This is a genomic window from Mesorhizobium sp. B2-4-19 (genome assembly GCF_006441315.1).
GTDB lineage: Bacteria > Pseudomonadota > Alphaproteobacteria > Rhizobiales > Rhizobiaceae > Mesorhizobium.
Genome location: NZ_VFUV01000026.1, coordinates 1 through 56,005 on the forward strand (window position 1 = coordinate 1; position 56,005 = coordinate 56,005).

At 63.4% G+C, this 56,005-nt stretch carries 56 protein-coding genes, 2 pseudogenes and 1 riboswitch (1 of these 59 cut by a window edge); of the genes and pseudogenes, 36 read left to right on the forward strand and 22 right to left on the reverse strand.

Going from position 1 to position 56,005, the window contains the following annotated elements; translation table 11 throughout:
* Positions 1-125: 125 nt before the first annotated feature.
* Entirely contained in the window at positions 126-347 is a 222-nt protein-coding gene (gene rpmE, locus FJ546_RS29065) for a 50S ribosomal protein L31 (protein WP_010912060.1), read from the reverse strand.
* A 203-nt stretch (positions 348-550) separates the two neighbouring features.
* On the opposite strand from rpmE, the gene FJ546_RS29070 reads away from it, so the two are divergent.
* Positions 551-2,353 carry an ABC transporter transmembrane domain-containing protein gene (locus FJ546_RS29070; protein WP_140892585.1) on the forward strand — a complete coding sequence of 601 codons (1,803 nt, stop codon included), beginning with the start codon at positions 551-553 and terminating at the stop codon, positions 2,351-2,353.
* Positions 2,354-2,389: 36 nt separating this feature from the next.
* Here FJ546_RS29070 and FJ546_RS29075 read toward each other — a convergent pair whose 3' ends face one another.
* Positions 2,390-3,877 (reverse strand): carboxypeptidase M32, encoded by a 1,488-nt coding sequence (locus tag FJ546_RS29075; protein ID WP_140892587.1) that lies wholly within the window; start codon positions 3,875-3,877, stop codon positions 2,390-2,392.
* Positions 3,878-4,018: 141 nt separating this feature from the next.
* Here FJ546_RS29075 and FJ546_RS29080 point away from each other — a divergent pair, with 141 nt between their 5' ends.
* The gene (locus FJ546_RS29080) at positions 4,019-4,372 is read left to right on the forward strand and encodes a DUF1304 domain-containing protein (protein ID WP_140892588.1); all 354 of its coding nucleotides are present in this window, start codon (positions 4,019-4,021) and stop codon (positions 4,370-4,372) included.
* 92 nt (positions 4,373-4,464) lie between these two features.
* Here FJ546_RS29080 and FJ546_RS29085 read toward each other — a convergent pair whose 3' ends face one another.
* From FJ546_RS29085 to FJ546_RS29130, 10 genes are all read right to left on the reverse strand, one after another.
* Positions 4,465-4,890 (reverse strand): hypothetical protein, encoded by a 426-nt coding sequence (locus FJ546_RS29085; protein WP_140892590.1) that lies wholly within the window; start codon positions 4,888-4,890, stop codon positions 4,465-4,467.
* Positions 4,891-5,139: 249 nt separating this feature from the next.
* The gene (locus FJ546_RS29090) at positions 5,140-6,168 is read right to left on the reverse strand and encodes a peptidoglycan -binding protein (RefSeq protein WP_095772037.1); all 1,029 of its coding nucleotides are present in this window, start codon (positions 6,166-6,168) and stop codon (positions 5,140-5,142) included.
* A gap of 1 nt (position 6,169) precedes the next feature.
* On the reverse strand, positions 6,170-7,195 hold the full coding sequence (locus FJ546_RS29095; protein ID WP_095772038.1) for a MotA/TolQ/ExbB proton channel family protein: 1,026 nt from the start codon (positions 7,193-7,195) through the stop codon (positions 6,170-6,172).
* A 103-nt stretch (positions 7,196-7,298) separates the two neighbouring features.
* Positions 7,299-7,985 carry a hemolysin III family protein gene (locus tag FJ546_RS29100; RefSeq protein ID WP_140892591.1) on the reverse strand — a complete coding sequence of 229 codons (687 nt, stop codon included), beginning with the start codon at positions 7,983-7,985 and terminating at the stop codon, positions 7,299-7,301.
* A gap of 101 nt (positions 7,986-8,086) precedes the next feature.
* The gene (locus FJ546_RS29105) at positions 8,087-8,887 is read right to left on the reverse strand and encodes an inositol monophosphatase family protein (protein ID WP_140892593.1); all 801 of its coding nucleotides are present in this window, start codon (positions 8,885-8,887) and stop codon (positions 8,087-8,089) included.
* Between the two features lie 24 nt (positions 8,888-8,911).
* Positions 8,912-9,478: an elongation factor P gene (efp, locus tag FJ546_RS29110; protein WP_032932086.1), complete on the reverse strand. Its 567-nt coding sequence runs from the start codon at positions 9,476-9,478 to the stop codon at positions 8,912-8,914.
* Positions 9,479-9,594: 116 nt separating this feature from the next.
* Positions 9,595-10,128 carry a LysR family transcriptional regulator substrate-binding protein gene (locus tag FJ546_RS29115; RefSeq protein WP_281405665.1) on the reverse strand — a complete coding sequence of 178 codons (534 nt, stop codon included), beginning with the start codon at positions 10,126-10,128 and terminating at the stop codon, positions 9,595-9,597.
* On the reverse strand, positions 10,125-11,165 hold the full coding sequence (locus FJ546_RS29120) for a tetratricopeptide repeat protein (RefSeq protein ID WP_140892596.1): 1,041 nt from the start codon (positions 11,163-11,165) through the stop codon (positions 10,125-10,127). Before FJ546_RS29120 ends, FJ546_RS29115 begins: the two co-directional genes overlap by 4 nt.
* A 1-nt stretch (position 11,166) precedes the next feature.
* Positions 11,167-11,814 (reverse strand): thiamine phosphate synthase, encoded by a 648-nt coding sequence (locus FJ546_RS29125; protein WP_140892598.1) that lies wholly within the window; start codon positions 11,812-11,814, stop codon positions 11,167-11,169.
* A gap of 127 nt (positions 11,815-11,941) precedes the next feature.
* Positions 11,942-12,847 (reverse strand): DMT family transporter, encoded by a 906-nt coding sequence (locus FJ546_RS29130; protein WP_140892600.1) that lies wholly within the window; start codon positions 12,845-12,847, stop codon positions 11,942-11,944.
* Between the two features lie 132 nt (positions 12,848-12,979).
* Between FJ546_RS29130 and FJ546_RS29135 the strand changes: the two genes are divergently transcribed.
* The 3 genes from FJ546_RS29135 (at position 12,980) to FJ546_RS29145 (ending at position 15,135) form a co-directional block, all read left to right on the forward strand.
* Positions 12,980-13,438, forward strand: coding sequence for an Lrp/AsnC family transcriptional regulator (locus tag FJ546_RS29135; RefSeq protein WP_140892602.1), 459 nt, complete (start codon positions 12,980-12,982; stop codon positions 13,436-13,438).
* Positions 13,439-13,520: 82 nt separating this feature from the next.
* The gene (locus FJ546_RS29140; protein WP_140892603.1) at positions 13,521-14,249 is read left to right on the forward strand and encodes a class I SAM-dependent methyltransferase; all 729 of its coding nucleotides are present in this window, start codon (positions 13,521-13,523) and stop codon (positions 14,247-14,249) included.
* Positions 14,250-14,364: 115 nt separating this feature from the next.
* Positions 14,365-15,135 (forward strand): sulfite exporter TauE/SafE family protein, encoded by a 771-nt coding sequence (locus FJ546_RS29145; protein WP_140892605.1) that lies wholly within the window; start codon positions 14,365-14,367, stop codon positions 15,133-15,135.
* Between the two features lie 42 nt (positions 15,136-15,177).
* On the opposite strand, the gene FJ546_RS29150 is transcribed toward FJ546_RS29145, so the two are convergent.
* Positions 15,178-15,729 carry a DUF2269 family protein gene (locus FJ546_RS29150; RefSeq protein WP_140892606.1) on the reverse strand — a complete coding sequence of 184 codons (552 nt, stop codon included), beginning with the start codon at positions 15,727-15,729 and terminating at the stop codon, positions 15,178-15,180.
* 324 nt (positions 15,730-16,053) lie between these two features.
* On the opposite strand from FJ546_RS29150, the gene FJ546_RS29155 reads away from it, so the two are divergent.
* The 8 genes from FJ546_RS29155 (at position 16,054) to FJ546_RS29190 (ending at position 21,446) form a co-directional block, all read left to right on the forward strand.
* Positions 16,054-16,434 carry a cbb3-type cytochrome c oxidase subunit I gene (locus FJ546_RS29155; RefSeq protein ID WP_140892607.1) on the forward strand — a complete coding sequence of 127 codons (381 nt, stop codon included), beginning with the start codon at positions 16,054-16,056 and terminating at the stop codon, positions 16,432-16,434.
* Positions 16,435-16,802: 368 nt separating this feature from the next.
* The gene (locus FJ546_RS29160; RefSeq protein ID WP_038650276.1) at positions 16,803-17,336 is read left to right on the forward strand and encodes a DUF1465 family protein; all 534 of its coding nucleotides are present in this window, start codon (positions 16,803-16,805) and stop codon (positions 17,334-17,336) included.
* A 93-nt stretch (positions 17,337-17,429) separates the two neighbouring features.
* Positions 17,430-17,939 (forward strand): crossover junction endodeoxyribonuclease RuvC, encoded by a 510-nt coding sequence (gene ruvC, locus FJ546_RS29165; RefSeq protein ID WP_140892609.1) that lies wholly within the window; start codon positions 17,430-17,432, stop codon positions 17,937-17,939.
* Between the two features lie 56 nt (positions 17,940-17,995).
* Positions 17,996-18,265 carry an AbrB/MazE/SpoVT family DNA-binding domain-containing protein gene (locus FJ546_RS29170; protein ID WP_140892610.1) on the forward strand — a complete coding sequence of 90 codons (270 nt, stop codon included), beginning with the start codon at positions 17,996-17,998 and terminating at the stop codon, positions 18,263-18,265.
* Positions 18,243-18,662 (forward strand): type II toxin-antitoxin system VapC family toxin, encoded by a 420-nt coding sequence (locus FJ546_RS29175; protein ID WP_140892612.1) that lies wholly within the window; start codon positions 18,243-18,245, stop codon positions 18,660-18,662. The genes FJ546_RS29170 and FJ546_RS29175 overlap by 23 nt, the downstream gene beginning before the upstream one ends.
* 27 nt (positions 18,663-18,689) lie before the next feature.
* Positions 18,690-19,310, forward strand: a complete 621-nt coding sequence (gene ruvA / locus FJ546_RS29180) for a Holliday junction branch migration protein RuvA (protein ID WP_140892613.1) — start codon at positions 18,690-18,692, stop codon at positions 19,308-19,310.
* A 43-nt stretch (positions 19,311-19,353) separates the two neighbouring features.
* The gene (ruvB, locus tag FJ546_RS29185; protein WP_010912034.1) at positions 19,354-20,391 is read left to right on the forward strand and encodes a Holliday junction branch migration DNA helicase RuvB; all 1,038 of its coding nucleotides are present in this window, start codon (positions 19,354-19,356) and stop codon (positions 20,389-20,391) included.
* A 158-nt stretch (positions 20,392-20,549) separates the two neighbouring features.
* On the forward strand, positions 20,550-21,446 hold the full coding sequence (locus FJ546_RS29190) for a metallophosphoesterase (RefSeq protein WP_140892615.1): 897 nt from the start codon (positions 20,550-20,552) through the stop codon (positions 21,444-21,446).
* Between the two features lie 15 nt (positions 21,447-21,461).
* Here FJ546_RS29190 and FJ546_RS29195 read toward each other — a convergent pair whose 3' ends face one another.
* Positions 21,462-22,712, reverse strand: a complete 1,251-nt coding sequence (locus FJ546_RS29195) for a cellulase family glycosylhydrolase (RefSeq protein ID WP_140892616.1) — start codon at positions 22,710-22,712, stop codon at positions 21,462-21,464.
* Between the two features lie 134 nt (positions 22,713-22,846).
* Here FJ546_RS29195 and ybgC point away from each other — a divergent pair, with 134 nt between their 5' ends.
* From ybgC to ftsH, 10 genes are all read left to right on the forward strand, one after another.
* The gene (ybgC, locus tag FJ546_RS29200) at positions 22,847-23,317 is read left to right on the forward strand and encodes a tol-pal system-associated acyl-CoA thioesterase (RefSeq protein WP_140892618.1); all 471 of its coding nucleotides are present in this window, start codon (positions 22,847-22,849) and stop codon (positions 23,315-23,317) included.
* A gap of 431 nt (positions 23,318-23,748) precedes the next feature.
* On the forward strand, positions 23,749-24,459 hold the full coding sequence (tolQ, locus tag FJ546_RS29205; protein ID WP_019861737.1) for a protein TolQ: 711 nt from the start codon (positions 23,749-23,751) through the stop codon (positions 24,457-24,459).
* A 10-nt stretch (positions 24,460-24,469) separates the two neighbouring features.
* Positions 24,470-24,922 (forward strand): protein TolR, encoded by a 453-nt coding sequence (gene tolR / locus FJ546_RS29210; RefSeq protein ID WP_027023582.1) that lies wholly within the window; start codon positions 24,470-24,472, stop codon positions 24,920-24,922.
* 7 nt (positions 24,923-24,929) lie between these two features.
* Positions 24,930-26,087, forward strand: coding sequence for a TonB family protein (locus tag FJ546_RS29215; RefSeq protein WP_140892620.1), 1,158 nt, complete (start codon positions 24,930-24,932; stop codon positions 26,085-26,087).
* Between the two features lie 79 nt (positions 26,088-26,166).
* Positions 26,167-27,438 carry a Tol-Pal system beta propeller repeat protein TolB gene (tolB, locus tag FJ546_RS29220; protein ID WP_246687012.1) on the forward strand — a complete coding sequence of 424 codons (1,272 nt, stop codon included), beginning with the start codon at positions 26,167-26,169 and terminating at the stop codon, positions 27,436-27,438.
* Positions 27,439-27,485: 47 nt separating this feature from the next.
* A complete protein-coding gene (locus FJ546_RS29225; RefSeq protein ID WP_140892663.1) occupies positions 27,486-27,863 on the forward strand; it encodes a four helix bundle protein in 378 nt (125 codons plus the stop codon).
* Positions 27,864-28,095: 232 nt separating this feature from the next.
* Positions 28,096-28,602, forward strand: a complete 507-nt coding sequence (gene pal, locus FJ546_RS29230) for a peptidoglycan-associated lipoprotein Pal (protein WP_013892538.1) — start codon at positions 28,096-28,098, stop codon at positions 28,600-28,602.
* Between the two features lie 212 nt (positions 28,603-28,814).
* Positions 28,815-29,942 (forward strand): tol-pal system protein YbgF, encoded by a 1,128-nt coding sequence (gene ybgF / locus FJ546_RS29235; protein ID WP_140892622.1) that lies wholly within the window; start codon positions 28,815-28,817, stop codon positions 29,940-29,942.
* 58 nt (positions 29,943-30,000) lie between these two features.
* Positions 30,001-31,347, forward strand: coding sequence for a tRNA lysidine(34) synthetase TilS (tilS, locus tag FJ546_RS29240; RefSeq protein WP_140892624.1), 1,347 nt, complete (start codon positions 30,001-30,003; stop codon positions 31,345-31,347).
* 122 nt (positions 31,348-31,469) lie between these two features.
* Entirely contained in the window at positions 31,470-33,398 is a 1,929-nt protein-coding gene (gene ftsH, locus FJ546_RS29245) for an ATP-dependent zinc metalloprotease FtsH (protein ID WP_019861731.1), read from the forward strand.
* A 68-nt stretch (positions 33,399-33,466) separates the two neighbouring features.
* Here ftsH and FJ546_RS29250 read toward each other — a convergent pair whose 3' ends face one another.
* Positions 33,467-33,790 carry a winged helix-turn-helix transcriptional regulator gene (locus FJ546_RS29250; RefSeq protein ID WP_348642007.1) on the reverse strand — a complete coding sequence of 108 codons (324 nt, stop codon included), beginning with the start codon at positions 33,788-33,790 and terminating at the stop codon, positions 33,467-33,469.
* Between the two features lie 233 nt (positions 33,791-34,023).
* On the opposite strand from FJ546_RS29250, the gene FJ546_RS29255 reads away from it, so the two are divergent.
* Positions 34,024-34,788, forward strand: a complete 765-nt coding sequence (locus tag FJ546_RS29255; RefSeq protein WP_140892627.1) for an SDR family oxidoreductase — start codon at positions 34,024-34,026, stop codon at positions 34,786-34,788.
* Positions 34,789-34,816: 28 nt separating this feature from the next.
* A complete protein-coding gene (locus FJ546_RS29260; RefSeq protein WP_140892629.1) occupies positions 34,817-35,692 on the forward strand; it encodes an NAD(P)-binding domain-containing protein in 876 nt (291 codons plus the stop codon).
* 73 nt (positions 35,693-35,765) lie between these two features.
* On the opposite strand, the gene FJ546_RS29265 is transcribed toward FJ546_RS29260, so the two are convergent.
* Positions 35,766-36,620 carry a hypothetical protein gene (locus FJ546_RS29265; protein WP_140892630.1) on the reverse strand — a complete coding sequence of 285 codons (855 nt, stop codon included), beginning with the start codon at positions 36,618-36,620 and terminating at the stop codon, positions 35,766-35,768.
* A gap of 370 nt (positions 36,621-36,990) precedes the next feature.
* Between FJ546_RS29265 and glmM the strand changes: the two genes are divergently transcribed.
* Positions 36,991-38,343, forward strand: a complete 1,353-nt coding sequence (gene glmM, locus FJ546_RS29270) for a phosphoglucosamine mutase (RefSeq protein WP_140892632.1) — start codon at positions 36,991-36,993, stop codon at positions 38,341-38,343.
* A gap of 69 nt (positions 38,344-38,412) precedes the next feature.
* Here the strand turns inward: glmM and FJ546_RS31805 are convergent.
* A pseudogene (locus FJ546_RS31805) lies at positions 38,413-38,536 on the reverse strand (IS630 family transposase); the annotation flags it as partial.
* A gap of 301 nt (positions 38,537-38,837) precedes the next feature.
* On the opposite strand from FJ546_RS31805, the gene FJ546_RS29275 reads away from it, so the two are divergent.
* From FJ546_RS29275 to serA, 6 genes and pseudogenes are all read left to right on the forward strand, one after another.
* Positions 38,838-40,901: a hypothetical protein gene (locus tag FJ546_RS29275; protein ID WP_140892634.1), complete on the forward strand. Its 2,064-nt coding sequence runs from the start codon at positions 38,838-38,840 to the stop codon at positions 40,899-40,901.
* A 77-nt stretch (positions 40,902-40,978) separates the two neighbouring features.
* Positions 40,979-41,485 (forward strand): annotated as a pseudogene (locus FJ546_RS31810) (transposase); the annotation flags it as partial.
* Positions 41,486-41,661: 176 nt separating this feature from the next.
* On the forward strand, positions 41,662-42,495 hold the full coding sequence (locus tag FJ546_RS29285; RefSeq protein WP_140892636.1) for an outer membrane protein: 834 nt from the start codon (positions 41,662-41,664) through the stop codon (positions 42,493-42,495).
* Between the two features lie 243 nt (positions 42,496-42,738).
* Positions 42,739-43,521, forward strand: coding sequence for an outer membrane protein (locus FJ546_RS29290; protein WP_140892637.1), 783 nt, complete (start codon positions 42,739-42,741; stop codon positions 43,519-43,521).
* A 201-nt stretch (positions 43,522-43,722) separates the two neighbouring features.
* Entirely contained in the window at positions 43,723-44,898 is a 1,176-nt protein-coding gene (locus FJ546_RS29295) for a phosphoserine transaminase (protein ID WP_140892639.1), read from the forward strand.
* 63 nt (positions 44,899-44,961) lie between these two features.
* Positions 44,962-46,563, forward strand: a complete 1,602-nt coding sequence (gene serA / locus FJ546_RS29300; RefSeq protein WP_140892641.1) for a phosphoglycerate dehydrogenase — start codon at positions 44,962-44,964, stop codon at positions 46,561-46,563.
* 55 nt (positions 46,564-46,618) lie between these two features.
* On the opposite strand, the gene FJ546_RS29305 is transcribed toward serA, so the two are convergent.
* Positions 46,619-47,530 (reverse strand): DMT family transporter, encoded by a 912-nt coding sequence (locus FJ546_RS29305; RefSeq protein ID WP_140892642.1) that lies wholly within the window; start codon positions 47,528-47,530, stop codon positions 46,619-46,621.
* A 213-nt stretch (positions 47,531-47,743) separates the two neighbouring features.
* Here FJ546_RS29305 and FJ546_RS29310 point away from each other — a divergent pair, with 213 nt between their 5' ends.
* Together FJ546_RS29310 and FJ546_RS29315 are read left to right on the forward strand one after the other, a co-directional pair.
* Complete coding sequence (locus tag FJ546_RS29310; protein ID WP_140892644.1) at positions 47,744-49,042, forward strand: adenylosuccinate synthase; 1,299 nt, start codon at positions 47,744-47,746, stop codon at positions 49,040-49,042.
* 75 nt (positions 49,043-49,117) lie between these two features.
* Positions 49,118-50,827, forward strand: a complete 1,710-nt coding sequence (locus tag FJ546_RS29315; protein WP_140892646.1) for a hypothetical protein — start codon at positions 49,118-49,120, stop codon at positions 50,825-50,827.
* A 26-nt stretch (positions 50,828-50,853) separates the two neighbouring features.
* On the opposite strand, the gene FJ546_RS29320 is transcribed toward FJ546_RS29315, so the two are convergent.
* From FJ546_RS29320 to FJ546_RS29335, 4 genes are all read right to left on the reverse strand, one after another.
* Positions 50,854-51,153: a CcdB family protein gene (locus FJ546_RS29320; protein ID WP_140892647.1), complete on the reverse strand. Its 300-nt coding sequence runs from the start codon at positions 51,151-51,153 to the stop codon at positions 50,854-50,856.
* Entirely contained in the window at positions 51,153-51,335 is a 183-nt protein-coding gene (locus tag FJ546_RS29325; protein WP_281405666.1) for a type II toxin-antitoxin system CcdA family antitoxin, read from the reverse strand. The genes FJ546_RS29320 and FJ546_RS29325 overlap by 1 nt, the downstream gene beginning before the upstream one ends.
* 118 nt (positions 51,336-51,453) lie before the next feature.
* Positions 51,454-53,274, reverse strand: coding sequence for an ABC-F family ATP-binding cassette domain-containing protein (locus tag FJ546_RS29330; RefSeq protein WP_140892649.1), 1,821 nt, complete (start codon positions 53,272-53,274; stop codon positions 51,454-51,456).
* A gap of 1 nt (position 53,275) precedes the next feature.
* Complete coding sequence (locus FJ546_RS29335; protein ID WP_140892651.1) at positions 53,276-53,920, reverse strand: thiamine diphosphokinase; 645 nt, start codon at positions 53,918-53,920, stop codon at positions 53,276-53,278.
* A gap of 88 nt (positions 53,921-54,008) precedes the next feature.
* Positions 54,009-54,123, forward strand: a riboswitch (TPP riboswitch).
* Between the two features lie 44 nt (positions 54,124-54,167).
* Here FJ546_RS29335 and thiB point away from each other — a divergent pair.
* Both thiB and thiP read left to right on the forward strand, forming a co-directional pair.
* Complete coding sequence (gene thiB, locus FJ546_RS29340) at positions 54,168-55,166, forward strand: thiamine ABC transporter substrate binding subunit (RefSeq protein ID WP_140892653.1); 999 nt, start codon at positions 54,168-54,170, stop codon at positions 55,164-55,166.
* Positions 55,167-55,409: 243 nt separating this feature from the next.
* A protein-coding gene (gene thiP / locus FJ546_RS29350) for a thiamine/thiamine pyrophosphate ABC transporter permease (RefSeq protein WP_140892665.1) crosses the window boundary here: on the forward strand, positions 55,410-56,005 show its beginning. Its footprint extends 1,024 nt past the window's final position; only the first 596 of its 1,620 coding nucleotides appear in the window; the start codon lies at positions 55,410-55,412; its stop codon lies beyond the right edge, outside the window.

Genomic DNA, 56,005 nt, shown 5'->3' on the forward strand with positions numbered 1-56,005 from the left:
TCAGGGGCGGGTCGCTTCAACATGACCCAGTGAATCAAAAACCCCCAGCAAAAGCCAGGGGTTTGTCAGCAGTCTGAACCCGCCACAAGGGCGGGTTTTTGATCTGCGACAATGCCGAAGTGGGCTTAAAGGCCGAAACCTTCGAAACGCTTCTTGAATTTGGAGAGGCGGCCGCCGCGGTCGAGCAGGGTCTGCTGGCCGCCGGTCCAGGCCGGGTGGGTGGTCGGGTCGATATCGAGGTTCATCGTATCGCCTTCCTTGCCCCAGGTCGAACGGGTCGTGTATTCGGTGCCGTCGGTCATGACGACCTTGATGGTGTGGTAGTCGGGATGAATAGCGCTCTTCATGGCTCGGTTCCTGGCTTGTCGGCGCGGCTGACGGGCATGAGCCTGCGTCGATGCGCCTCTTTTTAAAACTCGAAGCCGTAGCTATTGAGGAGCCACGGCTTCTAAAACGGTCGGCGAGCCTATACATCAGCCGAAATTGAATCACAAGGCCGCGTCAAACGCATATTGATGGCGCGCACGAAAAGGGCCAGAGGAAAACGGTCATGGCGGACATCAGTGGCGATGCGGACGAGCGTCGGCGTTCGCTCAAGCCGCTCCGGCGCCTGTTCCCCTATCTTGGCCGCTACCGGAAACTGGTCATCGGCGCCGTGATCTCGCTGACGGTCGCGGCGGCGACGACACTGGCCTTGCCGCTGGCGGTGCGGCGCATGATCGACCACGGCTTTTCGGCATCGGATTCCAGCTTCATCGCCGAGTATTTCGGCATGCTGGTGGTGATGGCCGCCGTGCTGGCGGCGGCGTCGGCCTGCCGCTACTATTTCGTCATCACGCTCGGCGAACGTGTTGTCGCCGACATCCGTAACGACGTGTTCAGCCATGTGACGACCCTCTCGCCATCCTTCTTCGATACGTCGCAGTCGGGAGAGATCGTATCGCGGCTCGCGGCCGATACGACGCAGGTCAAGTCGGCCGTGGGGGCGACCGCCTCGGTCGCGCTGCGCAACGTCATCCTCGGCCTCGGCGCCGTGGCAATGATGGTCTTCACCAGCCCGAAACTGTCCGGCCTTGTCATCGCGGCCATCCCCGTCATCGTCTTGCCGCTGGTCGCCTTTGGCCGCTCGGTGCGTCGCAAATCGCGGCTGGCGCAAGACACGCTGGCCAATGCGACGGCCTATGCCAGCGAGCAGATCGGCGCGGTGCGGACGCTGCAGGCTTTCACCAATGAAAGACTGGTCACCGGTCGCTTTTCGTCCGCCGTGGAGGCCGCCTTCGAGGCGGCGCGCGCCTCGATCTTCGCTCGCTCCTTCCTCACCTTCTTCGCCATCTTCATGATCTTTTCCTCCGTCGTGGCGGTACTGTGGTTCGGATCGCGCGACGTGCTCGAAGGCACGCTGTCGCCGGGCACGCTTGGCCAGTTCCTGCTCTATTCGGTGTTTGCCGCCGGCGCGCTCGGCGCATTGTCGGAGGTCTGGGGCGAACTTGCCCAGGCAGCGGGCGCGGCCGAGCGGCTGACCGAGATCCTGGCCGAAAAGCCGGCGATCCACGCGCCGGCCGAGCCGAAGCCGCTGCCGGCGGTCGCCAAGGGCGCGATCGTCTTCGACGACGTCTCCTTCTCCTATCCGGCGCGGCCCGACCGGGCCGCCGTCCACGGCCTGAGTTTCCAGGTCATGCCCGGCGAGACAGTGGCCATCGTCGGCCCCTCGGGGGCCGGCAAGAGCACGGTGTTTTCGCTGATCCTGCGCTTCTACGATCCCGAAACCGGCAAGATCCTGATCGATGGCGTCAACGTGCGCGAAGCCGACCCGGTTTCGGTGCGCGAGCGCATCGCCATCGTGCCGCAGGACGTCACCATCTTCGCGGCGAGCGCGCGCGACAATATCGGCTTCGGCCGGCCGGGCGCAGGCAATGCCGAAATCGAGGCGGCGGCGAAGGACGCGCTGGCCGACGAATTCATCCTCAAGCTCGAGAACGGCTATGACAGCCAGGTCGGCGAACGCGGCGTGACACTGTCCGGCGGCCAGCGCCAGCGCGTGGCGATCGCCCGCGCCATCCTGCGCGACGCGCCGATCCTGCTGCTCGACGAAGCCACCTCGGCGCTGGACGCCGAAAGCGAGACGCTGGTGCAGACGGCGCTGGAGCGGCTGATGCAAGGCCGTACCACCATCGTCATCGCCCACCGGCTGGCAACGGTGCTGAAGGCCGACAGGATCCTGGTGATGGATGGCGGCCGCATCGTCGAGGAAGGCACGCATCAGAGCCTGGTGGCCAAGGGCGGCATCTATGCCAGGCTGGCCAAGCTGCAGTTCGAGACCGGCGCCAGCGCCTTCAGGGGCGCGGCGGAGTAAACAGGCGCTTTGGCCCTGTCGGTTCCTTCGATGGCTTCACGCGGTTCCATACCGTTTGCGCAGATGATCGACGAAATACACGGCGTTTAGCTTTTCGCCGGTGGCGCGTTCGAGCAGGTCCGGCGTCGACCAGCGCGAGCCCTGCGACCATATCTTCTTGCGGCGCCAGTCATTGATATCCGTGAAATTCCCTTTCGCCAGGTCGTCATCTGCCGAAGGATGTTCGCGCGTCAGCGCGGCCCATTGCTGCGCCGCCATCATCGCGCCCAGCGTGTAGGACGGGAAGTAGCCGAAGGCGGCACCCGGCCAGTGCACGTCCTGCATCGGCCCGTCGGCCGGGTTGTCCAATGTGGAGAGGCCGAGATAGTCGCGCATCTTGGCGTCCCAGGCTTCGGGCAAATCGGCAACCTCCAGCCTGCCCGAGACCAGCTCCTGCTCCAGTTCGTAGCGCAGGATGACGTGCAGGGGATAGGTCACCTCGTCGGCATCGACGCGGATCAGGCCGCGCTCGACGCGATGCACATGCGGCAGGAGATCGTCGAGCGACCAGGCCTCGCCGAGATGTCTTTCCACCACCGGCAGCGCCCAGCGCCAGAAGGCGGGGTTGCGGCCGATCTGCTTTTCGACGAACAGGCTCTGGCTCTCATGCACGGCCATGCCGCGCGCCTTGCCGAGCGGCCAGTGCGACCATGCCTTCGGCAGGTTCTGTTCATAGAGCGCATGGCCGGTCTCGTGCAGCACGCCCATCAGCGCCGACAGGAAATCCGATGTCTTGTAACGGGTGGTGATGCGCACGTCGCTGGGCACGCCGCCGCAGAAGGGATGGTGCGACACCGACAGCGAGCCGTGCGTCAGGTCGAAACCGACGGCCGCCATCATGGCAAGGCCAAGCTCGCGCTGCTTGTCGATCGCGTAGGTGCCTGAGAGCGGCTTCAGCGGATGCTTGCGCAGCCGCGCTTCCTGGATCGCCAGCGCCTCCGGCACGAATCCCTTGAGGAAGGCTTTCAGGTCGGCGAAGACGGGGGTGATGTCGGCGGTACGGTTGCCGGGATCGAATTGCTCCATCAGCGCATCGTAAGGGGCGAGGCCGAGCACGTCGGAACGCAGGGCCGCCTCTTCGCGCACCAGCGCCACCACGCCCTCGAGCGCCGGCTGGAAACCCGCCCAATCGTTCTTGGCGCGCAGGTCGCGCCACAGCTGCTCGCAACGCATGCGCGCCGTCGTCTGGCGTTCGACGAATTCGACCGGCAGGCAGGTCAGGTTGGTGTATTGCCGCCGCAGTTCGCCGAGCGCCGCACGCTGCTCGCCGTCGAGCGCCTCGCCTTCGGCGGCAGCGATCCAATCGGCGATTTCCGGAGCGGTCGCCCTGGTGTGGTACATGCCGGCCAGTGCCGCCATCGCCTCGGCGCGCTTCTCGCCGCCGCCGACGGCCATGTGCGTGGCTTCGTCGGCGCCGAGGATGGCCAGCGCATGCTCAAGCGCTTCGAGCTTGTGGCCGAGGTCGTCGAGTTTCTGAAAGGACATGGCGGCTTCCGTGATTGAGGACGGCGCGAAAAGACACCAACGCAAAAGCGTTGGCAACCCTCATATACCGTCCGGCGGATGCAGCTTGCGCAGGCGATGCCACACATGAAATGCTGCCGGCAACGCATGAAGGGGGAGCAAATGATCGGCAACATCCTGGTCGGGCTGGTGGCCTTGATCCATGTCTACATCGTCTATCTTGAGATGGTGCTGTGGGACACGCCGCGCGGGCACAAGACATTCCGCCTGACGCCGGAATTCGCCAGGGCGTCGAAGGTGCTCGCCGCCAATCAGGGTCTCTACAACGGATTTCTCGCCGCAGGCCTGATCTGGGGGCTGTACCTCGGCGCCGCCGGTTTTCAGGTCAAGGTCTTCTTCCTGTTGTGCGTGGCCATTGCCGGCCTCTACGGCGCGGCAACGGTCGGCCGCAAGATCCTGTTCGTCCAGGCCGTGCCGGCGGTGGTTGCCCTGATCGCGGTCTGGCTTGGTTGGTAGGCAAGCCGGGCTGGCGAGGAAAAAGGACGCCCGCGGGATTGGGGTCCCGAAGGCGCCAGGTGGTCCCTTCCACTTGGACCTTGCCGGAGGCCTCAGCCGTTCGGATAGGTTCCGCCGTCGGCGCCGTCACCCATCAGGAAACCGCTGCCGGTATCGACCCGCAGCCGCTGGTCGACATTGTCGAGACGGCGCAGCAGGTCATGGTATTGCGCGGCCGGTATCCTGCCGTGGTCGGACGCGGCTATCTTTTCGGCCGCCTGGCTGATGCGGGCGGTGCGCATTTCCAGGCGCTCCGCCACCGCCGGGGTGATGTTGTTGGCCTGCCTGGCGTCGACTATGCCGTGGCGGATACCCTGAACCTGTTCGATGAGAGCCTCGACACGCGGGCCGGTCATGTCTGTCGGGTCCGTCGCCTCGAGAGCGCCCTTGTGATGGCCCGCGGCATAGGCGCCGGCGAGCGGAGCGACAATGAGAACCGCGGCAAGCGTTGCCGTCTTGAGAGATGCTGATGTGCGCATGGGGCGCGTCCTCCTGCTAGGAAGGGGGCGGTCGCGCCGTCTCGCCTTCCGACCGTTTGGGTCGTCCAGTTCCGTCGCGTCGCGATGAGAGGCATCGCCGGCGGTTCTCGGCCCTGAGGCGGCAAGGTAGGAGCGCTCCGGCGTGAAGTGTAATTAAAAAAAGATAATCTTTTCAGGCCTTGCCGGCTACGCTCTGCGCCCTAGGGTTGAGCCGGCGAACAAATTCGCGTGAGCTCGCGTGATGAAAAATCAACGTTCGGTGAGCTTCAGTTCAATGCGGCGGTTCTTGTTGCGCGCTTCGTCGGTGTCGGCGGGATCGAGCGGCTGGAACTCACCGAAGCCGGCGGCGACCAGACGGTTGGCCGGCACGCCGTTCTCAATCAGGAACTTGACCACCGAGGTCGAACGCGCCGTCGACAATTCCCAATTGTCGCGGTAGCGGCCGGTACCGGAGAGCGGCTTGTTGTCGGTATGGCCGTCGACGCGCAGCACCCAGTTGATCTCGGGCGGGATTTCCTTCTGTAATTCGATGATGGCGTCGGCGAGCTTCTTCATCTCGACCTTGCCGGCATCGTTGATCACCTCGGAGCCGGTCGGGAACAACACTTCCGACTGGAACACGAAGCGGTCGCCGACGATGCGGATATTCTCGCGGTCGGCGAGGATCTCGCGCAGGCGTCCGAAGAAGTCGGAGCGGTAGCGGTTCAATTCCTGCACGCGCTGCGCCAGGGCGACATTCAGTCGGCGGCCTAGATCGGCGATCTTGGTGTTGGAATCGCGGTCGCGGGCTTCGGACACGTTGAGGGCGTCTTCAAGCGCGCCGATCTGCTTACGCAGCGCGGCGATCTGCTGGTTGAGGATCTCGACCTGGCTCAGCGCCTGCTGGCTGATCTGGCGCTGGCTGTCGAGTTCGCCCGAAAGCGCCGCGGCGCGCTGGTTGGCCTGGTCGCCGGCGCCGGCGCCTTGCGCCAGCAACTGTTCGAGCCGGCTCTTCTCGGCCTCCGCCGCCGACAGCGACGCCTGCAGGTTGGCGAGCGAGTCCTCCTTGTCCTGCGCTGTCGAGCGCTCCAGCGCCAGAAGCTGCGTCAGTTCGTTGATCTGCGAGTTGAGGCGGTTGAGCACCGTATCCTTGCCGGAAATCTCGCGGCCGAGCAGGAACTGGGCCAGCACGAAAACGGTGAGCAGGAACATGATGGCGAGCAGCAGCGTCGACAGCGCGTCGACGAAGCCCGGCCAGTAGTCGATGCGGCGGTCGGCGCGCCGTCTTGCCAGCGCCACGTCAGTGGACCCCTTGCTTCTTCAGCGCGTCGGCGATCTTCTCCAGCGTGTTGCGCATCGCCTTCTGCTCGTCGGACTGGGCCTCGACCCAGTCGCGCATGATCTGTTGTTCCGAACGCATGTTCTTGACCAGTCCGGAAATGCCGTCGGCGAGATTGGCCATGGCGGTGGCGACGCGCGGATTGGAGCCGCCGCCATTCTCCTGCATGCTGCGCAGGCGCTCCGACAGCAGACGGATTTCGTCGGATGGTTCGCTCTTGGCCTGATCGGAGACGACGATGTCGGAGGAGAGATCGGTGACCGAGGACAGCCAGTTCTCAAGCTCAGTGTAGAAGCGCGTCTGGGCGCGGCCCGCCTGCAGGTCGAGGAAGCCGAGCACGAGCGAGCCCGAGAGGCCGAACAGCGAGGACGAGAAGGCCGTACCCATGCCGGCCAGAGGCGCTGCAAGCCCTTGCTTCAGCGAATCCAGCACGGCGGCGGCGTCGCCGCTGCCGGGATCGAGCGCTTCGATGGTTTCGCGAATCGAGCCTATCGTGTTCAGCAGGCCCCAGAAGGTCCCCAGCAGGCCGAGGAACACCAGGAGGCCGACCAGGTAGCGTGAGGTGTCGCGGCTTTCGTCGAGGCGCGTGGCGATGGAATCGAGCATGGTGCGCATCGAGGAGGTCGAGAATGCCATGGTCGAGGAGCGGCCGATCATGGCTTTCATCGGCGCCAGCAGCACCGGCTCGGTGGTTTCCGAGCCGGCGCGGAAGGAGTTGAGCCAGCGCACTTCGCGAAACAGCCGCCCGACCTGGGCGAAGGCAAGCAGGATGCCGACCGCGAGCACGCCGATGATCAGGCCGTTGAGCCCGGGATTGGTGACGAAAGCCGTCGAGATCTGGCGGGTCAGGATGGCGGCAATGAAGGCGACGATGGCCAGGAAGATGACCATGGTCAGCAGGAACACCTGCGGACTCGACAGTTTATGAGGATCGTAGATCAGAACGTCGGAGCGCCTGCCCATGCCGAAGGATCTGAGAAAAGCCATCCGTGCCCCGTTTCGCTGCCGCTGCCGCCGATCACCTCGTTCGCGACTCTAAACGCAATTGTGACCAAATTGAATGGCGCTTGGCAATATTGCCGCGAGCGGATCAGAAACGGTTTATCACCAGGCAGTCGACCATGGCCGCCAGATGCAGGCCCGCGCCAGTGACGACGAAGCCGTGCCACAGGGCGTTGTGAAAGCGCAGGCCCTTCCAGGCGAAGAAGATGACGCCGCAGGAATAGACGATGCCGCCGGCAACGATGAGCACGATCGACGTCGTCGGCAGCGTCTCGACAAGCGGCTTGACCAGGACGATGCCGCTCCAGCCGATGGCGAGATAGAAGACGATCGCCAGCCGGTCAAAACGGCCGGGAAAGCACACCTTGATGGCGATGCCCGTCGCCGCCGCGATCCAGACCAGCACGATCATCCAGCGGGCCAGCGGCGACGCGTCGAGCTGGGCCAGAAAAGGCGTGTAGGTGGCGGCGATGAGAAGATAGATCGCGGCGTGATCGAAGCGCCGCAGAACCCATTTGGCCGGTGACGTCACCGGCCACAGATTGTAGGCCAGCGACACCGAGAGCACGGTTAGCAGCGAAACGACATAGAAGGCGGCGGCGACGTACTCGCCAGGTCCGACGCGAAACGCCGCCAGCGCCAGCAACGCCGAGCCGGCCGCGATCGCCAGCACGATGCCGACAGCATGGACAATGCCGTCGGCGATCATCTCCGCGCGGGAGTAGTGCCAGCGCCCGACAAAGGGGATTTCGAATTGCGGCGGGATATTGGTCATCGATCGTCCTGCGTCACCCCATATCTGGGCAACCGCCGGACAGTATTTCAAGCTTAGGTGGCGGTTTTGCGACCGCGGCCGTTCAGCGCGGCGGGAGGGCTTTAGCGGGGTGCCAGGGGCTTTTTCACCGTCTTCAGCAGCGCACGCTGGATGACCTCGTTGCCGGCAACGACGGAGCCGTTGTCCAGCATGTCCTGCCCGCCATCCATGTCCGAGACGAAACCGCCGGCTTCACGGATCAGGAGCAGGCCGGCGGCGATGTCCCAGGCCGACAGGCCGGTTTCCCAGAAACCGTCCATGCGGCCGGCAGCGACATAAGCGAGATCGAGCGCGGCGGAACCGAGACGGCGCACGCCCGAGACCTCCGCCATGACGTTACGCAATTCCACGAGGAAATTGCCGTGGTGGCCGCGTCCCAGATGCGGCATGCCGCAGCCGATCACCGTGTCGACCAGCTTGGCGCGGCCGGCCACGCGCAGCCGGCGGTCGTTCATGAAAGCGCCGCCACCGCGCTCGGTCGTGTAGAGCTCGTCCATGGCCGGGTTGTAGATGACGCCGGCTACGATCTGGCCCTGGCGCTCCAGCGCGATCGAGACGGCGAAAAGCGGAATGCCGTGCAGGAAATTGGTGGTGCCGTCGAGCGGATCGACGATCCAGCGGTGCTGGCTGTCTTCGCCCTCCACCGCGCCGCGCTCTTCCATCAGGAAACCGTAACCCGGACGCGCCTTCGACAATTCGGCAAAGATGATGTCCTCGGCCTTGCGGTCGGCCTGGCTGACATAGTCGCCGGGTCCTTTCAACGAGACCTGCAGGTTCTGGACCTCGCCGAAGTCGCGCGACAGGGAGCGGCCGGCCTTCATTGCGGCCTGGACCATGACGTTGAGAAGGGCTGAGCGTGCCATCGTATGTCTTCCTGCTGCAGCGCGTCAGTCGGCGCGGCGCACGTAAGTGATTTCGTTGGTGTCGACGATGATGCGTTCGCCGGCGCCGATGAAGGGCGGCACCAGCACGCGAATGCCGTTCTCCAGCACCGCCGGCTTGTAGGAGGATGCCGCCGTCTGGCCCTTCACCACCGGGTCGGCCTCGGTGATGGTCAGGGTCACCTGATCGGGCAGCGAAATGCCGATCGGCCTCTCCTCATAGAGCTGGACCGTCACCATCATGCCGTCCTGCAGGAACGCGGCGCGGTCGCCGACGAAATCCTTGTTCAGTTCGAGCTGTTCGTAGCTTTGGGTATCCATGAACACCAACGCGTCGTCCTGCTCGTAGAGGAAGGAAAAATCCTTCAGGTCGAGGCGGATCTGTTCGACCGTCTCGGCCGAGCGGAAGCGCTCGTTGAGCTTGGTGCCATTGATGAGGTTCTTCAGTTCGACCTGGTTGTAGGCGCCGCCCTTGCCGGGCTTGACGGTGTTGGTCCTGACCGCGACCCATAGGCCGCCATCATGCTCGATGACGTAGCCGGGACGGATTTCGTTGCCATTGATCTTGGCCATGATGGGGTGATCCGGAATGAGATTTTCGCCGGGACTAGCGATTTAGGGGCTCCCAAGACCACAAATCGTCCGGAGAGGCAAGGGACGCCGGATCGGCCCCAGCCGGTCAGCCGGTATCAAGCCTCGATCTTGATGGCTTTGCCGACGGTCTCTGCAATGGCCTCAACGACCTTCGCCAGCCGGTTGAGATGTGGCGAGCGCAATGCCACGACCTGCAATGAAAGGTCGACACCTTCGAGATCGACAAGCGCGAGGCCGTCGGGAAGTCCACGCGTCGCGAGCCGCAACGGCATGAGGCCAAGGCCGTGTCCCCGACGGACCCATTCCATCTGCATCGTCGGATCCTGAATTTCCGCCGCTACAATGAGCGGATGCTGTTTGCCGCCCAAACTGGAGAGGAGCGTCTGACGCGCGTCGCAAGGCTCGGGGCTGAGAACCCAGGGCATGCTGGTCCGAGCGTTCGTGAGATGGGCGCCGGCTTGCGCTACGATGCAAAGACGTTCGGTGCCAAGCGTGTCCGGGCCTTGATGACCGGCAGGTCGCAGAACGATCGCCATATCGAGTTGACCGCGTTCAGCTCCTCGAACACGGCTCGCCCTTCGGCAAGATCGTCCTCGATCACACGCAATGATCCCACCAACCGCCGTCACGGCAGACGGTTCGCCTTCTGCAGGGCCTGTTTGGTCTGGTCGTCGCTCAGCCCTTGCAGGAAATCGTCCATATCGGGGTCGATCAGACCGGCGCGGCGGGCGACGATGTACCAGGCGCCGGCGAGCACCAGGTCCGGGTCGGTGCCGATGCCTTGCATGTAGAGTTTTGCCAGCCGGTTCTGCGCGGCGACGTTGCCGCCCTCGGCTGCCTGCTTCGTCCAGCCGAAAGCCGATTTCAGGTCACGGGCGCCGCCGCGGCCCTCGATCATCCAGGCGGCGAGATCGATCTGCGCGGTGTCGTAGTTCTGCCGCGCGGCCTGGGCGAGGAAGCGTCTTGCCTGCGCGTCGTCGCGCGGCTTGCCGCCGACGCCGTTGGCATAGATCTGGGACATGGCGTATTGCGCGTCGGCGAGGCCGGTCGCGGCGGCGCGCTCATAATAGGAAACCGCCTTGACCAGGCCCGCGTCGCCTGGATCCTGCTGGACCAGCATCTGCGCGAAATTGAACTGCGCCAGCTGGTTGCCGGCTTCGGCGGCGGCCTGCATCAGGGCGTAGGCCTCTTTCGGGTCCTTCTTGACGTAACGGCCGTCGAGCAGCATCAGCGCATACTGGAACTGCGCCTCAGGCACGCCCTGTTCGGCGGCAAGCGCGTACCATTTCGAGGCTTCCGCCGCATTCAGCGGCACGCCGAGCCCGCGCGACAGGATCTCGGCCACCAATGTCTGCGCCGCCGGGTCGCCATTCTGGGCGCGGGTCAGCGCCAGATTATAGGCCGTTTTGTAGAGCCCGCGCTGGAAGGCGCCATAGGCCGCGTCCGCCGGCTTCGCGCCGAAGCGGTCGGGATTGATGCTGTCGACCGAGGGCAGCGGTGCCGGCTCCGCCGTGGTGGCGGGCTGCGGCAGCTGCTTTTCGATCGGCTTGTCGGTATGCAGGCCGGTTTCAGGCCTGGGCTGCGGCTGGGGTATGGGTTCGGCGGCGGCGGCCTGGATCATGACCGCTGCAAGCAAGGCCTGAAGGGGAAGCCTTACCGGAGTCACATCAGTCCTCGAAGCGCGGCGCGGTTTCGTCGAGCAACGCGTTGGCACGGGCCACGGCGGTTTTCGGATCGACGCCGTCGGCGAACACCGCGCTCGACAGCGCGACGAACTCGGCCCCGGTGGCGGCCACGGCCTCGACGGAAGCCAGATCGGATCCGGCCATGACGATGCAGGGGATCTGGATCATCTGCGCCCACCATTGGCCCAGCGACAGGTTGCGCGGATGCGGCTCCGGCTTGTTGTCGTAGCCGAAGCGGCCGAAGAAAATGTAGTCGGGCCTGACCTCACCAAGCTCGAGCGCGTCGTCGCGCTTCTTGGCGCCGCCGGCGCCGACCATCATCTTCGCCTGGAAATGTTCGATCGTTTCGGCCAGTTCGGCCTTGGATGCCTCGACATGGATGCCGTCGGCCTGGACACGGCCGGCGATGCGGGTGTCGCCGGCGATGATCACGGCCACGCCCGCCGCCTGCACCGTCGGCACGATCTTTTCGGCGAAGGCCTGGAAGGAGGCCTCGTCCATGCCGTTTTCGGGCAGGATCAGCGAAGCGACGTCGCCGCCGTCGAATGCGGCGGCGATACGGGCGGCCGGCACGCCGGGCGGCGCGATCAGCACGATGCGGCAACGATTTGGGGGTGTGGCGTCGTTCATGGTTCTTCGATCCCGGGTTTCGCCTATGCCGGGCGAAGATGGTTGCATTGCGGCATAGAGCAAACTGCCCGCTTTGAACAGGCGGGCAGTCGGGATCGCGTTTCCTGGCCGCTGGGCGGCGCCAGCCCTACTTGACCGGCTCAGGGCTCGCGGTGACCGGTTTCGATTTCCACAAGGACCAGCCGAGGTTCATGCCGGCGGCAGCCACCAGGATTGCGGCGGCGCCGGCGACCTGGCTGAGATGCAACCGATGGCCGAACGCCACGACATCGACCAGGATGGCGACGACCGGATAGATGAAGGACAGCGATCCCTGCAGATGCGTCGGCAGCTTCTGGATGGCGCCGTACATCAATATGTACATCAGGCCGGTGTGGACGATGCCGAGCGTCGCCAGCATGGCCCAGCTCCACGGGTCGGCGGGAAGACGCGAGAGATTGGCGAAGGGCGCCAGCATGACGACGCCGACGCAGACCTGGATCAGCGCGATCAGATGCGGCGGCGTGCCCTTGAGCTTTTTGGTGACGATGGCCGCGACGGCCCAGAAGAAGGCCGCGGCCAACGCCATGAGGATGCCGGCAAAATAGTTGGTGCCGACATCGCCGGCGTCAGGCGCGGCCTCGACGATCGACACCATGCCGGCAAAGGCTATTGCCAGCCATGTCAGCTTGGCCAGTGTCAGCCGTTCGGCGAAGAAGAGCGCGCCGAAGCCGACCAGCATGAAGGGCTGGGTGTTGTAGACGGCGGTGGCGATCGAGATCGATGCGCGGGAGAAGGCGCTGAACAGGAGCAGCCAGTTGATGACGATGGCCGCGCCGCCAAGCGCGGCGAGGCCGATGACGCGCAGCGACAGCCTGCCGCGCAACAATCCCAGGCAAGCGCAGATGATCAGCAGCGTCACCGCGCCGAACGCACAGCGCCAGAACACCACGTCCATGATCGGCTGGCCGGACATGACGACGAACCATCCGATCGTCCCGAGGATCGCCATTGCGGCCGACATTTCGATCGTGCCACGTACCGTATCGTTCATGATAACCTCTGAGCCCGTTGACGCGGCAATAATCTCATGCGGGTTGGCCGCTTTCCATCTTATTGGAAAGGCTGTATGGTTATATGACCTAACTATATTAGGCTAATTCCGTGAATTTTTGAGAAATCTGAAATGCTTGACGATCTCGACCGAAATCTCCTCGAAATCCTGGTGCGCGATGCGCGGACCTCACTGAAGGAACTGGCTGCCCAGGTCGGGCTGTCGTCGCCGAGCGTTTCGGAGCGGCTGCGACGGCTCGAGGAGCGCGGCGTCATACGGGCGTTCACAGTCGAGATCGATCCGCTGGCGCTTGGCTATACGCTGCAGGCGATCGTGCGCATCCGGCCTTTGCCGGGAAAGCTGCACATCGTCCAGAAGCTGATCGAGGAGATCGCCGAGTTCGGCGAATGCGACAAGGTGACGGGTGACGACTGTTTCGTCGCGCGGCTGTTCGTGCGCTCGATCGGCGACCTCGACGGCATTCTGGATCGCATTGCCGACAAGGCCGAGACCAGCACCGCCATCATCAAGGCGCAGCCGATCCGGCGGCGGCCGCCACCGCTCGGGGTTCCATCTTCGTCTTCGGCTTGACTCCGCATGGCTGAGGTGGACAAGCGCGATCAATCCACTAAATGTCAGCCCGCCAGATGATTTGCCGAGAGACGAGGAAGACATGGCGCAGAATATCTACGACCAACCGGATTTCTTCGCTGGCTACAGCCGGCTTGGCCGGTCGATCGAAGGCCTTGGCGGCGCCGCCGAATGGCCGGCGCTGCGCGCCATGCTGCCTGACCTCGGCGGCTTGCGGATCGTCGACCTCGGCTGCGGTTTCGGCTGGTTCTGCCGCTGGGCGCATGAGCATGGGGCGAGCCATGTCCTGGGGCTGGACCTGTCGGAGAAGATGCTGGCCCGGGCGAGGGCCGCCGGCCCGGACACCGGCATCATTTATGAGAGGGCCGACCTCGACCAGCTCAGCCTGCCGCGAGCCGGCTTCGATCTCGCCTACAGCTCGCTTGCGCTGCACTATGTCGAGGACGTCGCGCGGTTGTTCGGGACGGTGTACCAGGCGCTGTCGCCCGGCGGGCATTTCGTATTCTCGACGGAGCATCCGATCTACATGGCTCCGACCAGGCCCGGCTGGGCGGTCGATGCCGAAGGCCGCAGGACATGGCCTGTCGACCGCTATCTGGTGGAAGGTCCGCGCAAGACCGACTGGCTGGCCAAGGGCGTGGTGAAACATCATCGCACCATCGGCACGACGCTGAACGCGCTGATCCGCTCCGGTTTCGCGATCGAGCATGTCGAGGAGTTCTGTCCGACAGACGCGCAGATCACGGCCAGGCCCGAACTGGCGGAAGAGCTCGATCGGCCGATGTTCCTGCTGGTCTCGGCCCGGCGATAAGGCACGAGCCGGACATTGGCAGGCGTTCGGCAACCGGTCCGGATTTACAGTCGCCCCAAGCGCAATTCTGGGCTATTCAGGCGCTGACGCCTTCCCTCCAGACCAGTCTCCCCCCATGTCAGGCCTGCTTCTCGATCCGTGGTTCTACGCGGCTGCCATTCCGGCGGTCATTCTGGTCGGCCTGTCCAAGGGCGGCTTCGGCGGCGCCGTCGGTTTCGTCGGCGTGCCGCTGATGGCGCTGACCATGCCGCCGGTGCAGGCAGCCGCCATCCTGCTGCCGATCCTGTGCCTGATGGACATCGTGTCGGTGTGGACATGGTGGGGCGTCTACGACCGCAAGATGCTGGTCGACATGATGCCGGGCGCCGTCATCGGCATCGGCCTTGGCTGGCTGACGGCGGCTTTGGTCACCGAGGAGGCGGTGCGGCTGATCGTCGGCGCCGTTGCCATCATCTTCGTGCTGCGCTGGCTTTATCTGCAGTTCCGCCATGGCGCCGGCCACGCCGCCGAACCCAACCGCGTGGCTGCGGCGATCTGGGGGACGGTCGCCGGCTTCACCAGCTTCGTCGCCCATGTCGGCGGCCCGCCCTTCCAGGTCTATGCGCTGCCGATCCGGCTCGACCCCAAGGTCCTGTCGGGCACCGCCGCGATCTTCTTTGCCGCGACCAATGCGCTGAAGCTCATTCCCTATTTCGCGCTCGGCCAGTTCGACACCGCCAACCTGACGGCGTCGGCCGTGCTGATGCCGCTTGCGCCGCTTTCGACGATCGCCGGCGCCTGGCTGGTGCGGCGCATGCGGCCGGAGATTTTTTATCCCTTCACCTATGCGACCGTGGCTGTCGTGGCGCTGAAGCTTTTGTGGGACGGCCTCGCCGGCCTGCTGTAGACAGGCGAGGCGGCTGTTCGGCCGCTCTCACCGTCAGGGAGATCAGGCGGCGCTCGGCACGAGGCGACGGCTGCCGCCAAAGGCCAGTATAGCGCCCGCTGCCATGACCAGCGACATGCCGGCGAGGATGCCGATATCATGCATGGTCGGCTTGAGCACCATGTCGGCGACGATCACCAGCATCACCGCATAGTCGAAGCGTGCCGCGCTCATCATGCGCTGGCCGATGGCCAGAACAGCCGGCGTGATGCCCTCGTTGGCGATCATCGCGCCCATGCGCTCGCCGGTCGGCTTGAAGATCAGCATGCCGATCGAGAAGGTCGTGGCGTAGCCGGCCAGGCCGATGATGATCCACAGGTCGGAGAAGCCGACCCAGAAGCCGCACATGATGAGGCCGAAGATCAGGGTCAGCATCGACATCGGCGCGAAGAAACGCCCGCCCAGCTGCCCGCTGGCCCGTATCGCCTGAAGCTTGTCCTCGATGTTGCCGGCGCGCTCGGCAAGCACGCCGAGGAGGAACAATACGAAGCCGCCTCCGACCCACAAAATGGCCGAGGTGACGTGGAGGAATTTGACGATCGAGTACCAGTCCATGGCTTGCTCCGGGTAGGTTTGCGGCGGAGCGGATTTGCGCCAGCCGTCAGAGGAGCGGGCGTTTAGCGCGGCGTGTGTTTCGGAACGATGTCGCGGAAAACCCGGCTCTGTTTCGGCTGCATTTTCGCGGGCATAAGCTGCAACGACCGCAGATGCCCAGATTCGTTTCTGCTAATATACGAAGCGTCGGGAGGGATTGGCGCGACATCGTCCGGAAACATTGCCGATGCTAGTGCGCCGACGCCGGGAGCCCGGTGGCGACAGGAATCGCCTGACAATCAACCCATTCCCGCAGGCGGGAAGAGGCAATTCGAGGGGAACATTATGCAAGGGGTAGCACGGAATTTCTTCACGCTGGCCATCATCTATGCGCTGTGCGGCATGGCGCTCGGCCTGTCCATGGCGATCAGCCAGGACCATGGCCAGATGCCGACTCACGCCCACACGATGGTGGCCGGATGGCTGATGTCGGCGGTCTTCGCCTTCTTCTACCATCTGTTTCCGGCGGTCGGGCAAAAGAGGCTCGCCGTCGTCCATTTCTGGCTGACGGCGATCAGCGGCATCGGCCTGCTGATCGGGCTCTACTTCCTGCTTGCCGGCAATGCCGCGATCGAACCGATGGTGGCGGCGTCTTCGATGGGCTTCTACGCGGCCATGCTGCTGTTTGCCTTCATCGCGTTGCCGGCCGTCTGGAAGAAGGCCTAACGAGGTTCGAGGCTGTGCTGTTACGGCACAGAAAGGGGACGTTCGGTCAAAAAACATCGGGGCCGTTAAAGGTTCATTAAGCTTTACAGGCGTTTACTATGCGCATCCAGTGATCTGGATTCTTACCGAGTGGTTGGAGCCACTTTGTTTGACGCCTCCCTGTTAAACTCCTGAGAGCCGCCTTATCCGCGGCTCTTTTTTTGTCCGCATTCCGCGGACCCTGGCGCAGCGGCTCGCTGTTAACCTTCTGTTAAACATGTGCTTGCCTTCACCCCGTGCAAAGCGCATTTTCAAGCTTCAGTCAGATAGGGTGCCGGGTGTATCGGCAGAGAACCGAATCGGCCGGTTGCAAGTGCAGGGGCGTATCAATGAACGAGCCTTCGAAGGGCAGTGCGAAAACCGTCAAACTGGCGGAACGTCGGGTTTTTTCGCACTCCTTCAAACCGCTCTACCAGGAAGGCATGGGGCTGGTCGAACAGGCGGCCGAGTATCTCGACGGCAAGGGCCGCGCCGAGGCCAAGAAGCTGTCGCGGCTGGCGGCCACGCTCTACGCGGCCGAATCGATGCGGCTGACGACCAGGCTGATGCAGGTTGCGTCATGGTTGCTTTTGCAGCGCGCGGCCAATTCCGGCGAGATGACCCGAGACCAGGTCGCTTCGGAAAAGTCCAAGGTGCGCCTCGATACCGCTTCCGCGCATGACGAAGCCGCCGGCTGGGCCGAACTGCCCGAGGAGTTCCTCGACCTGGTCAACCGTTCGCTTCGCCTGCAGGCATTGGTGCGCCGCATGGACGACGAGATCTACGGCGCCGGCGCCGTGGTCGACATGCAGCCGATGGGCCGCCGGCCCAATCCGGTTTCCGACCAGATCAGCCTGCTCAACACGGCATTCGCCCGCAACTGAGCGGCTTCGGACTATTTCCCGCCGGATAGGCTGCCGTTTCCGGTTTGTTCACATTTCGCTGGCATCGCTGTCCCCCGGAGGTAAAGTGACCGGATGGGGGAAGCGATTCGCATCATCGGCATCGATCCGGGGCTCAGGCGCACCGGCTGGGGCATCGTCGAGAGCCTTGGCAATTCCTTGCGCTTCGTCGCGTCCGGCACCGTGCGCTCCGAGGACAAGGCGGCGCTGGCGACGCGGCTCTGCCAATTGCATGACGGGCTCGCCGAAGTCCTGCATGCGGCAATGCCGCATGAGGCGGCCGTCGAACAGACCTTCGTCAACAAGGATGCCGTGGCAACATTGAAGCTCGGCCAGGCGCGCGGCATCGCCATGCTGGTGCCGGCGCGGGCCGGCCTGGTCGTCGCCGAATACGCGCCCAATGCGGTAAAGAAGGCTGTCATCGGCGTCGGCCATGGCGACAAGAAGCAGATCCACATGATGGTGAAGGTGCTACTGCCCAAGGCGACCTTCGACACCGAACATGCCGCCGACGCGCTGGCCATCGCGATTTGCCACGCGCACCACCGGCAGAGCGCTGCCTATCGGATGGCGCTCGCCGGTTAGCGATGTTCTTGACTTGTTCACGGCGAGAGGATAAGTAATACCTTGGAGGTATTACCATGCGCGTCACCACCAAGGGGCAAGTGACAATCCCCAAGCCGATAAGGGACCATCTGGGCATCGGTCCGGGCTCGGAGGTGGAATTCGTGGCCACCGACGAGGGTGTTCAGCTGGTTGCCGTCAAGGAGAACCTCTCCGAGGAGGAGAAATTGCGCAGGCTCCAAGATGTCCTCGACCGGATGGAGGGGACGTTGGATCTGGGGGGCATGACCACCGACCAATACATGGAGTGGCTGAGGGGGCCGCGTGAAGATCTCAACGTTGATTGACACAAATGTCCTGATCGACGTTTGGGGACCAGCCGGGCCGATGAAAGAATGGTCGGCATCGGCGATCGCCTTCTGCCGCCGCGACGGTGCATTGGTCGTCAATTCGATCATCTGGTCCGAGTTGGCGCCGCTGATCGCGACAGAGGCGGCGCTTCGAAAAGCCGTCGACATGCTGGAGATGGATCGTGAACTCATACCCTGGGACGCGGCATTCCTTGCCGGCGTCACGCATTCCCGCTATCGCCGGGCCGGCGGGATCAGGGAAAGAACGCTGCCTGATTTCTTTATCGGTGCTCATGCGACCGTTGCCGGGCATCGTCTCTTGACACGCGATGCTGCACGTTACCGCAGTTGCTTTCCCGACCTCGACATCGTCTCTCCTGAAACCCATCCATGAGGGCCTATCTTCCATGAAAGATCCGGCATGATCGGCAAGCTCAAGGGCACGCTGGACGAGATCGACGAGGATCATTGCCTCGTCGACATTCATGGCGTCGGCTATGTCGCCTACTGTTCGGCGCGCACACTTGCCGCGCTGCCTTCGCCCGGCGAGGCGGTCGTGCTGTTCATCGAGACCTATGTGCGCGAGGACATGATCCGGCTTTACGGCTTCCAGTCGGCGCTGGAGCGCGAATGGTTCCGGCTGTTGATGAGCAATGTGCAGGGCGTCGGCGCCAAGGTGGCGCTCGCCATCCTGTCGACGCTGGCACCGGCGGATCTGGCCAATGCGATCGCGTTGCGCGACCTCGCCATGGTTGCCCGCGCGCCTGGTGTCGGCAAGAAGGTGGCCGAGCGCATCGTCACCGAATTGAAGAACAAGGCGCCGGCCTATGCGGGCGCCGCCTCGGGCACCATCGGCCTGAAACAGGAGCTCGGCGAGGGCGTGGCCGCCGCGCCGATCACCGACGCGGTCTCGGCGCTGGTCAATCTCGGCTACTCGCGCGACACCGCCGCCAATGCGGTGGCCGCGGCGCTGAAGACGGCGGGCGAGGACGCGGATGCCTCGAAGCTGATCCGCTTCGGGCTGAAGGAACTGGCGCGGTGAGGGCTCGCTTGCCCCTCCTCTTGCCATATGCAAGGAAGACAGCATGAGCCTGTCGCCCCGTCTCATAGCTCCGGAAAAACGCGGCGAGGACGCCGATCAGACCTTGCGGCCGCAAACGCTTGCCGATTTCGTCGGCCAGGCGGCGGTGCGGGCCAATCTCAAAGTGTTCATCGAGGCCGCCAAGGGCCGCAACGAGGCGCTCGACCATGTGCTGTTCGTCGGGCCTCCGGGGCTGGGCAAGACGACGCTGGCGCAGATCATGGCGCGCGAACTCGGCGTCAATTTCCGCTCGACGTCCGGACCGGTCATCGCCAAGGCCGGTGATCTCGCCGCACTGCTCACCAATCTCGAAGAAGGCGATGTGCTGTTCATCGACGAGATCCACCGGCTCAACCCGGCGGTGGAGGAAATCCTCTATCCGGCGATGGAGGATTTCCAGCTCGACCTGATCATCGGCGAGGGGCCGGCGGCGCGCTCGGTCAAGATCGACCTCGCGCGCTTCACCCTCGTCGCGGCCACCACGCGGCTTGGCCTGCTCACCAATCCGCTGCGCGACCGGTTCGGCATTCCGGTGCGGCTCAACTTCTATACGGTCGAGGAACTGGAGCAGATCGTCCGGCGCGGCGCGCGCATTCTGCAAATGCCGCTCGGCGACGACGGCGCGTTGGAGATCGCGCGGCGCGCGCGCGGCACACCGCGCATCGCTGGGCGGCTGTTGCGCCGCGTGCGCGACTTCGCCTCGGTCGCCGGCGACGGCCATGTCGATCGCCTGATCGCCGACGAGGCGTTGACCCGGCTGGAGGTCGACGCGCTCGGCCTCGATGCGCTCGACCGCCGCTATCTCTCGATGATCGCCCGCAATTTCGGCGGCGGGCCGGTCGGCATCGAGACGATCGCCGCCGGCCTGTCCGAGCCGCGCGACGCCATCGAGGACATCATCGAGCCCTATCTGATCCAGCAGGGCTTCATCCAGCGCACGCCGCGCGGACGCATGCTGACGGCCAATGCCTGGCGCCATCTCGGCCTCGATGCGCCGAAGGATTTGGCGCAGCAGCAGATCAACCTGTTCCAGGAAGAATAGCCGCCAAGCGTTCAGGCGCGGGTTCCCAGACCAGTGATCAAGGATATGTGACCCGTCCTGCGCAAAATCTGCGCGTCTTTGCCGATTTGCCGGCGTAATCGTGGATTTTATCGGACGCGTGCGGGGAACCGCGCGATCGAAGGGCTGGGAGCCAATCCATGATAACCAGACGCGGGTTCCTGCGCTTCGTCGGCGGGTCGTTACTGACGGCTGCCGCGCTCGGCGCCTATGCGGTCGGCATCGAGCCGATGCTCTTGACTCATGTGAAGCGCTACGCGCTGGCGCCGCCGCACTGGCCTGATGGCCTGAAGCTGCGGGTTGTCGCGCTCGCCGATATCCATGCCTGCCGGCCGTGGATGACGCCGGAACGTATTGCTTCGCTGGTCGAAGACGCCAATGCGCTGCAGCCGGACCTCGTCGTGCTGCTGGGCGACTACATTGCCGGCATGCCGCTGGTGACGGGACCGGTGACGCCGTCGCAATGGGCCTCCGCCCTGTCCGGCCTCAAGGCGCCGCTCGGCGTTCTGTCGATCCTTGGCAACCATGATTGGTGGAGCGACGGCTTGGCGCAGCGCGCCGGCGCGGGTCCAATCATCGCACGCAAGGCCCTGGAAAAGGTCGGCATCCCGGTGCTGGAGAACGATGTCGTGCGCCTGGAGAAGGATGGCCATGGCGTCTGGATCGCCGGCCTTGCCGACCAGCTGGCGCTGCTGCCGGCCAGGAGGGGCGACGACTGCAAGGGGCTCGACGATCTCGATGGCACGTTGGCCAAGGTTGGCGACTCCGCGCCGATCATCCTGCTCGCCCATGAGCCGGATATTTTTCCGACCGTCCCGTCGCGGGTTTCGCTGACCCTGTCGGGCCACACGCATGGCGGGCAAGTGCGGCTGTTCGGCTATTCGCCCGTCGTGCCGTCGCGTTTCGGCAACCGCTACGCCTATGGCCATGTCGTCGAGAACGACCGCAATCTGATCGTCTCCGGCGGGCTTGGCTTCAGCATCATGCCGGTGCGTTTCGGCGTGCGCCCGGAGGTCCTGCAGATCGACCTCGGCTGATTTGAACAACAGTGCTCAGGGAAGCGAGCGGATCACGTCCATAACATCCGGCTCGGCCTTGTCGCCATTGAAGGCATCGACGACGCCGAAGGCGCCGCCATAGCTCCACACCGACCATGAGAAACCATGCGCCTCGGCGCGGGCGATCATGTCCTTGACGTAAGCGGCGCGGTACTGCGCCGGCATTACATAGGCATTGCCGTATTCCTGGCGGATCATGCCGAACTCACCCAGTGTGATGTTTTCGGGCCTGATGCCGTTGGCTTTCGCCCATGCCTCGACCCTTTTGAACGGCGCGTCCATCAGGCCGAGCAGCTTGCCGGGGCTGTCCATGCTGGCGATCTGTTCGTCGAGATAGGCAAGCAGCCCGCTCTGCCGTGTCCACGGCGCTTCGGCTTTGATCCGCGCGCGGATGGTGTCGAGCGTCACATCGAGCTGCGCCTTCGGCACGGCATCGAGCGGATAGGGCATGCCCGTCACATAGGGGATAAAGTCGCTGGCCCAGGTCGCGCCCTGATGGGTGAGCAGGAATGGATCGTAGGAGTGGAAGGTCCAGATGACATTGTCGTCGGGGATCGCCTTGGGGTCGATCTTCTCCAGGGACGAAGCTGCGGAATAGCAGCCGCCGGTCAGCACCAGGGTCAATTTCGTCGCCGAGGATCGTGCCGCGGCGAACAATTTGCGCTGGCGGTCTGGCCACAGGCTGGTGCCGTCGCTGTCGCAGTCGACGACCGGTTCGTTCATCAATTCGAAGGCGACCTGGCTCGGATCTTCGCCGGCCAGGGTGCGGGCCATCTTGCGCACCATGTCGACGTAGCGGTCGAAGGTCTGGGGATCATCCATCACCTGCGCCATGCCGATCTTGCGGCTGCCGCCTGCCGGGATCAGGTGCATGTCGACGATCACCTTCAGGCCGGCGCGGTTGATCATGCGCACCGAGTCCAGCACGCTGCCATAGAGGTCGTCACGCAACGCCGTTGTCTGGTCGGACAGGAAAGGCGATGGGTCGACCGGCATGCGCAGGAAATCGAAACCCGCTTCCTTGAGCGCTCTGAGATCGTCGGCCTTGAGGAATTTGCGCCATTCCGGATAGGGCAGTATGGTCTTGGCGTCGTCCCACTGATCCTCGCCGGGCCAAGTGACCCACTGGTCGAGATTGAGGCCGCGCTTCATCGCAAATGTCGCTGCCTGGCCGGGCAGCGCCAAAGCCATCAGCACCAGCAGCGCCGCCATCAAGCTCTTGATCATCGTCGTCAACAGTGCCATCCGATGTTTCTGGAGCATGATCTCTGGACAAACGGAAACCCGTTTGTCCGAGAAAACCGGTTCCCACTTTTCGGGATCATGCTCCAGGTCACGCGCGGAACAGGTGCCTCGCCGCGACTGAAAAAGGAAGCGCAATGGACGATCATGGTGAATCGGCGACGCTGCTGGCCGGGCTTTCCGGCGCGCTGACGGCGTTCGGCCACCGGCTGATGGCGCGGGTCTATTATGCCGACACCGATTTCTCCGGTGTCGTCTACCACGCGCGCTATCTCGAATTCCTCGAGCGTGGCCGCTCCGACTATCTCAGGCTGACCGGCGTGCATCACACCGAACTCGCCGACGGCAAGCATGGCGAGAAGATCGTCTGGGTGGTGCGCCGCATGGAAATCGACTTCCTCAGCCCCGCCCGCATCGACGACATCCTGACTATCGACACCCGCACCGACACCATTTCCGGCGCGCGCATTTTCATGGCGCAGCAGCTCAAGCGCGGCGACGAGGTGCTGGTCGAAGCCAAGGTCGAGGCGGCGATCATCGGCGAGAATGGCCGGCCGCGGCGTTTTCCCAAGGAGTGGGTCGCGGCGTTCATGCCCAAGGTCGCCTGATATTCAGGCGATGCAGGCCGGCAAACGGCGGTCCCCTGCGCTTCACCGTTCTGCTGCGTTGCAGTAGAACTGTGCCCGCGTACCCAAAAGTACGCTCCGCTCCGGTTCTCGGAAGCCCACCGTTTCGACTCGGCCCAACCTGAATCTCAACCCACCTTTGAACGGCGTATGAGTTGACGCAGGCCCGGTTCGGGGACTGCCAGGCGCGGCAATGCGCCGCGCCTTATTCACTAACCCATCCTTAACCATAACGGTTCATGAAGAGATTGGTGAAGATTGGCGCTATCCAGCGCCTTCGTTTCACCAATATTTGCCCTGAAAAGGCCGTTAACGGCACGGTTTGGGGCGTCCGGTAGCTTCGTGCGAACCGACCACAAGGGATGCCAGGGGCCAGCCGCCAGCTTCGCCCGGAAAATCTTAAGGACGTAACGATGGAAAATATCGCACTCGCCGAACCGGGCGCGCAATTGTCGATTTGGGCGCTGTTCATGCAGGCCAGCTGGGTGGTCAAGCTGGTCATGATCGGGCTGCTCTGCGCCTCGGTCTGGACCTGGGCGATCATCATCGACAAGCTGGTTGCCTATGGCCGCATGCGGCTGGCGCTGAACCGCTTCGAGCAGGTCTTCTGGTCCGGACAGTCGCTGGAAGAGCTCTACCGCACGCTCGCCGACCGCAAAACCTCAGGCATGGGCGCCATTTTCGTCGCCGCCATGCGCGAGTGGAAGAAGAGCTTCGAGAAGGGCGCCAAGACGCCGCTCGGGCTGCAGACCCGCATCGACAAGGCGATGGACCTGGCGCTGACCCGCGAGATGGAGAAGCTGGAGGGCCGCCTCGGCTTCCTCGCCACCACGGGCTCGGCGGCCCCGTTCATCGGTCTGTTCGGCACGGTCATCGGCATCATGACCTCGTTCCAGGCCATTGCCGGGTCCAAGAACACCAGCCTTGCGGTTGTCGCGCCCGGCATCGCCGAGGCGTTGCTGGCGACGGCCATCGGCCTGCTCGCCGCCATCCCGGCGGTCATCGCCTACAACAAGCTGTCATCGGATGCGAGCAAGCTCGCGGTGCGCATGGAAGGGTTCTCCGACGAGTTCTCCGCCATACTCTCGCGCCAAATCGATGAAAAAGTCGCGCCGAAGGCCTGAGGAGTAGCTGATGGGTATGTCCGTAGGCATGGCGGGACGCGGCGGGCGCGGCCACAGGCGGCGCGGCCGTCACCATGGGCTGATGTCGGAAATCAACGTCACGCCGATGGTCGACGTGATGCTGGTGCTTTTGATCATCTTCATGGTCGCCGCACCGATGCTGACGGTCGGCGTGCCCATCGACCTGCCCGACACGCAGGCCAAGGCGATGAATGCCGACACGCAGCCGATCACCGTTTCGATCAATGCCACCGGCCAGATCTATCTCCAGGAAACCGAGATCCCGATCGAGGAGCTGGTGGCCAAGCTGCAGGCGATCTCGAAGACCGGTTACGAGGAGCGCATCTTCATCCGTGGTGACAAGTCCACCGACTACGGCACGGCGATGAAGGTGATGGCCCGCATTTCGGCCGCCGGCTACAAGAATATCGGCCTGGTTTCGCTGCAGGAACAGGATCAATAGACGCGCGATGAAGACCGGCCTCACCACATCGGTGATCTTGCACACGGCGGTGCTGGCCTTCGGCCTGTTCACGCTGTCGGCGCCGGCCGCGCTTCCGTCCGCCGATGTCGAGTCGGTCGCGGTCGATATCGTGCCGATGGAAGCCATCGCGCAGACGCTGCAAGGCGACAAGAAGGCCGTGATGCATGAAAAGCCGGCGCCGCTGCCGACGCAGCGTCCCGACATCGTGCCGGCTTCGCAGAAGGTCGGCGAGAACAGCGTCGACACCGACAAGCCGATAACGCCGGAGGCCAAGCCGAAGCCCGTCGACATGACCTCCGCCCCGCCACCCGCGCCGACTCTCAAAGAGACGCCGAAGACCGAGGACGTGCCGAAGCCGCAGGAAAAGCCGAAGCCCATTCCGGCGACGGAAGTGGCGCCCGCGCCGACGCCCAAGGAGGAGGTCAAGCCCCAACCGGTCAAGCAGACCGAACCGAAGCCGACGCCGGCCAAGCCGGCGCCGACCCCGCCGCCGCAGGACAAGACCGCCGCTATCGATCCGACGCCCGAGGTCAAGCCGGATGCCGTCGCCGAGGCCATAGCCAAGGATCCGCCGACCGAAGAGACGCAATTGCCGAGCTCTGCGCCCGCGCCGGAAGCGCGGCCGAAGCCGCAGCCGGCACAGGCCGAAAGCGCCAAGGCGCCTGAACGCAAGGATGCCGACAAGCCGGTCAAGGAAGCGTCGTCGAAACCGAAATCCGACGACAAGCAGTTCAACGCGAACGAGATCTCCGCGCTCCTCGACAAGCAGAAGCCGTCCGGCGGCGGCGCCAAGCGCTCGACGCAGCAGGCCTCGCTCGGCGGCGACAAGGACCAGGGCCAGAAGCTGTCGAAGTCGGAACAGGGCGCCCTGGAAAGCCAGTTGGGTGGTTGCTGGACATTGCCTGCCGGCCTCGAGGGCTCGGAGAATTTCGTCGTGGTCGTGCGCTTCAACCTGGACAACTCCGGCAAGCTCGATGGCCGTCCGTCCGTTGAAAAGTCGAGCGGCAACCGGCAGTTCGATGAAAGCGCGGTTCGTGCGGTTCAGAAATGCGACGTGGCCGGCCTGCAGGTTCCTGCCGGCAAGCAGGACATCTGGAACGACATCCGGGTCACTTTCGATCCAAGGGAGATGCTCGGCCTCTAGGCCCTGCGCCCAACCAATCAAAGAAGAGAAGCGAGAAGATATGAGATCCTTCCTCAAGCCGCTCCTGACGATTGCAGCCATGGCGCTGGGCATGACGGCGGTAGTCCCCATGCCGGCGTGGGCGCTCGTCGAGCTCAACGTCAACAAGGGCAATGTCGAGCCGCTGCCGATCGCCATCACGGACTTCCAGGGTGGCGACGCGCTTGGCGCGCAGATCTCCCAGATCGTCACGGCCGACCTGAAGCGCTCCGGCCTGTTCGCGCCGATCGACAAGAGCGCCTTCATCGAGAAGATCTCGAACCCGGATGCCACACCCCGCTTCGACGACTGGAAGGTGATCAACGCGCAGGCGCTGGTCACCGGCAGCGTCAGCAAGGAGGCCGATGGGCGCATCCGTGCGCAGTACCGGCTTTGGGACACTTTTGCCGGACAGCAGATGGCCGGCGAGCAGTTCTTCGCCAACGACGCCAACCAGCGCCGCGTCGCCCACATCATCGCCGACGCCATCTATGAGCGGCTGACCGGCGAGAAGGGCTACTTCGACACGCGCGTCGTGTTCATCGATGAATCAGGCGCCAAGAACGCGCGCAAGAAGCGCCTTGCCATCATGGACCAGGACGGCGCCAATGTCCGCTATCTCTCGGACGGCCGCTCGATCGTGCTGACGCCGCGTTTCTCGCCGAACCGGCAGGAAATCACCTACATGTCGTATGAGAGCGGGCAGCCGCGGGTCTATCTCCTGCAGATCGAGACCGGGCAGCGCGAACTGGTCGGCAATTTCCCCGGCATGACGTTTGCGCCGCGCTTCTCGCCCGACGGCCAGAAGGTGATCATGAGCCTGCTGCGCGACGACGGCAATTCCAACATCTTCGCCATGGACCTGCGCAGTCGCTCGACGACGCGGCTGACCAACTCGACCGCCATCGACACCTCGCCCTCCTATTCGCCCGACGGCAGCAAGGTGGTGTTCACCTCGGACCGCGGCGGCCGCGCGCAGATCTATGTCATGGGCGCCGACGGCTCGGGCCAGACCCGCATCTCCTTCGGCGACGGCGTCTACTCGACGCCGGTGTGGTCGCCGCGCGGCGACCTCATCGCCTTCACCAAGCAGACCGGCGGCGAGTTCCAGATCGGCGTCATGAAGACCGATGGTTCCGGCGAGCGCATCCTGTCGTCCGGTTTCCAGCAGGAAGGACCGACCTGGGCGCCGAACGGCCGCGTGCTGATGTTCTTCCGCGACTCCAATGGCGGCCCGAAACTGGTTTCGGTCGACCTCACCGGCCGCAATGAGCAGCCGATCCCGACGACGAACTTCGCGTCGGACCCGGCTTGGTCGCCGTTGTTGGAATAAGAGGGAATTGAGGAACTGGGGAATTGAAGAATTGAAGAATTGAAGTGATGGAGAAGGCAGGGGGCTACATCCAGCGGGCGAGGGACCTGGAGGTCTATAAGCGGGCTTATGCGGTTTCTCTTGACGTGCACAACGCCACCCTCGCTTTCCCGAAGATTGAGCAATACGCACTGGCCGATCAGTTGCGTCGTTCCAGCAAGGGAATCTGCGCCAATCTGGCGGAGGGATTTGCCAAGCAGACTCACTCGAAGGCCGAATTCGCGCGGTTCATTTCGATGGCCTTGGGGTCATGCAGCGAGGTCGATACGTGGATTTCATACGCATTCGACCTTGGGTACATCACACAGGCCAAGCTGGATGAATGGCTGCAATCCTATGCCCAGATCTACGGGATGCTGGTGAATTTGAGGGAGAAACTGAGGTGATTTGTCCCTTCTTTTCTTCAATTCCCCAGTTCTTCAATTCCTCATTTTCCACGTATTCGTCGCGTTTTGGCCGCATTTCCGCCTAGGGTCCGCGCCAACTGTGACCCCTGGTCAAAAGGTTGCGGACGGGCAGCCTAAACCAAATTTTAACCGTGTTTCTTGAATGCCGGTTAACCCAAACGTGGTTACTGGGTGATCAACGAAATCACTCGAAATGCGAAGGAGAGGCGGCATGGGCCGTATCGCAGCACTTACCAGAAACCCGGTCATGATCGCGCTGGTGGCGATGCTCGCCATTGCCGGTTGCGCTTCGAAGAAGACGCCCAACAGCGCCGCTGATCTTGGCCTCAACGGTGCCGGTGCAGCAACGCCCGGCTCGGCGCAGGATTTCACCGTCAACATTGGCGACCGCATCTTCTTCGATACGGACTCGTCCTCGATCCGCGCTGACGCACAGACGACGCTCGCCCGCCAGGCGCAGTGGCTGAACCAGTACAAGCAGTATGCCATCGTCGTGGAAGGTCATGCCGACGAGCGCGGCACGCGCGAATACAATCTGGCGCTCGGCGCCCGCCGCGCCGCCGCCGCCCGCGACTTCCTCGTTTCCAAGGGTGTCGCTTCCAGCCGCCTGAAAACCATTTCCTACGGCAAGGAACGTCCGGTCGCGGTGTGCGACGACATCTCCTGCTGGTCGCAGAATCGCCGCGCCGTCACCACGCTCAGCGGCGCCGGTTCCTGAGTTGGCCGCGCGTCGGGAGACGCGATCGCGCCGACTGGCAAAAATGCAACACAGCTTCGCGAAAGGCGGCCTTCGGGCCGCCTTTTTCATATCCGGGTGCCCGAAACAAAATTTGGCCGAAGTCTCGCGTCCTGCTATGAGCCGAGGGCGCTTGGCTGGTCCCATTCTGATTGGAAGGCGCGAACAGACTAACGACACACGGCGAGAGGCACATGCATTTGAGATCGGTTCTGAGCGGCACGCTTGCGGCGCTGCTCCTATCAGGCTTCACCGCCCTGGCAAGCGGTCCGGGGGCAAGCGGTCCGGGGGCAAGCGCCCCTGGGCAGCCAACCGACAGCGGCTTTTCCTTCCATCTGCCGAGCATCGAGTTGCCCAGCCTCTTCGGCGACAAGAAGAAACCCGACCAGGTCCAGCTCGCGCAGCAGTCGAACGGCGCCGGCGCCACTGGGCTCGAGGACCAGCTGCGCCAGATGAACGGCAAGATCGAAGAGCTCAATTTCCAGATCCTGCAGATGCAGGAACAGATGCGCAAGCAGCAGGAAGACAACGAGTTCCGCTTCCAGCAGCTTGAAGGCGGCGCGCAAGGCGGACAGGCTCCGGCGCAGAAGAAATCCGACGCCACCACCGACACCAACACCGACGTGGCGGCGGCCCCGGCAACCCAGGCTCCGGCGGATGCCGGCGCCGCGCCCGGCGGCAATCAGTCCGCGGGCGGCAAGACGGTCGAGGACGTCATCGTCGAATCGCCCGATGGCGACCCCGGCAAGGTGATTCCCGGCAAGGGAGCCCCGGAGAAGACCTTTGGTTCCATCACCGTCGACAAGAACGGCAATGTGGTCGATGCCGGCGGCAACACCCAGTCGACCGCGCCGGCGCAAGATACCGCCCCGGCCACAGGCGCTCCGGCCAAGGCCGGCAAGTCCAATGGCACGATCGTCGCGGCGCTGCCGTCCACCAAGGACCCGGAGGAACTCTACCGCAATTCCTATCAGTTCATCCTGTCGGGCGACTACAGCACCGCCGAACAGGGTTTTCGCGATCATATCTCGCGCTTCCCGCGCGATGCGAAGGCGGCGGACGCGCATTACTGGCTGGGTGAATCGCTGCTTGGCCAGCAGAAATACCGCGACGCGGCCGAAGTCTTCCTCGCCGCCAGCAAGGACTACCCCAAGGCCAAGAAAGCGCCCGACATGTTGTTGAAACTCGGCGTGTCGCTGGTCGGCCTCAAGCAACACGACGTCGCCTGCGCCACCTTCAGCGAAGTCGGCAAGCGCTACCCCGACATCTCCAATGCCCTCAAGGAACGCGTCAAGCAGGAGAAGGCCCTGGCTGCGTGCTGATTTTTCCCAGGCATGTCTTGGTCCTTGGACCGCGACCGCTTTTGGACGACATGCGTTGATGCTCGACACCGAGCCTGATCTTTCGACCAGACTTTTTTCGCCTATCGATTTTACCCACGGCGCCGTTGCGGCCGTGTCCGGCGGCAGCGACTCGACCGCCCTGCTTCTCCTTCTCAAACAGCATCTCGACCGAACCGCATCGTCCGCGAAGCTGCTGGCCGTGACGATCGACCATGGCCTGCGTCAGGGTTCGGCAGCCGAGGCGCAAGCCGTGGCGAGGCTGTGCGCCGAACGCGGCATTGCCCACCGCACCCTGACGTGGTCCGGGCGCAAGCCATCGACCGGTCTGCCGGCGGCGGCGCGCGAAGCGCGCTACCATCTGCTGGCCGAGGCGGCGCGCGCGGAAGGCGTCGGCCTGATCGTTACCGGTCATACCGCCGACGACCAGGCCGAGACGGTGCTGATGCGGCATGCACGCGGCCGGGAGTTTGCCGACATGGCAGGCCGTGGGCTTGCCGGCATGGCGCCGGCCACCCTCTATGACTGGCGCGAGTGGATCGTTCGCCCACTTCTAGGGATGCGGCGCTCGGCGCTTCGCGATTTCCTGCGGCATGAACATGTTGGCTGGGCCGATGACCCGACCAATATCGACGAGGCCTTCGAGCGGCCGCGCATGCGCGCAGCACTTGCCGGCGAAAGTGCCGGGCACATGGAGAATGCGCTGCTGCTCGCCGGCCAGGCCGCCGTCGAGCGCAGGCTGCTTGGTGCCAGCGCTGCCGACCTGATCCATCGCTTCGCCAGCCAGCCGTGCACGGGTCTCGTCCGGCTCGATCCGGCGATGCTGACCGCGGACGACGACCGGGCGGCCGTCTATGCGTTGCGCATCCTGCTGGCCACCGCCGGAGGCGTTGCCTTCCTGCCGGACCAGGCGCGCAGCGACGCGCTGTTGGGCCGGCTGAAGGCCGGATTTCTTTGCGCCACATTGTCGCGGACGGTGGTCGATTTCCGGCGAACCGGTGTCTTCCTGCGTCGCGAGGCGCGGGGTTTGCCGCCCGCCGCAACCGCCGTCGACAACACCATCTGGGACGGCCGCCGCCACATCACATTGAACGACAGGTCCGGCACATTGTTGATCGCACCGTTGGGTGCGACCGCAGCGAGGCGGCTGGCGATCGATCATGGAGAAACCCCGGCAAGCCTGATGCGCGCCGCGATGGCCGCGGAACCGACATTGCGACAAGCCCTTGAAAATCCGGGATCGCCGGCGTTCGCGGCGCGACCGGTCGTGTCGCCTTTTTCGCGCTTTCTGCCGTCCTTCGATCTGGCGCCGGCGCGGGCCGTCGCCGAACTGATCGGCGCGTCACCGCTTCCCGCTTCGCCACTGGGCGGCCACAGTGCCGATTGATGGTGGTCGAAAGCTTAACCCAGACGTGCTGTTCTGCTTGGCAAGGGGAGACGCTCTCCCTATGTTAGGCTCAAGTTTCCTCTCATGATGCTGTCCGTGCGCGGACGCCAACGGGACAATTGATGAATCCGAACTATCGCAACCTCGCGCTCTGGGCGATCATAGCGGTCCTGCTCATCGCTCTCTTCAATCTGTTCCAGACGCCGCAGACGCGCGGGGCTTCGAGCGATGTGCCTTATTCGCAATTCCTGCAGGATGTCGCGGCCGGCCGGGTCAAGACGGTGACCATTGCGGGCGCCCGCATCACCGGCACGTACACCGACAATTCCACCGGCTTCCAGACCTATTCGCCCGGCGATCCGCAGCTGGTCTCGCGGTTGCAGGACAAGAACGTCACCATCAATGCGCGGCCCGAGACCGACGGTTCCAATTCGCTGTTCGGCTACCTGATCTCCTGGCTGCCGATGATCCTGATCCTCGGCGTCTGGATATTCTTCATGCGCCAGATGCAGTCCGGATCAGGGCGCGCCATGGGTTTTGGCAAGTCGAAGGCCAAGCTTCTGACGGAGGCGCATGGCCGCGTCACCTTCCAGGACGTCGCCGGCGTCGACGAAGCCAAGGAAGACCTGGAAGAGATCGTCGAGTTCCTGCGCGATCCGCAGAAGTTCCAGCGCCTCGGCGGCAAGATTCCGCGCGGCGTGCTTTTGGTCGGCCCTCCCGGCACCGGCAAGACGCTGCTCGCCCGCTCGGTCGCCGGCGAAGCCAACGTGCCGTTCTTCACCATTTCGGGTTCGGACTTCGTCGAGATGTTCGTCGGCGTCGGCGCATCCCGCGTGCGTGACATGTTCGACCAAGCCAAGAAGAACGCGCCCTGCATCATCTTCATCGACGAAATCGACGCGGTCGGGCGCCATCGCGGCGCCGGCCTCGGCGGCGGCAATGACGAGCGCGAGCAGACGCTGAACCAGCTGCTGGTCGAGATGGACGGCTTCGAATCCAACGAAAGCATCATCCTGATCGCCGCCACCAACCGTCCCGACGTGCTCGATCCGGCGCTGCTGCGTCCGGGCCGTTTCGACCGCCAGGTGGTGGTGCCGAACCCCGATATCGTCGGCCGCGAGAAGATCCTCAAGGTGCATGTGCGCAACGTGCCGCTGGCCCCCAATGTCGACCTCAAGGTTGTCGCGCGCGGCACGCCGGGCTTCTCCGGCGCCGACCTGATGAACCTGGTCAACGAATCGGCGCTGATGGCGGCGCGGCGCAACAAGCGCCTCGTCACCATGGCCGAGTTCGAGGACGCCAAGGACAAGATCATGATGGGCGCCGAACGCCGCTCGTCGGCCATGACCCAGGCCGAGAAGGAGCTGACCGCCTATCACGAAGCCGGCCACGCCATACTGGCGCTCAACGTGCCGTCGGCCGACCCGCTGCACAAGGCCACCATCATTCCGCGTGGCCGCGCGCTCGGCATGGTCATGCAGTTGCCGGAAGGCGACCGCTATTCGATGAGCTACAAGTACATGATCTCGCGCCTTGCCATCATGATGGGCGGCCGCGTTGCCGAGGAGTTCAAATTCGGCAAGGAGAACATCACTTCGGGGGCCTCTTCCGACATCGAGCAGGCGACCAAGCTGGCGCGCGCCATGGTCACGCGCTGGGGCTTCTCCGACAAGCTCGGCCATGTCGCCTATGGCGACAACCAGGAAGAAGTGTTCCTCGGCCATTCGGTGGCGCGCACGCAAAATATCTCGGAAGAGACCGCGCAGATCATCGACGCCGAAGTGCGCCGCCTTATCGACGAGGCCTATTCGACGGCGAAGTCCATCCTGACCAAGAAGAAGAAGGAATGGATCGCGCTGGCGCAGGGGCTGCTCGAATACGAGACGCTGTCGGGCGACGAGATCAAGCAGCTGATCGCTGGTGAAAAGCCCGCACGCGACCTAGGCGACGACACGCCGCCCAGCCGCGGCTCGGCCGTGCCGAAGTCCGGCGGCCGCCGCAAGAAGGGTCCCGAGCCCGAAGGCGGCATGGAGCCACAGCCGTCGAGCTGAGCCGGGTTTACTGGTTTTCAAGCAAAACGCCGCGGCTCAACCCGCGGCGTTTTGCTGTTCAGCGCCTGTCAAAGGCCGTGCGGCGTATGCGCGTTCGCTTTCCCCGGGCGCTGCCCCTCCGCGCCGCGCCCGGCATGCTGCTTGCCCCATCTCGCGAGCGGGATCAGGGCATTGTCCAGTTCGATGCCGAAATCGGTGATCGAGTATTCGACCCTGGGCGGCACTTCGGGGAAGACTTCGCGATGGACGATGCCGTCAGCTTCCATCTCGCGTAGCTGCTGGATCAGCATCTTTTCGCTGATATCCGGCACCAGACGCTTCAGTTCACCGAATCGTGCCGGCGCCTTGTGTATCTGCCAGAGCAGCAACGCTTTCCATTTGCCGCCGATCACCTCCAGCGCCGGTCCCAGTCCGCAACTATCTGGCTGTTTCTTTCCCATGTTTCATCCAATTCTGAGCATTCGGTGGGTGGCTTACATTTTTGTCGGTACTTGAGAAAAACCAAGCCGGTCCATAGCTTCGGACCAGATCGCCAATACCGGCGAACACCACAGCGTCATATCGGCATCTCGCTTCGGTCTGCAAAGGCCGTCGGCGGCCGGATTTTGCCTGAAAGGAATGGATCATGACACGATATGCAAACAAGAAGGCCGTGGTGATCGGGGGAACGCACGGCATGGGACTTGCCGTTGCGGAAGCCCTGATCGAAGGCAGTGCCGAAATCCTGGTCACGGGCCGCGACCAACGCAATATCGAAGCCGCGCGCGAAAAACTGTTTTCTCGGGCACATGTCGTGCGGTCCGACATCAGCGACATGACCGATATCGTCACGCTCGGGGCCGAAGTGGGACAGAAGCTCGGCCAGATCGACTTCCTGCACATCAATGCCGGGGTCGCCAATATCGAGCCGGCGGAACGCGTCACCGAGGACAGCTACGACCGCATCTTCGCCATCAATGCCAAGGGTGCCTTCTTCACCGTCCAGCGCCTGCTGCCGCTGATCAGGAATGGCGGCGCCATCGTGTTCACCTCCTCGGTCGCCGACGAGTCCGGCACCGGCGGCATGAGCGTCTACTCCGGATCGAAGGCCGCACTTCGCGCCTTCGCCAAGGTGCTGGCCGCCGAGCTTCTGCCGCGCCGGATTCGCGTGAATGTGGTCAGCCCAGGCTTCATCGATACGCCTACCATGGGAGTGGCCGATGCTTCCGCCGAGGAGCGGGAGGCGTTCATGAGGATAGGCGATGCGGTCACGCCGATGAAGCGCCACGGCACGGTCGAGGAGGTGGCGCGCGCGGTGCTGTTCCTGGCGTTCGACGCGACCTTCACAACGGGCGAGCGGCTGACGGTTGACGGGGGCCTCGGCCAGGACCTGAGCCCGATACCGGCCTGACCCTGCAAGCAACCAAAGGAGAAGCAGAATGAGCGATATCGCGGTAATCGGCCTCGGCGCCATGGGCACGGCACTCGCCGAAGCCTTTCTGAACAAGGGACATGCGGTAACAGTGTGGAACCGCTCGCCGGCGAAGTCGGACGTTCTTGCGGCCAAGGGCGCCGTCGTGGCCGCTAGCGTGGAGGAAGCCGTCAGCTCGAGCCCTCTGATCGTGGCGTGCCTTCTTGTCTACGACACCGTCCGTCAGGTGCTGGATCCCGCGCGGGAAGCGCTGCCGCGCCGCACATTGGTCAACCTCACCAACGGCACGCCCGAGCAGGCGAGGGCGATGTCCGACTGGGTCGCCGAATACGGTGCCGATTATATCGACGGCGGCATCATGGCCGTGCCGCCGATGATCGGCGGGCAGCATGCCCTGATCCTCTACAGCGGTTCAAGGCAGGCGTTCGACGCTCATGCCGGGCGGCTCGAGGCACTCGGCGCGAGCCGATATCTCGGTGAGGACGCGGGTCTCGCACCACTCTATGACATTGCGCTCCTTTCCGGCATGTACGGGCTCTTCGCGGGCGTGCTTCATGCACTGGCGTTGACGGGCGCGGCTGGGATCCCGGCCCGCGAATTCATGCCTCTGCTGGGCTCCTGGCTCCAGGCGATGCAAGGGGGACTGCCGAAATGGGCGGAACAGATCGACAGTGGCGATCACAGCAGCAACGTCGTTTCCAATCTGGGCATGCAGGCCGATGCCTATTTCAATCTGATCGATGCCAGCAGGTCGGCCGATATCAGCACAGAGCTCGTCCTGCCGATGCAAAACCTGATGAAACGCGGCGTGACTGCTGGTCGTGCCAACGCCGATCTTTCAAGCCTAGTCGGGCTTCTGCAATCCTCGAAGCAAGGCAGTTGAGACTGGCCGAGGCAGCAAAAAGCCCGCGAACCTTGCAGTTCGCGGGCTTTTGTCTTTCGGATGCTGCTGCCGATCAGCTCTTCAGCTTGGCATTGCACAGGCTGTAGAAGCCGCCGCCCTTCTGGATCCACTTCAAGCCGCCAAGCGTGTTGGCGTCCTTGTTGGCGTAGTACTGTTCAAGGCAGGTGTGCATACGGCCCTTGGCCGGGGTCTCGCTGGCGAATTTCGGCGAGATGGCGGTCGGGAAAGTCACGCCCTTCGGCGCGGTCGCGGTCGGCTTTGCAGGCTCATTGGTGTAATTCGCCTCGCTCGGCGCAGGCACGGTGTCGTCATCCGAGGCGCTGGCGCCGCATTCGGCCTTGCGGAAGTCGTTCCACTTCATGCCCTTCAGCGTGTTCGCCGTCTTGGCAGCCTGGTACTTCGTGCTGCACTCGGCCATGCTCAGGCTCTTGCCGTCGGCGGGAGCCGCGGCGGCCTTGGTGGTTGCCGGCTTGGTGGTTGCCGGCTTGGTGGTGTCAGCGGCGGCGGATGCGCCGGCGGCGCATTCGGTCTTGCGGAAGTCATTCCACTTCATGCCGTTCAGCGTGCCGGCGGCCTTCGCCGCCTGGTACTTGGCGCTGCATTCCTTGGCCGTCAGGCCTTTCGCGGCGCCCGCGTCGGCGGCCGCTGGCTTGGCCGCCTTGGCCGGCTTGGTTTCGGCGGCCTTCTTGGTGTCGGCCGGCTTGGTGTCCGTGGTGGTGGCGGCGGCATCGGTGCCGCATTGCGCCTTGCGGAACTGGTTCCAGGTCTGTCCGGCCAGTGTCCCCGCATCCTTGGCGGCGTTATACTTCGTGCTGCACTCGGCCATCGTCAGTGCGTTGGCTGGCGCGGCCAGGAACAACGTCACTACGGCGAGGCCGGTCAAAGTGGCAAGTCGGTGGATGAGCATAGCGTTTTCTCCGTTGCAGCAGCCCATTATACGTCCCAGCGAATCAATAACGCTCAACGGTCGGTTGCGCCAGATGCTAAGTGGCGTATATATCGCCCAAAGCTTGCTTCTGCCCATAAGGTGATGAAATCATTGTCCCTTACCGGGTCAAAAACAAGATTTTCCGCGTGCATCTGCGGCGTATAGCTCGCAGAACTGGTATATTGCAGCGCCGCGGTGCCGCCATGTTGGGAAGCCGCCTTGCTGTGTGCAGCGCACAACAATGATTTTCTAAGGATTGGTAACATATAATCACACAATGTGATCATGGCGCGCCGGTCAATTATGGCATTAAAATGCCGGCAAAGAACCTTCAGGGAATTGAACTCGCATGGCAGGGAATTACTTCGGCACGGACGGCATTCGCGGGCGCGCCAACAAGTTTCCGATGACTGCGGAAATCGCCATGCGGGTCGGCATGGCCGCCGGCCTTTCGTTCCAGCGCGGCAGCCATCGCCATCGGGTCGTTCTGGGCAAGGACACCAGGCTTTCCGGCTACATGATCGAAAATGCGATGGTAGCGGGTCTCTGCGCCGCCGGCATGGACGTGTTCCTGCTCGGTCCGATCCCGACCCCGGCCGTCGCCATGCTGGTGCGTTCACTGCGCGCCGATATCGGCGTCATGATCTCGGCGTCGCACAATCCCTATTACGACAACGGCATCAAGCTGTTCGGGCCGGATGGCTACAAGCTTTCGGACGAGATCGAAGAGCGCATCGAGAGCATGCTCGACAAGGATATCGAACCGACACTCGCCGATTCCGACGGGCTTGGCCGCGCCAAGCGTGTCGATGGCGTGCATGACCGCTATATCGAGTTCGCCAAGCGTACATTGCCGCGCTCAATGTCGCTTTCGGGCCTCCGGATCGTCGTCGATTGCGCCAATGGCGCGGCCTACAAGGTGGCGCCCGAGGCGCTGTGGGAACTCGGCGCCGAGGTCGTGGCCATCAATGTCGAACCCAACGGCTTCAACATCAACAAGGAATGCGGCTCGACGCATCCGGCCGGCCTGCAGAAAAAGGTGCATGAAGTGCGCGCCGATATCGGCATCGCGCTCGATGGCGATGCAGACCGCGTCGTCATCGTCGACGAGAATGGCGCTATCGTCGACGGCGACCAGATCATGGCGATGATCGCCGAGTCCTGGCACCAGAGCGGACGGCTTGCCGGCGGCGGCGTGGTTTCGACGGTCATGTCCAATCTCGGCCTCGAACGCTTCCTCGGCGACATGAAGTTGCAATTGCACCGCACCAAGGTCGGCGACCGCTATGTCGTGGAGCATATGCGCGCGCATGGGCTCAATGTCGGCGGCGAACAGTCGGGCCACATCGTGCTGTCGGATTTCTCGACCACCGGCGACGGCCTGGTGTCGGCACTGCAGGTGCTGGCTTGCATCAAGCGCCAGGGACGCCCGGTCAGCGAACTGTCGAAGAAATTCGAGCCGGTGCCGCAACTCTTGAAGAATGTCCGTATCGCCGGCGGCAAGCCGCTCGAGGAAGCTCCGGTCAAGGCCGCGATCGAGGATGCGCGCAACCGTCTCGGCAAGGCCGGGCGTCTGGTCATCCGTCCGTCCGGCACCGAGCCGCTGATCCGTGTCATGGCCGAAGGCGACGATCCGCAACTGGTCGAGGCCGTCGTCAACGACATTGTCGAGGTCATTTCGGAGACCCGCAGCGCAGCCTGATTTCTGGCGCGCTCTCAGCGGTCGCGTCGCCGCTCCAGTTGCATCCAGGCCCGCCTTTTCGGTGGGCTGATAGGCCCATTGGCGCATTCCGATTGATGTGATGGTCTGGGAAGCTGCGAGGAGTTTTCCGCCAGACGTCGCAGGCCGCATCGATGATGTCATCGTAGCCGTCGAAGACACGGTTGGAGAGCCAGAATCAAGGGGTCTGACGCAGAGTTGGTGTCAGCTAGCTATCTTAAGACATCATCTTACGAGGAAGCCATGCAGGTCGGTTGTACCGACTGGGATCCATTGTCCTAGGATATGTTCCGTCCCGACCGGGAAAGTAGCAAACGTTCGCTCGCTGAGACGAAAAGCGGGCCGCACGCTCGACAGTCCGGCGAATTCACGTCGCTCGTGATATCGAAAAACATCCGCCCGCCATTGCAACAGTTCCAGCATTTAGATAAAGTTAATTTTGATTTTCACGAAGAGGTCTAAGTGGAGATTGCGCCATGTCTTATTTCGCATATGCGCAAATCGCCTTGGTTGGCTTGCACCAAACACATCCCGCCGACTGGCCAAATTATGGCGCTTCCCCTCCGACTTTAAGCATCGGGCCTGTAGCGACAAACATCGCCAAATATGGCCTTGGCCTTGGGCTTAATTCGAACTTGGAAGCGGAAGAGTTTACAATCACGTCAGTCATCACGACCAAACCGGCGGACTATGGCAGCTCATTCACCTTCGCCACCGACAACGGCGGGACCGATTCGCATATAAAATGGCAAGTTGTTGAACTGCCGGACGGCTTCGTAATTCCCAGCGATCTTGGTGGCGGTGGAGCGTTTGGTAGCGTCGGGCCCGGAAATCTTTTCAACTATACAGATGCCGATCATACAGGCTTCTCTCTAAGCGGTGTCCGCTACGATCAATCCACCGACGTCGCCGGCGGACTTACGTTCGGCAATTTGTCGCTGACCACCAAGGACACCGTTTATACTATCGCGGACAATGCTGCATCGGCAGCCGGGCTAAACGGGTTGAGCACGGCGATAAAGAACGTAGCAGCAGCGAAGAACGCTTTGGAGAATGTCGTCACGAACGGCATGCAGCTTCTTGACTATGGCATAAAGCATTCCGGCGATCCAACCGCCTATAAGACATTTGATGGAATGGCGCAGTCATTCATGAACGGCGCCTCGGCGACCTTCAATGATGCCATCACCAACCTGACGCTTTATCCGGGAAACCCGACTGCAGAAGCTATAGCGGACGAAACGTTGCGAGGCCTTCGCTTGGTTGGGACAGTCGGGGCCGACGGGACACTGCCGCTAAGCACAAGCTTGATACTTCAACTGAATGTCGATGTTGCTGATACCCTGCATCTCAACCTCAACTACACGGGCACAGTTAGCGCCAATGTTGTCATCGACCCCGCAGGATCGGGTACATACAATGCTGGCGGTGGCGACGATGTGCTGGTCCTTACTGGTCCCGGCCCCCATACAGTGGTTGCGGGCTCAGGCAATGACTACGCCATCACGGGATCCGGGAACGATACCTTTGTCGCTGGGTCCGCTTCGCCACAGTTCGTGTTTGGCGCCCCGGGCCCTAGCCAATCTGCTCAGACCTTTGGTGACTATTTCGACGGCGGCAACGGAACAGACAAGCTCGTATTTGCTGACGACATCAGTAATTACAACGCTTGGTCGACAGGCGCTAATACAGACAAGATCACCGGCACCGGCGTCGACACGACTACCAAGTCGATTGAAACCATTCAGTTCGCCGGAATTACTGTCGATGCGCATAGTGCAAACCCACTTATCGACAACCTATTCTACGACTCGCATAACGTAGACGTTTTCCACGCAGGGGTGAATCCAAACAGCCACTATCAGAATTTTGGATGGAAGGAGGGTCGAAACCCGAATTCCTTTTTCAACACCACCGGATATTTAGGTGCAAATACTGATGTAAAGGCAGCAGGCCTCAATCCGCTGGTGCACTACGATCAGTTCGGGTGGAAAGAAGGACGGGACCCCTCAGCAAACTTCGATACGGCATTGTACCTGATGCATAACCCAGATGTGAAAGCCGCGGGCATCGACCCGCTCTTGCACTACTTACAGTATGGCCAACAGGAAGGCAGGCAGGCTTACGCCGCCATCGGAAGCAGCATCACCCACGGCAGCTTTGATGCCGAGTACTATCTCCTGAGTAATCCCGACGTTGCCGCTTCCGGAATGGACCCGTACACCCATTACGTGAACTACGGATGGCGTGAAGGACGCAATCCCGACGCTTATTTCGACGTCAAAGGTTACCTTCAGGCGTATCCCGATGTCGCGGCGGCTGGAGTTGATCCTCTGTTCCACTACGACAACCATGGCTGGAAGGAAGGACGTGATCCTTCGCCTTGGTTCGACACGTACGACTACGAAACCCGATATGCAGACGTAGCAAGCGCACATGTCGATCCGCTAACTCATTATCTCCAACATGGCGCTTATGAGAGCCGGTTCGTCTATGCTGACGGCATTTTTGGACATGCGACGCCCGTAGTCTCATTGTAGCCGCGGGGGGCTCACGAAGACATTTGGAACTGGCCGCGCACACTGTGCAACTTTGCGACTTGCCGCTGCGCACGAAGGTGGAGATCTGGTTCCAGGACGAAGCAAAGGATCGGCCAGAAGAACGGGATTATACGGCAATGGGCCAGACGCGGCACGCGGCCGCCCTGCCGACCAGCGCTACAAGAGCGCATACCTGTTCGGCGCCATCTGCCCGGCACGTGGTACCGGGAGGGCTCCGCACTGCCGTTGCCGATACTGAAGCCATGCACTCCATATCAACGAGATCAGCCGCCATGCCGAAAAGGGCGCCCATGCGTACTCGTCATGGATCGTGCCGGATGCACACCACCGCAAACCTCAACATACCCAACAACATCCCCCGATCTTCCTGCCGTCGTGGGCGCCGGAGTTGAACCCGGTCGAGAACGTCTGGCAGTGCATGCGCCAGAACTGGCTCTCCCAACCGTGTCTTCGACAGCTACGATGATATCATCGATGCGGCCTGCGACGTCTGGCAGAAACTCCTCGCAGCTTCCCAGACCATCACATCAATCGGAATGCGCCAATGGGCCCATGTCGGTCAAATCCATAATCCTTTGTATGACTATCGCAAATCATGCCCGGATTCCTCGAATTTTAGAGATTCGTGGTTAACCGACAGGGTTAAACGCCTTTTAACTTTTCCAATTCATTATCCACGCCTGAAAGCCAATCTCGTTCGGACGCGATCGCGTTCCGAGGGTTCCTAGGGGTGACAAGCATGTTCAATACAGCAAGAAAGGCCCTGTTCGCGCTGCTGTTCGCGGGCCTGGCCTGGCCGGTGTTCGCGGCCGACCTGCCTGAGCCGCAGGTCGAAGAGGCACCGCCGCCGGTCTACGAACAGCCGGTCGACGTCGGCGGCTGGTATATCCGTGGCGACATCGACTATCACAAGTCCGATGTGCGCGGCATCGACTACATGACCTACGGCATCGATCCCTGTAATTGTACGGTCATACCGGGCGGCAAGAGTTTCGACTACGGCAAGCTCAAGGGCGGCTTCTCGCTCGGCGGCGGCGTCGGCTACAAGATCAACGATTACCTGCGTACGGACGTGACCGCCGACTACTGGTTCAAGTCGAACTTCAACGGCGGCACCTCGGATCTCGTCTCGACGTCGACCGAAGTGTCGAAGATGAGCGCCTTGCTGCTGCTGGCCAATGCCTATGTCGATATCGGCACCTGGCACGGCATCACGCCTTATGTCGGCGCCGGTATCGGCGGCGCGCACGTCAAGTGGGATACCGTCTACGACCCGAACACCACCGAGACCAACCCCGGAGCATCCAACTGGCGCTTCGCTTACGCTCTGATGGCCGGTGCCTCCTACTGCTTGACCGACAAGATCATCCTCGATGCAGGCTATCGTTTCTCCCATATCCAGGGCGGCCGCATGTTCGAATGGGATGCGAGCAGCGCCGGCCCGGGTTTCGACCGCGGCATCAACACCCACGAGGTGCGCGGCGGCCTGCGCTATCAGTTCGGTGGCAACAATGGGTGCGCGGCACCGGTGGTGGCCTACCAGCCCGAACCTGAGCCCGTCTACACCAAGTAAGAAACCTACTGCTTCCAATATACACGAACCGCCCGGCTTGACCGGGCGGTTTTCGTTGTGAGCTGTCGCCAATGAAGCGCCCGGACAGGGAGGACAATTTGGAACGTCATGTATTAGCTGAAATGAATTCGCTAACGCTCTATTAGCCTTAACCGTGACTTAACCACTATGGTTAACAATGCTTCCTGAAACGATGGCTGCCGTGTTGATCGCAGGTGTCGTCAAATCCGGGAGTCGGGGACTATGACACTCACATCGCGTACTGTGCTGGCGCTTGCCGGACTCGGTCTCTTGCCGCTGACGCCGGCAATCGCTGCCGACTACGATCCGCCGATCTACACCGATCAGGCGCCCGACTATGTGCCGGTCGAGGTCGGCTCCGGCTGGTATCTGCGCGGCGACGTCTCCTATCTGGTGCAGAAGAGCTTCAAAAATGGGGATTTCACCTTCCCGTCGGCGATCAACAACGAAAACTTTAGCGAGAGCGACAATGCGGCCTTCGCCAGCATCGGTTTCGGCTATCATTTCACCGACTATCTGCGCGCCGATCTCAACCTCGGCTATTTGCCCGGTAACAATGTCAGCTTCAGCTATGATGATTCAGCCGTCGTCACGCTGCCGACATTGCCGACCCAGGGATCGGGATCGCTGAAGAACTATGCTTTCTCGGGGATACTCAATGGCTATGTCGATCTCGGCACATATGTCGGAATCACGCCCTATCTCGGCGCCGGCATCGGCGTTGTCCGCAGTACGCACAAGCTTTCGGCGACTTACACGGACAACAATGTCCCCGCCAACAGTTTCAACCTGCAGGACAACAAGACACAGTATTCCTTGGCCTATACGTTGAATGCAGGCCTTGCCTACCAGGTTTCCAAGAATGTTTCCGTCGACCTCGGCTATCAGTATTTTTCCGCTCCGAGCGCGGAGTATGTGACGGCCGAAAGCCTGACCTCCTTTCCGGTCAAGAAGGGTATCAGCAATCACCAGGTCAAGCTCGGGCTGCGCTACGATCTCTGGTAGGCCAGGGATCGGGCGAGACTATAGCGGCGGATCCCAGCGGTCCGCCGTTCGCGTTTGAGATCACGCGATCCTGATCGCGAATCGCCGGTATCCCGGCAGCGACAAAAACTTTCCTCTTGACGCCCGAGGCCTGAACGCATATCGCCGTCCGTGGGCCACCCCTCCCCAACGAGGGGCCACTATCTGGAAGGATAGACCACGATGACGACGCATACGAAGCCTGGACTCCGTCCGGCAAACCCCAATTTCTCCTCAGGTCCCTGCGCAAAACGCCCCGGCTGGTCGGTCGAGGCGCTCAAGAATGCCGCGCTCGGCCGTTCCCATCGCGCCAAGATCGGCAAGACCAAGCTCGAACAGGCGATCGAGCTGACGCGCGAAATCCTCCAGGTTCCGGCCGACTACCGCATCGGCATCGTGCCGGCGTCGGACACAGGCGCCGTCGAGATGGCGCTGTGGTCGCTGCTCGGCGAGCGCGGCGTCGACATGGTCGCCTGGGAAAGCTTCGGCTCCGGCTGGGTCACCGACGTGGTCAAGCAGCTGAAGCTGCCCGACGTGCGCAAGCTCGAGGCCGGCTATGGCGAATTGCCGGATCTGGCTAAGATCGATTTCGACCGCGACGTGGTCTTCACCTGGAACGGCACCACGTCGGGCGTGCGCGTGCCGAATGGTGACTTCATCCCGGCGGATCGCAAGGGCCTGACCATCTGCGACGCCACTTCGGCGGCTTTCGCGCAAAGGCTCGATTTCGAAAAGCTCGATGTCGTCACTTTCTCCTGGCAGAAAGTGCTGGGCGGCGAGGGCGCGCATGGCATGCTGATCCTGTCGCCCCGCGCCGTCGCGCGGCTGGAGAGCTACAAGCCCTCATGGCCGCTGCCGAAAATCTTCCGCCTGACCTCCGGCGGCAAGCTGATCGAGGGCATTTTCAAGGGCGAGACCATCAACACGCCGTCGATGCTGTGTGTCGAGGACTATCTCGACGCGTTGCACTGGGCGAAGTCGATCGGCGGCCTCGATGCACTGGTCGCCAGGGCGGATGCCAATGCCGCCGTGCTCGACGGATTCGTCGACAAGTCGTCCTGGCTCGGCCATCTCGCCGTCCAGCCGGCGACGCGGTCGAACACCTCGGTCTGCTTGTCCTTCACCGATGCCGATGTGGCGGCGCTCGACGCCGACGGTCAGGCGGCTTTCGCCAAGGGGCTGGTCTCGGCGCTCGACAAGGAAGGTGTCGCCTATGACATCGGCTCCTATCGCGACGCGCCTCCGGGCCTGCGTATCTGGTGCGGTGCGACGGTCGAGACATCCGATCTCGAGGCGCTGCTGCCCTGGCTCGACTGGGCCTTCGCCGCGCAGAAGGCGTCGCTGAAAGCGGCGGCCTGAGACTTTCCGTGGCGGCCCGCGGGCCGCCCATTCCCGGATCAATCCCATTTCAAGGAGGCCGCCATGGCGCCCCGCGTTCTCGTCTCTGACAAACTCTCTCCCACCGCCGTGCAGATCTTCAAGGATCGCGGCGTCGAGGTCGACTACCTGCCAGACTTCGGCAAGGACAAGGAAAAGCTACTCGAAGTGATCGGCCAGTATGACGGCCTCGCCATCCGCTCGGCGACCAAGGTCACCGAAAAGCTGATCAACGCCGCCACCAGGCTCAAGGTCATCGGCCGCGCCGGCATCGGCGTCGACAATGTCGATATCCCGGCGGCGAGCCGCAAGGGTATCATCGTGATGAACACGCCCTTCGGCAATTCGATCACGACAGCCGAGCATGCCGTGGCGATGATCTTCGCGCTGGCGCGCCAGATCCCGGAAGCCAACGCCTCGACCCATTCTGGCAAGTGGGAGAAGAACCGCTTCATGGGTGTCGAGATCACCGGCAAGACGCTGGGCGTCATCGGCTGCGGCAATATCGGCTCGATCGTCGCCACACGCGGCGTCGGCCTGAAGATGCATGTCATCGCCTTCGACCCGTTCCTGTCGGACAAGCGCGCCGAGGAGCTCGGCGTCGACAAGGTCGAGCTCGATGAGCTGTTCGCGCGGGCGGACTTCATCACGCTGCACACGCCACTGACCGACAAGACGCGCAACATCATCGACGCCGGGGCGATCGCCAAGATGAAGAACGGCGTGCGCATCATCAATTGCGCACGCGGCGGGCTGATCGTCGAGGCCGATCTGATCGCGGCGTTGAAGAGCGGCAAGGTGGCGGGCGCCGGCATCGACGTGTTCGAGGTGGAGCCGGCCGAGCAGAACGCTCTGTTCGGCATGGAGAACGTGGTGGCGACGCCGCATCTCGGCGCCTCGACGGCGGAAGCGCAGGAGAATGTCGCGCTGCAGGTCGCCGAGCAGATGTCGGACTATCTGATCAAGGGCGCGGTCTCCAACGCCATCAACATGCCGTCGATCACGGCGGAAGAAGCGCCGCGGCTGAAGCCCTTCGTCAAGCTCGCCGAAGTGCTCGGCGCCTTTGTCGGCCAGGTCACCGAGGATCCGATCACGGAGGTCGAGATCCTGTTCGACGGCTCGACCGCGACGATGAACACGCGCGCGCTGATCAGCGCGACGCTGGCCGGGCTGATCCGGCCGCAGGTCTCCGACGTCAACATGGTGTCGGCGCCGATCATGGTGAAGGAGCGCGGCATCATCGTCGCCGAGGTCAAGCGCGACAAGTCGGGCGTGTTCGACGGCTACATCAAGCTGACGGTCAAGACCGAGCACAGGACGCGCTCGATCGCCGGCACCTGCTTCTCGGACGGCAAGCCGCGCTTCATCCAGATCAAGGGCATCAACCTGGACGCCGAGGTCGGCCAGCACATGCTCTACACCACCAATGCCGATGCCCCCGGCATCATCGGCCTGCTCGGCACGGTGTGCGGCGAGAACGGTGTCAACATCGCCAACTTCCAGCTTGGCCGCAACCGGCCGGGCGGCGACGCCATAGCGCTGCTCTATCTCGACGCGCCGTTCCCGGACAAGGTGCTGGAGCAGGTGCGGGCGCACAAGTCGATCGACTCGGCCAAGCGGCTGCAGTTCGACGTGGGCGGGATCTGATCCCGGCTTTTCGCCGAGATCAGAGGGCGCGGCGTTTGTCGCGCCTTCTCGCTGCTCAGCGCGTCCTGCCCGGCCGGGTCATCGCGCTCTTGCGCCCGCTATGTTCGGCAAGCCCGATGCCGCCCAGCACGAGCACAAGCGCCAAGGCCTGATAGAGCTGGAACGTCTCGCCGACGATCAGCACCGAAAGCAGCGTGCCGAAGATCGGCACCAGGTTGATGAACAGGCCGGCGCGGTTGGCGCCGATCAGCTCGTTGCCCCTGATGTAGGTTATCTGCGAGACGACCGAGGCGCCGATCGCGGTGTAGACGATGACGGTCCAGCCGCGTGCGTCGGGCACGATGGCCTTGCCGGCGGCGACCTCCCACAGCAGGAAGGGCAGCGAGGTGATGAGCGCGGCGATCGACATGGCCAGCATCAGGCTCTGCCAGCGCAGCGCCGGCTTCAGCCGCAGCCCGACCGAATAGCCGCTGTAGAGGACGACCGCCACCAGCATGATGGCGTCGCCGAAATTGAGCTCCAGCGTCAGCAGCCGGCGCGGATCGCCGTGGCAAGCGGTCAGGATCACGCCGGCAATGGTCAGCACGACGCCGGCGATCTGCGCCCAGTTCACGCGCAGCCGGAAGAAGGCGAAATTGGCCGTCATGATCAGGATCGGCATCGCCGCCTGTTCGATCGAGACGTTGATTGCCGTCGTGTAGTTGAGTGCCGTGTAGAAGATCACGTTGAACAGCGTGAAGCCGCTAGCGCCGAGCGCCGTCAGAATGAGCCAGTGCCGGCGCACCACAGGCCAGTCCTCCTGGATCGTGCGCCAGCCGAGCGGCAGCAGGATCGCCACCGCCAGCACCCAGCGCAGGAAGACCAGCATCATCGGCGAGACGTGATCGACCGCCAGCTTGCCGGCCACCGAATTGCCACCCCACAGCAAGGTGGTGAGCAGCAGGAATAAGTAGGCGCTTCGATGCATCGCAGGATTCCGGCCGCGACGGATGCGTTGCGGTGTTTGCCGGCCTATTGCCCCTCTCAGCCCAAGTAAATGATGTCAAAGCCGAAAATTGTTGTGCCTCAGGGCATTTTCGGCGGCAAAGAAAGGTCGCGCTCGCGAGGTCTTGACGCTATAGAGGCCTGTCGTTTCGAACCATATCCAAGCCGCTCGGCGGCGTCTCAAGGGAAAAGAAACATGGCCAATGTGGTGGTCGTCGGCTCGCAGTGGGGCGACGAAGGCAAGGGCAAGATCGTCGACTGGCTGTCGGAGCGCGCCGATGTCGTGGTGCGTTTCCAGGGTGGCCACAATGCGGGCCACACGCTGGTCGTCGACGGCAAGGTCTACAAGCTGTCGCTGTTGCCGTCTGGCGTCGTGCGGCAGGGCAAGCTGTCCATCATCGGCAATGGCGTTGTCTTCGACCCGCATGCTTTCGTGGCCGAAGTGGCAAAGCTCAAGGCACAGGGCGTCGAAGTGACGCCGGGTCGCCTGAAAATAGCCGAAAACACAGCGCTTATCCTGTCGCTGCACCGGGAGCTGGACGGATTCCGCGAGGACGCCGCGTCAAATTCCGGGACGAAGATTGGCACGACCCGTCGGGGCATTGGTCCGGCCTATGAGGACAAGGTGGGTCGGCGCGCGGTGCGGGTGATGGATCTGGCGGATTTGGAAACGCTGCCCCTGAAGGTCGACAGGCTGCTGACGCATCATAATGCGCTGCGCCGCGGGCTTGGCCATGGCGAAGTCACGCATGACGCGATCATGGCCGAATTGATCTCGGTCGCCGACGAGATCCTGCCCTACATGGACCGTGTCTGGAAGATCCTCGACGACAAGCGCCGCGCCGGCGAGCGCATCCTGTTCGAGGGCGCGCAAGGCACGCTGCTCGACATCGACCACGGCACCTATCCGTTCGTCACCTCGTCCAACACGGTGGCCGGCCAGGCCGCCGCCGGCTCAGGCGTCGGTCCAGGCGCCATCGGTTATGTCCTTGGCATCACCAAGGCCTACACGACGCGCGTCGGCGAAGGTCCGTTCCCGACCGAACAGAAGAACGAGATCGGCGAATTCCTCGGCACGCGCGGCCATGAATTCGGCGTGGTCACCGGGCGCAAGCGCCGCTGCGGCTGGTTCGACGCGGTGCTGGTGCGCCAGGCTGTCGCCGTCAACGGCATCAAGGGCATCGCGCTGACCAAGCTCGACGTGCTCGACGGGCTGGACGAGATCAAGGTCTGCACCGGCTATCGCCTCGACGGTGAGATGATCGATTACCTGCCTGCGAGCCAGGGCGCACAGGCCCGTGTCGAACCAGTCTATGAGACGCTGGAAGGATGGAAAGGCACCACTGCCGGCGCGCGCAGCTGGAACGACCTTCCGGCCCAGGCCGTCAAATATGTCCGATACATAGAGGAGTTGATCGGCGCGCCGGTGGCCCTCCTCTCCACCAGCCCGGAACGGGACGATACGATACTTGTGACCGATCCGTTTCAAGACTAGTTTCTGAAGCCTTTCCGGGCATCACGGCTGATTTGCGGGGGCCGGCGCGGAAGCAAAATACAGGTCGACTGAAGCATGGCAGATTTTGTTGCTGTTCTGAAAAAGGCGTTCGACAAGCACGGCGACGAGACGCCCGAAAAGCGTACGCGCATCTATGACAGCGTTCGTTCCATGCTGGCCAAGAAGCTCGCGGGATATTCGCCGCCGCTGGCCACCGAAGCCATAAACGCGCACAAGCGCTCACTGGAAAACGCGATCACGAGCGTCGAGCGCGAGTATGCCAAGACCGTGCCGGAAACGGACCCGCTCGCGGAACTGGAACATATCTTTTCCTCGATCGACCGCAACAAGAACCAGCCGAGCCACACACGCCAGCCGGTGAAGGCGGAGCCGGCGTGGCCGGCACCGCCAGCCGCCAAGGCCGAGCCTTACCGTCCCGCGTCGCCGCCTGCCGCCACGCCGGAACCTTACCAGTCCGCGCCTTCGCCCGTGGCCAAGGCCGAGCCAAGTTGGCAGAAACCCACGCCGGTGCAACCGGTGGCCACCGATCTCGCCGATCCTGCCTTGCCGGGCATGGATACGGACCAGGACGATGATCGCGCCGACGTCTTCCCGGACGATGAGGAACCGGCGGCAGCCGATACTTTCCGCCTGCGCCCTGCCGAGCGCAAACGCAGCTATGGCGGGCTGATCGCCGCCGTCGTGGCCTTGCTGGTCGTTGCCGGCGGCGGCTATGGCATCTGGCTCAACAAGGACGCCTTCAGCAAGATGCTGGGCCTCGACGGCGGCAAGGTCGTCGCCAAGACCGAACCCGTGAAACCGGCGCCGGCCAAGCCGGCGACCGACGCCCCTGCGGCGCCAGCGTCCGCGGCAGGTGCCGAGGGGACGAAATTCACGCAGCGGCTGACGCCTGAAGGCGGCGAAACCGACCCCGGCCCGGCCGGTGGCCAAACCGGCATAGGCGAGGGTGAATCCGTCGCAGCGCTGACGACACCGCCATCGGCGACGAATGCCCCGGCCAATCCGCCCCCGGCCGCAGCCGCGCCCGCGCCAGCCGCGGCGGCGCCTGCCGCGACCGCACCCGCGGCGGGCACCGCGCCCCCCGCAACCCCGCCGGCCAACAGCGCCGCACCAGCCGCGCCGGCCAATGCCGCCGCCACGCCACCGCCCGCCACGGCGGGCGCCACGCCCGCGGCACCGGCGGCTGCCCCAGCGACGCGAACCTCGGTGCCGGTCGGCCAGAAGGCGATCTTCTATGAGGAGCGCACCAGCACCGCGCAGGGTTCGGCCGAGCCCGGCAGCATCGTCTGGTCGCTGGTGCAGGAATCGCCCGGTGGCGACCTGCCGCCCGAGCCGGCGATCCGCGCCGAGGCGACCATACCCGGCAAGGACATCCAGTTGCGCATGACCATCCGCCGCAACACCGACCAGACGCTGCCGGCCAGCCACATCATCGAGATGATCTTCCTGACGCCCGACGGTTTCGAGGGCGGCGGCGTCGACAACATATTGCGCGTGGCGATGAAGAGTTCCGAGCAGGATGCCGGCAGCCCGCTGATCGGCATTCCGGCCAAGATCGCCGACGGCTTCTTCCTCGTCGCGCTCAACGACACCAAGGCCGACGAGGACGCCAACATGACCTTGCTGCGCGGCCAGGACTGGATCGACGTTCCGGTCGTCTACAAGACCGGACGCCGGGCCCTGCTGACCATGGAAAAGGGCATTCCCGGCGAGAAGGTGTTCGACGAGGCGATCAAGGCCTGGCAGGCGAAGACGGCGGGCTGAGAAGGCGGCGCAACGGTCGCCCTCACTCAGAAACCCTGGAACAGCATGTCGAGCGCGGCGACGATGTCGTCATGGTGCCTGGAAAGGTTTCCTTCTGGGCTCTGCAATTCAGAGGCCCTGAAGGCTGACAAAAACTGTGTGACCATTACATGATCCTTGCCGTTTATGGCGAAGGTCGGGTTTAGCCGGCGGCCAGGAACCGGCGCCGTGTCAGGCGGCATCAAGGGAATGATGACCCTCGTGCTCAGCCCTTCAAGAAGGTCTGACTGCACATCCAGCAGATAACCGTCGCCCTCGGCATTCCGATAAAAGTCGTAACGCGCCATCAGAACGGCCGGTGTTTGGCCAATGGCAGTCCGTTGCGCCTGACATATTCATTGGAGCTTTCGATGGCTTCCTTGTTTTCTTCCTGCCATCGGCGCGTTTTTTCCGTCGCTATCGCTTTCGCGATGCCTGCCTCGGCAGCGCGGGAGATGTTGATGCCCAACGCCTTGGCGTCCTTGATCAATTGAGAGTCAATGGACGTGTTGACGGACGTCCTCTGAGGTTTTGGTGCCGATTGAAGCATGGAGAGGGTCCTTCTTTATGCGCATAATATACGCGCACAAAAGCCCGCATACAATCGTTTACCCCTCCATCTCCTCGCGCAGCATCTCCAGTTCCAGCCACTCTTCCTCGAGCGCGGCCAGCGTCGCGCGCTCCTTGTCGAGGGCGGCGATGGTTTTCTGGAAGGAGGCCGGATCGCGCTCGTAATAGGCCGGGTCGGCGATGTTGTTCTCCAGCCGCGAGATCGACGCGGTCACCGCCTCGATCTTCTTGGGCAGCGATTCCAGGGCGAATTTCTGCTTGAACGACAGTTTCTTCGCCGGCCCTTTCGGGGCTGCCGGTTCGCTCCTGTCCGTCGCCGGCGCATCGGCGGCTTCAGCCCTGGCGCGCGCCTTGCGGTCGTCGAGCTTGGTGCCGCCGCGCTGCGCCAGCATGTCGGAATAGCCGCCGGCATATTCGACCCAGCGGCCGCCGCCATCCGGCGCGATGATGCTGGTCACGGTGCGGTCGAGAAAATCGCGGTCGTGGCTGACCAGGATGACGGTGCCGGCGAAGCCGGCGACCAGTTCCTGCAGCAGTTCCAGTGTCTCCATGTCGAGATCGTTGGTCGGCTCATCGAGCACCAGGAGGTTCGCCGGCCGAGCCAGCACGCGCGCCAGGATCAGCCGCGCCCGCTCGCCGCCGGACAGTTCGCGCACCGGTGTGCGCGCCTGCTCCGGCTTGAACAGGAAATCCTTCATGTAGGAGACGACATGGCGCTGCTCGCCATTGATGACGAGGTTTTCGCCGCGCCCGTCGGTGAGGTATTGCGCCAGCGTCTCCTGCGGATCGACCGCCTCGCGCTTCTGGTCGAGCGTGGCGATTTCCAGATTGGTGCCGAGCCGCACCGAGCCGGCATCCGGCGCCAATTCGCCGGTCAGCATCTTCAAAAGCGTCGTCTTGCCGGCGCCGTTCGGTCCGACGAGGCCGACGCGGTCGCCGCGCTGGATGCGGGTCGAGAAGCCCTTGACCACGGTGAGGTCGCCAAAGCTCTTCTCGATGTTCTTGGCTTCGATCACCAGCTTGCCGGATTCGGCGGCGTCGCTCGCCACCATGGTCGCGGTGCCTTCGGCGCCGCGATGGCCGCGAAAGCGCTGACGCATGGTCTGCAACTCGCCCAAGCGGCGCATGTTGCGCTTGCGGCGTGCGGTCACGCCATAACGCAGCCAGTGCTCCTCGCGCACGATCTGGCGGCCAAGCTTGTGCTGCTCGCGCTCTTCCTCTTCCAGCACCTGGTCGCGCCATTCCTCGAAATGGCCAAAGCCCTTGTCCAGCCTGCGGGTCTGGCCACGGTCGAGCCAGACGGTGGCGCGCGACACGCGCTCGAGGAAACGGCGGTCGTGCGAGATGACGATGAGCGCCGAGGAGGTGCGCACGAGCTCTTCTTCCAGCCATTCGATGACCGACAGGTCAAGATGGTTGGTCGGCTCGTCAAGCAACAGAATATCAGGCTCCGGCGCCATGACACGGGCCAGGGCTGCGCGCCTGGCCTCGCCGCCTGACAGATCACCCGGCCGTTCCTCGCCGGTGAGGCCAAGATGCTCCATCAGATAGGAGGCGCGGTAAGGATCGTCGGCTGGCCCAAGCCCCGCCTCGACATAGGCGCGCACGGTGGCGAAACCTTCCATATCGGGCATCTGCGGCAGATAGCGGACGGTTGCCGAGGGCTGGCGGAACACCTCGCCATCCTGCGGCTCGATCAGGCCGGCGGCGATCTTGAGCAGCGTCGACTTGCCGGACCCGTTGCGGCCGACCAGGGCGATCTTGTCGCCGGTCGAGGCGGTCAGGGCGGCGCCGTCGAGCAGCGGTGTGCCGCCGAAGGTCAGTTTTATCCCGTCGAGATTGAGAAGAGGCGGGGCCATGTCAGCTTTCAGGTAGTGGATACGGATGCGCGAGCAGCAGCGCTCGGCCGTGGCCGAGCACGATTTCGAGGCGGCCCTTGACCTCGTTGGAAATGGTCAGCGACGAACCGAAGGCCACCTCGACCTGGTCGAGCGCCCATTTGGCGCCGGTGACGGTCAGGCCGACAAGTTCGGAAAAGCCGAGGATCGAAAACAGCGTGCCGTCGGCATAGTCGAAGCCGGCGTTGCCGGGCAGCAGAGGTATACCCTCCTGGGCGCCGCTGGTCAGCAACACGTCGGTTCCGGCCTCGGCCAGCCGCAGGCCGAGCGCCAGATGCAGGAAGGCATGGTCGGCGCGCCTGCCGCCGAACGCACCTGCCAGCACAAGGCGGGTCGCCCCGTGCTCGAGTGCGGCCGCGATGGCCAGTTCGCCATCGGTCTTGTCTTTCTCCGCCGGAAAAGTCCGGCGCGGCACTGCGGTGAGGTCGGCGGGGAGATCGGCCGGAACCGAATCGAAATCGCCGACCCACAATTCAGGCACAAGACCCAGAAGCCGCGCATGGCCGATGCCGGCGTCGGCGGCAATGACGCGCGAGCCTTCGACCTGGCGGTCGAGCCGGGGCGTGCGGATGAGATCGCCGCCAAGCAGAATGGTGAATGTGCTCATATCTGGTGGCCTGTACCAGCCCGGCAGCGGAAACGGAAGGCCGGCAAACTGCCACTTGCGCGGTTCCCCGGCCCGGCCTATGTGTCAAAACGCTCTAACGGGGTGCCGGACGCGATCTTCGCGGACCGGCTGAGAGGCAGTCTCGCCAACCCGCTGAACCTGATCCGGTTTGTACCGGCGGAGGGATTAGACGTTTCGGACAGTCCGACGCCTCAATTCCTTTCAAATTCGAACGAAGGAGGCGCCGATGCGCACGCTTTTATACGCTCTTGTCTCGACCATGGTCGCGGCGCTGTCCGGGCCGGCCTTGGCCAAGGACAAGCTCACCGTCTACACCTATGAGAGCTTCACCGCCGACTGGGGTCCAGGCCCGGTGGTGAAGAAGGAATTCGAGGCCGAATGCGGCTGCGACGTCGAGTTCGTCTCGGTCGCCGATGGTGTGGCCCTGCTCAACCGCGTCAAGCTCGAAGGCGCGTCGACCAAGGCCGATATCGTGCTCGGCCTCGACACCAATCTCACCGCCGATGCCAAGGCTAGCGGGTTGTTTGCCCTGCATGGCGCGGTCTCCGACGTCAAAGTGCCGGGTGGCTGGAGCGACGATACTTTTGTTCCCTTCGATTACGGCTATTTCGCTGTCGTCTATGACACCGAAAAACTGAAAACGCCGCCGAAGAGCCTGAAGGAACTGGTCGAAGGCAGTGCCGATGACAAGATCGTCATCCAGGATCCGCGCACCTCGACGCCGGGTCTCGGCCTGCTGTTGTGGGTGAAGTCGGTCTATGGCGACAAGGCGCCGGAAGCCTGGGCCAAGCTCAGGACAAAGGTGCTGACCGTGACGCCGGGCTGGAGCGAGGCCTATGGCCTGTTCACCAAGGGCGAGGCGCCGATGGTGCTGTCCTACACGACCTCGCCGGCCTATCACATGGTCGCCGAGAACACGCAGCGCTACCAGGCCGCTTCTTTCGAGGAAGGTGAATATCTGCAGATCGAGGTCGCGGGCATCACCACGACCGGAGCCAAGAACCCGCTGGCCGCAAAATTCATCGCCTTCATGACCGGGCCGAAATTCCAGGATGCCATTCCCGAGACCAACTGGATGTTCCCGGCAGGCAAGACCGACAAGCCGCTCAACCCGGCCTTCGACAAATTGGTCAAGCCGGCCAAGACCCTGCTGTTCAGCCCCGAAGAGGTTGCCGCCAACCGCAAGGCCTGGGTGGATGAATGGCTGGCGGTGATGAGCAAATAGTTTGGCCGTATGATCGAAAGATGAGTGCTCTACGGCGCCCCCCTCTGTCCTGCCGGACATCTCCCCCACAAGGGGGGAGATCGAATGCTATCGGTGATTTCGCCAATCGCCGACGCTATAGGTATGAGCGAGGCGCTGAAACAGTCAATCTCCCCCCTCGTGGGGGAGATGTCCGGCAGGACAGAGGGGGGCGCCAAGGAACGCAACCCTCTATAAGTGTCGCTATGCGGAGACTGGCGGTCGATCGTGCAACCCGCTGATCCCCGCGTCAGCGCCGGCATCCTCGCGCTCGCCGCGATCACGCTGCTGATCGGCGGCGCGTTTGCCGGCTTGCTCGTCGAAGGCGCTCACGATTTCTCCGGCGCTCGGGCGGCCTTCGATCCTTATCTGCTTCGCGTTGTCCGCTTCACGCTCTGGCAGGCCACCCTCTCGACCCTGCTTTCGGTTATCCCGGCGCTGTTGGTGGCGCGCGCCCTGTCGCGGCATCCGCGTTTCTTCGGCCGCGCCTTCATCCTGCAACTCTTCGCCGTGCCGCTGGCGCTGCCGGCGATCGTCGCGGCGCTCGGCATACTGGCGCTGTACGGCCGTGCCGGTTATTTCATCGGGCTGTTCAGCGCCGTTGGCGGCCGGGGTTGGCCAGGCATTTACGGCCTGTCCGGCATTCTCGTCGCCCACGTCTTCTTCAACCTGCCGTTGGCGACCCGCCTGTTCCTCGAGGCGCTGCAGACCATTCCCGCCGACCAGTGGCGGCTGGCAAGCCAGCTCGGCATGGCGGCGCGGCCGGCCTTCCGGCTGATCGAATGGCCGACGCTGCGCGCCGCTCTGCCGGGCGTCGCCGG

Coding starts and splice junctions, on each gene's coding strand:
- FJ546_RS29095 (WP_095772038.1), bottom strand. CDS start 7,195: ATGGCTTTTCTCAGATCCTTCGGCATGGGCAGGCGCTCCGACGTTCTG.
- ybgF (WP_140892622.1), top strand. CDS start 28,815: ATGCATTTGAGATCGGTTCTGAGCGGCACGCTTGCGGCGCTGCTCCTA.
- FJ546_RS29190 (WP_140892615.1), top strand. CDS start 20,550: ATGATAACCAGACGCGGGTTCCTGCGCTTCGTCGGCGGGTCGTTACTG.
- FJ546_RS29295 (WP_140892639.1), top strand. CDS start 43,723: ATGACGACGCATACGAAGCCTGGACTCCGTCCGGCAAACCCCAATTTC.
- FJ546_RS29195 (WP_140892616.1), bottom strand. CDS start 22,712: ATGGCACTGTTGACGACGATGATCAAGAGCTTGATGGCGGCGCTGCTG.
- tolQ (WP_019861737.1), top strand. CDS start 23,749: ATGGAAAATATCGCACTCGCCGAACCGGGCGCGCAATTGTCGATTTGG.
- ftsH (WP_019861731.1), top strand. CDS start 31,470: ATGAATCCGAACTATCGCAACCTCGCGCTCTGGGCGATCATAGCGGTC.
- FJ546_RS29145 (WP_140892605.1), top strand. CDS start 14,365: ATGTCAGGCCTGCTTCTCGATCCGTGGTTCTACGCGGCTGCCATTCCG.
- FJ546_RS29315 (WP_140892646.1), top strand. CDS start 49,118: ATGGCAGATTTTGTTGCTGTTCTGAAAAAGGCGTTCGACAAGCACGGC.
- FJ546_RS29290 (WP_140892637.1), top strand. CDS start 42,739: ATGACACTCACATCGCGTACTGTGCTGGCGCTTGCCGGACTCGGTCTC.
- glmM (WP_140892632.1), top strand. CDS start 36,991: ATGGCAGGGAATTACTTCGGCACGGACGGCATTCGCGGGCGCGCCAAC.
- FJ546_RS29335 (WP_140892651.1), bottom strand. CDS start 53,920: ATGAGCACATTCACCATTCTGCTTGGCGGCGATCTCATCCGCACGCCC.
- FJ546_RS29320 (WP_140892647.1), bottom strand. CDS start 51,153: ATGGCGCGTTACGACTTTTATCGGAATGCCGAGGGCGACGGTTATCTG.
- FJ546_RS29085 (WP_140892590.1), bottom strand. CDS start 4,890: ATGCGCACATCAGCATCTCTCAAGACGGCAACGCTTGCCGCGGTTCTC.
- thiB (WP_140892653.1), top strand. CDS start 54,168: ATGCGCACGCTTTTATACGCTCTTGTCTCGACCATGGTCGCGGCGCTG.
- FJ546_RS29140 (WP_140892603.1), top strand. CDS start 13,521: ATGGCGCAGAATATCTACGACCAACCGGATTTCTTCGCTGGCTACAGC.
- tolB (WP_246687012.1), top strand. CDS start 26,167: ATGGCGCTGGGCATGACGGCGGTAGTCCCCATGCCGGCGTGGGCGCTC.
- ybgC (WP_140892618.1), top strand. CDS start 22,847: ATGGACGATCATGGTGAATCGGCGACGCTGCTGGCCGGGCTTTCCGGC.
- FJ546_RS29160 (WP_038650276.1), top strand. CDS start 16,803: ATGAACGAGCCTTCGAAGGGCAGTGCGAAAACCGTCAAACTGGCGGAA.
- FJ546_RS29225 (WP_140892663.1), top strand. CDS start 27,486: ATGGAGAAGGCAGGGGGCTACATCCAGCGGGCGAGGGACCTGGAGGTC.
- tilS (WP_140892624.1), top strand. CDS start 30,001: ATGCTCGACACCGAGCCTGATCTTTCGACCAGACTTTTTTCGCCTATC.
- FJ546_RS29105 (WP_140892593.1), bottom strand. CDS start 8,887: ATGGCACGCTCAGCCCTTCTCAACGTCATGGTCCAGGCCGCAATGAAG.
- efp (WP_032932086.1), bottom strand. CDS start 9,478: ATGGCCAAGATCAATGGCAACGAAATCCGTCCCGGCTACGTCATCGAG.
- FJ546_RS29275 (WP_140892634.1), top strand. CDS start 38,838: ATGTCTTATTTCGCATATGCGCAAATCGCCTTGGTTGGCTTGCACCAA.
- FJ546_RS29150 (WP_140892606.1), bottom strand. CDS start 15,729: ATGGACTGGTACTCGATCGTCAAATTCCTCCACGTCACCTCGGCCATT.
- FJ546_RS29310 (WP_140892644.1), top strand. CDS start 47,744: ATGGCCAATGTGGTGGTCGTCGGCTCGCAGTGGGGCGACGAAGGCAAG.
- ruvC (WP_140892609.1), top strand. CDS start 17,430: ATGGGGGAAGCGATTCGCATCATCGGCATCGATCCGGGGCTCAGGCGC.
- FJ546_RS29305 (WP_140892642.1), bottom strand. CDS start 47,530: ATGCATCGAAGCGCCTACTTATTCCTGCTGCTCACCACCTTGCTGTGG.
- FJ546_RS29170 (WP_140892610.1), top strand. CDS start 17,996: ATGCGCGTCACCACCAAGGGGCAAGTGACAATCCCCAAGCCGATAAGG.
- FJ546_RS29260 (WP_140892629.1), top strand. CDS start 34,817: ATGAGCGATATCGCGGTAATCGGCCTCGGCGCCATGGGCACGGCACTC.
- rpmE (WP_010912060.1), bottom strand. CDS start 347: ATGAAGAGCGCTATTCATCCCGACTACCACACCATCAAGGTCGTCATG.
- tolR (WP_027023582.1), top strand. CDS start 24,470: ATGGGTATGTCCGTAGGCATGGCGGGACGCGGCGGGCGCGGCCACAGG.
- FJ546_RS29100 (WP_140892591.1), bottom strand. CDS start 7,985: ATGACCAATATCCCGCCGCAATTCGAAATCCCCTTTGTCGGGCGCTGG.
- ruvB (WP_010912034.1), top strand. CDS start 19,354: ATGAGCCTGTCGCCCCGTCTCATAGCTCCGGAAAAACGCGGCGAGGAC.
- FJ546_RS29130 (WP_140892600.1), bottom strand. CDS start 12,847: ATGAACGATACGGTACGTGGCACGATCGAAATGTCGGCCGCAATGGCG.
- pal (WP_013892538.1), top strand. CDS start 28,096: ATGGGCCGTATCGCAGCACTTACCAGAAACCCGGTCATGATCGCGCTG.
- FJ546_RS29155 (WP_140892607.1), top strand. CDS start 16,054: ATGCAAGGGGTAGCACGGAATTTCTTCACGCTGGCCATCATCTATGCG.
- FJ546_RS29265 (WP_140892630.1), bottom strand. CDS start 36,620: ATGCTCATCCACCGACTTGCCACTTTGACCGGCCTCGCCGTAGTGACG.
- FJ546_RS29125 (WP_140892598.1), bottom strand. CDS start 11,814: ATGAACGACGCCACACCCCCAAATCGTTGCCGCATCGTGCTGATCGCG.
- FJ546_RS29330 (WP_140892649.1), bottom strand. CDS start 53,274: ATGGCCCCGCCTCTTCTCAATCTCGACGGGATAAAACTGACCTTCGGC.
- FJ546_RS29070 (WP_140892585.1), top strand. CDS start 551: ATGGCGGACATCAGTGGCGATGCGGACGAGCGTCGGCGTTCGCTCAAG.
- FJ546_RS29215 (WP_140892620.1), top strand. CDS start 24,930: ATGAAGACCGGCCTCACCACATCGGTGATCTTGCACACGGCGGTGCTG.
- FJ546_RS29080 (WP_140892588.1), top strand. CDS start 4,019: ATGATCGGCAACATCCTGGTCGGGCTGGTGGCCTTGATCCATGTCTAC.
- serA (WP_140892641.1), top strand. CDS start 44,962: ATGGCGCCCCGCGTTCTCGTCTCTGACAAACTCTCTCCCACCGCCGTG.
- ruvA (WP_140892613.1), top strand. CDS start 18,690: ATGATCGGCAAGCTCAAGGGCACGCTGGACGAGATCGACGAGGATCAT.
- FJ546_RS29135 (WP_140892602.1), top strand. CDS start 12,980: ATGCTTGACGATCTCGACCGAAATCTCCTCGAAATCCTGGTGCGCGAT.
- FJ546_RS29255 (WP_140892627.1), top strand. CDS start 34,024: ATGACACGATATGCAAACAAGAAGGCCGTGGTGATCGGGGGAACGCAC.
- FJ546_RS29075 (WP_140892587.1), bottom strand. CDS start 3,877: ATGTCCTTTCAGAAACTCGACGACCTCGGCCACAAGCTCGAAGCGCTT.
- FJ546_RS29285 (WP_140892636.1), top strand. CDS start 41,662: ATGTTCAATACAGCAAGAAAGGCCCTGTTCGCGCTGCTGTTCGCGGGC.